The sequence below is a fragment of the uncultured Catenibacterium sp. genome (assembly GCF_900540665.1).
Lineage (GTDB): Bacteria > Bacillota_I > Bacilli_A > Erysipelotrichales > Coprobacillaceae > Catenibacterium.
On record NZ_UQGV01000006.1, the window covers coordinates 1 to 44161 of the forward strand.

Consider the following 44161-nt stretch of genomic DNA (forward strand, 5'->3'; position numbering starts at 1 on the left):
TAATTTTCACTAACCTGTGGTTTGTGGGTATTCAAAAAAGTATTTTATTGAATTTTATAGTTTGAATAGTTATAAACTTAAATCGTACAAGTATTTCATATATTTGAAATGTTACAAATGTGCGAGTATATGAATAATTTTTTTGTGTTTAGAGTGGATGAGATGACATACAAATGTCATCTCATCCACTTTTTTTAATTATTTTAATGATATTAAAATTCGTTCTCCCCCTATTTGTCTTAAATTTTGACATTAATAATGAAAAAGTGGTTTCTCGACTCATTTCTAATACTCTTTACTTAATAAAAAATCCACTATGTTCATTGTTTTTATTCCTTCATAGTTACCACCCGCAAAATTATCTGCCATCACAACATACTTAGGATAATTATCTCTGATTTCTAAAAGCTGTTCATATTCCCTTTTCTGTGTTTTTTCAGACTTTATTTCCTGTGTTACCTGAACATAGATTTTTTCATTTTGTTTTGCTGCAACAAAATCAATCTCTTTATCTTTTATCTTACCAATATAAACATCATAGCCTCTTCTTTTAAGTTCTAGATATACAATATTTTCTAAAGATGCTGCGACACTATCTACAGTATAACCTAATACAGAATAACGCAAAGAAACATCTGCAAGATAGAATTTCTCCTGTGTTTTTAATATATTTTTTCCTTGAAGATCATATCGAGAACACTTATGAAGAATATAGGCTTTCTGTAATTTCTCTAAATAACTATAAACTGTTTCATTATCAATTTTTCTCTGTTCTGATTTGAAATAATTAGAAATTGATTTTGCGGAAAATGTGTTTCCAATATTATTAAACGTATATTTTACAACTCTTTCTAGCTGATCTATCTTCTTGACTTGGTTTCTACGTACAATATCAGAAAAAATAGTTGAATTATAAATGTCCTTCACAATCGTATAAACTTCATCCTGGGAATAATCCTGTAAATGAGTTGCAGGGAATCCACCCAATCGTACGTATTGGCTAAATTCTTGTTTCAAATCCTTAAGAGTCGTATAGCTTTTCTTGAACATAAGATATTCTTCAAATGACAAAGTATAAATATGAAAAGTAATATATCTTCCCGTTAGATATGTGGATATCTCCGAAGACATCATTCTTGAATTTGAACCTGTAATATAGATGTCTACATCAAAGTCTGAGGCAAGAGTATTCACTACTTTCTCCCATCCTTCAATTTCTTGTATCTCGTCTAAGAATAAGTATGTCTTTTTTGATTGTAGTATTTTCGATTTTAATTCTAGATACAATTCTTTTGTAGTCATATCTTCATATTCCATAGAATCAAAACGATAATTAAGAATCTGTTCATCGTCCACATTCTTTTCTTCTTTGATTTTTTTAATAATCATCTTCAGAATTGTTGATTTTCCACAACGTCGAACTCCAGTCAATATTTTTACAAATGGAGTATCTACAAAAGGCATGATTTTATCTAAATATAATGGTCTTTCTATCATACAATCACCTCTTTCATACTTATTTTATCGCAACACTATCACTTTCACAATGGTTTTGCGGTTTTAAATCGCAATACTTTATCATTTTATGAATTGTTGCGATTTAAAAGGTGTCATCTTACTGACACCTTTAGCCTTTATTAGGAAACTTTGAATATACAAATTGACGTAAACGTGGATGTTCTCTCTTATAAATGAGCTGATAAAGCACATATGCAATTATACTTGCTGCTACAGCATCCATACATGAATGCTGTTTGATGAACATTGTAGACAAGGTAATAAGTACTGCTGAGACAATCGCAAATATATGCATTGGTTTATTATCTTTGAATTTCTTTGATTCAATTAATGCAATGGCACATCCTATTGAGTTGAAGACATGAATACTTGGAAATACATTGGTTGGCTTATCCGCCCCATAAATAAATCTTAACCAGAATTGGTCAAAGGCATTCCCTGTAAGTACTTCTGGACGATGACAGAATGTTGTTGGGAAGATTGTGAATATGATCAGTGAAATAGTCATACCACAGGCTAAAAATGAAAAGCCACGGTAGAATTCATCTGCATCATAGAAAAACAAGAATAACAAAGTTCCTGCAACAAATAAAAACCAATAGATATAAGGAATAATAAATGCTGGTACGAATGGTATGATACGGTCCAATCCTACATACATATCAAAGAAATGACTAATATCTCTTTGTTGTAAGCCAAAGTACCAAGGCATATAAAATACAAAATAGACAAGAACCCATGCATGTTCATGAGTCTTTATGAATTTCTTAATCATTTAATCACCCAAATTTTATTCTATCGATTCAGTAGGTAATAGTCAACATAAAAAAAACAGTGATAGAATCACTGTTAATTGAAACCAAATAGTTTCTGTGCAAGTTTATATCCACCAACGATTAGTTTACGTCCTAGCGGATCATTTAATTGCATAGCAAGACCTAATGCAGTCTTCTTTACTTCCTTATAAACGGCAGGCTTTGTATCCTTCATATAAGCCCATAAATCATTACGTTTCTGTAGGTTTTCTTCTGTACCACTCTTTACGCAGAGTACTGTAGTTACTGTAGTAATCATAGAAAGATACTTGATTAGGTATTTTCTCATCTTACGTGATTTAAGCTTATCAATATCGATTGCATCAATCATACGTTTATTCACTCTGATCTGCTGATCAATACGTCCAATCATGACTGTTTCATTCACTGATTGATCTTCACGACCAATGAAATAGTGATATAAATCAACATTTAGATAATACATAGTCTGAATGAATGGAATTGGTTCATACACAAATAGGTTATCTACATAGAATGTATGTTTAGGAAGCACAAGACCACTTGCACGTAATACTTCTGTACGATAGATAATTGAATGCATTAATAGGTTCTGTGATGGATAGAAATATTTCACATCATACCATCTGAAAATCTTATTTTCAGGTAATGCATTTGTATAGCGAATAGGCTTCTGTGAATTCTTTGATGGTTTATCATAGACATAGTTACAGATCATCATATCGACATCATTACCAAGTTTCTTTAATGTCTGAATCACTTTAACTAAAGATGCTTCATCAAACCAATCATCACTGTCTAATACTTTAAAGAATCGTCCTGTTGCATTCTTTAAACCAGTATTAACTGCTTCACCATGTCCACCATTTTCCTGATGTATACATCTGATTGTTGCAGGATATTCTTCCTCTAATAAGTCCCCTATTTCTCCTGTCTTATCCTTAGAACCATCATCAATGATTAAGATTTCAATATCATTTTCACATATTAATAATGGTTCAATAGCATGTCTCATATAATCCTGTGAATTATAACAAGGCACTGCAACTGTAAGAGTTTTCATATTTATACCTCCATATAGATTTATTTTACCATAAATCACCTTGATATGGCTATAATTTATCAACTATCGCTTGTGTTTATATCTAGAATTAATGTAATATATATTGTATACGTAAGGAGTTGAGGTAAACAAATGAATAGAGACGTAACATATAAGGATAGTTTACTATTTCATATTAGTACAATGAAAATCCTTTGTCCTGTATTTGGTATTATCATGTTAGTTCTTGGCTTTATAGAAGCAAAAGACGGTTATTATGTGATTACAGGGCTTGGTGTCATCGGACTTCTACTTATGATTTATATCACTTTAAAGGTGAATAAGAAGAAGACTTTCTCTTATATGATGACTGAAAATGATATTACTTTTAAAGAAGGTAATAACGAAAAGAAATATGCTTATGAAGACATTACTAAACTAGTAGATGATGGTAAGACACTCACTATTTATTCTAAAGAAGGAGTGATCGCACAGCTTTCTTCATTAGAATTTGAAGTGGCTGATTTAGCTGAATTAGTTGAAGAATGTACTGATCATAAGATCCCTTATGAAGATATTGAAGGTACAAAAGAAGCACCTAGTCGTATGCCTTCTGTATCAGTTACTAAACCAGTGATGCTTGTTTTAACACTTATCCAGTTAGTGTCATTAGTAGCTGGTATGATTGGTGCGTTTGATTCTCTTGTTGTGGGTGGATTAATTTCTATCGTTATCCCAGTACTTGCAGGTATTTACTATTTAGGTCTAACTGCTGAAGGAAATCAGCCAGCAATCAAAGAATTGTATGGATTGTTCTTCTGTAACTTTATTATCCCTACTATTACAGGATGGTTAGTTCTATTTACTAAATATGCAATGGAAAATACAAGACCTCTTATTTATGCAGCAATTATTGTATTCTTAATTATCTTTGTATTCTATCGCTGGATTGGTGAAAAAGCAGGATTATCTAGAGATGCATTATTTACATGTTTCTTAGTGATCTTCATTCCTCTCGCATTATGCTGGATCAATGATCCTCTTGCAAAAGTAACTGCGACTGAGGAATGCATCATCACTAAAACAGAATACTATACAACTAAGTTTTCACAGGTCTATCATTTCAATGTGAAAACAGGTAAAAAGAAATATACTTATCGTGCTACCGCAAAAGAATTCAACCAGTATAAGAAAGGTGATACAATCACTATTGTTACTAAAACTGGACCTTTCGCCATCAGCTATAAAGAAATCAAGAAATAGGCATCTGCCTATTTCTTTTTTTATGCAAAAAAAATAGAGTTCCTTCATAGGAAACTCTATTTTAATCTTTGTGAATAAATGAATTGATACAATCCACTAATTCGTCAAATTCCACAATAATCTTATCTAAATATTCCTTTCCGGCTGGTTCTAGGTGGTAATACACTCTAGCTTTATTGTGGTAGATGACTGTGTCGCTTGAAATATAGCCGTTTTCAATGAGTTTGTAGATAATAGGATACATTGTACCATTCTTTGGTTCAATGCGACCCTTAGATTTTTCTGCAATCTCTTTAGTTAGTTCGTACGCATATTGATCTTTTTCTTTCAATAAGCTTAAAATCATTAAATCGAGTTTAAATAAATAGTTTGAAGTCTTTGCCATAATTAATCACCTATAATAAGACTATCAAAAATTAGAAGCGTTTTCAATATATTTTGGTAATAAAATGACGCATTTTTGCACCAAACTGTATTTTTTTATTGTTTTTCAATAAAAAAGTGAACATTTTAAATAATAGTAGGTAAGAAAAAGAACTCACTTAAGAGTTCTTTTTCTTACCATATCAATATATTGGTCTTCATGAAGGATTCTGATATCCTGACCTTGTCTTGATAAAGTGATGGCTTTTTTAATCTTCTTATTACCTTTTTGATATCTTGTCTGCTGGTAGTCCTTTTTACCAATAACAAGATATTTTGTCTGAGTTGTTACATGGAATGATGGTGTCATACCATCCTGTTCTACGAATGATTCTATTTCTTGTTTTGTATGGGCAAGTTTACCTGTAAATGCAACTGTTTCTTTCTGAATGCCCATCTTCACTTCCTGTACCTTATCACTTGATACAAGAGGTTCAATAAATGAACTTGTCATACGTCCTAAAGGTACATTTTCTTTCTCATGAAGTTCCTTAAGACTTGTATAGTGATGTTCATCCATCATCTTCTTTAATAGTTCTGCACAAGCCAATGAATCAGCCAATGCATTATGCGCATTCTCTAGATCAACAGAATAATAGTCACACAGAGAACCTAAACCATACTTCTGTAATTCAGGATGAAATAGCTTTGCAAGAACTAATGTACATGATAAATAACAGTTAGGCTTTCTTATACGGAATCTTCTAAAGACGGCTAGTAAGTGATTGAGATCTGATTGGATATCATGAGATATCACAATACTATTTTCAAAATACTTACTGATCTTAGGCCATATTTCTGGGAATGTAGGTTCTTTCTTTAAATCCTGTGGTCTTATTTTATGAACCTTATAACGATAAGGATCAAAAGTCAGTTTAGGAGGTCTAATAAGTGAATAGAATGTTTCCTTCACTTTCATATCTTCTAGCACAACTATACCTATAGAGCAGACACTTACAGGATCATTATTCAATTCTTCAATATCAAAGATTGTTATTTTTTCACTCATTCAATTCCCACTGCTTTCTTAGCAAGCTGATCTGCCTGTTCATTATAGAAATCACCTGTATGAGCTTCTACCTTCATAAATACTATTGGCAGCTTCTGACGATACTCAGTCATTTTACTAGCATAATACTGTGTCAGCTTCTTATTGGCTTTCCATTCTCCAATAGCCCATTTTTCAATACCCATATAATCATAACAAATCACAATACCATCATATTCAGGATGTTCTACTGCATACTTTACTGCAGCTAAAGCCCCAAATATTTCTCCTGCAACATTACGACTCGATAAGCATTCCTCATTATCTCCATGTCCATAAAGACGTTTGATAACCTGCTGTCCATCAATTAAAACAGCACCATAGCCATACACTTTCTTTTTCGCATTAAAAGAACCATCTACATAAGCAATTAATCCATGTTCCATTTTAGGCATTTCCTTCTTATCAGAAATGAACTCTTCTGCTTCAGTGCGTGATGTAAAGGACTTATAAGACGCATTCTTAAAGCCATGAATCTGCTTCTGGCATTCTGCCCATGAGTTATAGATACCTGGTTCTCTTCCGTTTTTTACGGCATAATATTTCATTTTTATCACCTACCCCATAATAATGAAAACAATAGGGCTTGTCTAGTTAATTATGCAAGTTCACAAAAACAATTTACTATGTTAAAATGAAAGAAATAAACAAAGTGAGGTTATTTTATGTTGATTGAAAAGAGATTTTTGAAATATGTGAGTTTTGATACACAATCTGATGAAAATTCTACAACATCTCCTTCTACAGAAAAACAATTTGATTTGGCTGATTTCTTGAGTGAAGAAATGCAGATTCTTGGTGTAGATGAAGTAGAAAGAACGGATCAGGGAATTGTATACGGTAAGATTTATAGTAATACAGATGAGCCTATGAAGGCTATTGGATTTATTGCACATATGGATACTTCTCCAGATGCAAGTGGACATGATATTCATCCACGTATTATTCGTTCTTATCCAGGAGGGCGTATTATTCTTAACGAAGAAAAGAAGATGTATTTAGATCCAGAAACAAATCCTGAATTAAAAGGACTTGTTGGTGATGATTTAATTACAACTGATGGAACTACACTTCTTGGTGCTGATGATAAAGCAGGTGTGGCTATTATCATGAGCATGGTAGAATATATCTGCCAGAATAGAGACTTTAAGCATGGGGATATCTGTATTGCCTTCACTCCTGATGAAGAAGTAGGTAGAGGTACTGAAAACTTTGATGTCAAGAGGTTTGGTGCTGATTATGCTTATACAGTAGATGGTGGTAGAATCGATGAATTCAGTTTTGAAAACTTCAATGCGTATAAGGCTGATGTCACTATTACTGGTAAGAGTTATCATCCAGGTGATTCTAAAGGTAAGATGGTAAATGCTCTTACTTTAGGTCGTCAGTTTGATACAATGCTTGGTGATAATAAGCGTCCTGAAGCAACTGAACATAAAGAAGGTTTCTATCATCTTCATCATATGGAAGGTGATGTTTCTACAACTAAGATGACTTATATACTAAGAGATCATGATATGGATAATATGCATAATATGATTCATACAATGCAGTTAGCTGCTTCTTATTTAAATCAGGTTAATCATGGTCATTATATTGATATTGACTTTACTTTACAGTATAAGAATATGATTGAAGTCATTAATAAAACACCTGATATTGTATATAAGGTAAAACAGGCAATGATTAATATAGGACTTGAGCCTATTGCTTCTCCTATTAGAGGTGGTACTGATGGGGCTAATTTAAGCTTTATGGGACTTCCTTGTCCTAACTTAGGAACTGGTGGATATAACTATCATGGTCCTTATGAATTCTGTAGTATTAATTCTATGAAAAAGGGTGTTAAGTTACTTCTTGAATTGATTAAGGAGGCATAATATGAAGTGTTTGTTTATTATTAATCCTTCTAGTGGTACACATGCATTCCAGAAGTCTATTGACCAGTTTATTGGTCAGTTAATACTTCATACTAACGTGAATACGATTGATACTTACTTTACTAGAGGGAAAAATGATGGATTAGAACGTGCTGCAAGATTAACAAGAAATGAATATGACTTTATTGTAGCCGTAGGTGGAGATGGTACTGTCAATGAAATCATTACAGGACTTATTAAGAGTGAATCTAGGATTCCTCTTGCAATCTTAGCAGCAGGTACTGTCAATGACTTTGCGACTTATCTAAATCTTCCTAATACTCCAGAAGCATTCCGAGATATGATTGCCCGTTTCAAGACAAAGAAGATTGATGCAGGTTATGTAGATAATCATTGTTTTGCGAATGTATTAAGTGGTGGTATGTTTAGTGATATTGGATTCCTTGTCACTAAAGATGAAAAGAAGAAGTTTGGTCCTCTTGCCTACTATATCAATGGATTAAAGATGTTACCTGAACAGTTAGGATTATCACTTCATCTTAAAATAAAAGCAGATGAAATAGAGTTTGAAGAAGATGCTGCATTATTCATGATTACGAATAGTTCTCATGTTGGAGGATTTCCAGGAGTGACTCCATATGCTTCTACAAGTGATGGTAAGTTAGATCTTATTATTATCAAAAAAGGTAATGTAGCTGAACTACTTAATGTCTTTATGGATTATAAGCGTAATCTTCATCCTCAAAACCCAATGATACGTTATGTCCAGGCAAAGGATATTACAATCAGCTGTGATGAGGATATAGTCTATGATATCGATGGTGAAAAGGGACAGAGTTTCCCTGTTCATGTTGAATGTTTAAGACATGCTTTTTCACTTATCATTCCAGATCAGGATGAAAAGTGAACCACTCCGACTTAATATTTTATTAAGTCGGAGTTTTTTTAGATGCTTGCGCATCCATTTAAGAAGTATGATATTTAAGTTTCCACCTATTGCTAGGCAATCCTTATTCTTATTGCGTGTCCACTTCGCCTCTACTGTATAGGATGTTTACATCCACAACGCTACTTTTACGCATGATATTTAATGCACCATTTACATCTGCATTCAGAACTTGTCCACTGGCTGTTCTATACTGTCCACGATGTATTCTCTTTCCACTGAAATGATATTCTTCAGTATTATCACTCTTATAGACTGGTATGACATCCTTATCCCAGAAGCTTGCCTTTGAGGTGTAAGATTCCTCCTGCATTACAAGTATGATGCCATTCAGTTCACAGAGATATTCTAGCTTGTCTCTCAGCAATCCAAATGGAATATTGACGAAGGTCTGATTGTTTCTTTTGCCTATGTTGGAATCCTTCTGAAATGTTTCATTATAGCCCACAACAAGAGTTCCAATATCATGATCGATACAGTAATCAATCACCTTGCGTGCAGTCTTGTTCATGTAGTCATTTATTCTATTGTTACGCCTGCGTGCTATTGCTTTCTGTCTATTGGTTGGCTTCTTTCCAAAATGCTGCTTATCCTTGATGGACTTCAATCTTCTTCCATCGATGATGAATGTTTCACCTTTACTTGATACTCCAGTGACAAGATTATTGATACCAAGATCTAATGCCAGTGCATTTGTTGTATTGAGATTCCTTTGAATGCATTCAGCTTCATAGATATACTGAATTTCAAAGAACCTGGCATCTGCCTTTGATATGATACGTATTTCCTTCACTTTCTTATCAAGCAGCACAGGTGGTATCGTTATTTCAACAGGCTTATGTGTCTTTTTAAAACTATTTGAATATGGAAGTACGAGCTTATTCCCTTTAAGTCTTACAAATCCAATGACAAGTGTAGTATATCCATCACTAGGAAGATAGCGTGGAAGTCTGCAGTCCTTAAGTGCATGCTTTCCCTGCTTTGCCTTTTTAAGAAGACCGAAGAATGATTTAAATGAGCCATCTACAACCTTGAGTATCTGCTGTGCCATATTGGAATTAAACGTTCTATAGTTATCAGACGACTTCAGAAGTGCATAGTTCTTCTCATAATTGAGATACTTGCCTTCTGCAAAGTAGTGCTGTCTGATGTTGTAGATTGCCTGATTAGTAAGATTCTTTGCAATATGACATAATTCCTTGATGGAACGATAGTCTTCCTTGGACAGATGCTTCACCTGCTGCTTGACTGTAAGATACATATATTTAGCCTCCTTTCTGTAGATTTAGGAAAAGAAGTTTCCTATATGTATTATACTATTTCTTACTCCAAATTTCTCTATCAGATGCATTAACGGCATTCATCCCCCACCTATATTCTATATTGAGGTGGGGGTTTCTGCTGTTTTTTAGATAAACACTTTCCTCATTTGAAAAATAAAGATGAATTAATTAAGCAGGCTGAAGATATTGGTTATGCGCAGACTGAAGAAATTCTTAAAGATATTCCATTTTCTACTTATGATGAAATCCTATTTGTATCAAAAAGTATTGGTACTGCCATTAGTGCACGTTTTAATGAAGAACATCATGTGAATGCATATTCTATTTATTTCACACCACTTGTTGCGACTTTCAAGTATAGTTTAAATGGTATTGCCTTCCATGGTACAAATGATCCATGGGCCAAAACGAATCTCATTCAATGTGCATGTGACGAAGCACATATTCCACTTATTCTCTATCGTGATGCAAATCACTCATTAGAGTGTGGAGATGTGCTTGTTGATATTTCTAATCTTCATGACATCTTTCTTCATGTCATAGAAGCGATTCAAACAGTTTATCCGCTACATGGGTAAACCCTTTTTTAAATAACGATAAAGATAAAGCTGTAATTTGCTTGTCAAACGATTCATTGAAAGATGATAATCCTTCAACATCCCATCTGTAAATCCTTTATCGTTATTCACATGGATAGTGACCTGATCACCTAAAGAGACATGCTCCACCTTAGAATAAATAACTAAGTCAGCATCTTCTTTTACATAAGGCTTAAACCATGTGGGGACATCTATATCACCTATGAATTGAATAGGGACCATAATGTCTTTGAGAGCTTTTTCTATAGAACCTCCTGGAATCAGATAGCCGTTTAATAGTGTTTCTATCTCATTCCTCATTGGTGTCATATGTTGATAAGCTTCTTCTTTTGTTTTGGCTTTATTTGCAATGCGTACTCTCACATATCCTTCTCCTGCATACATTGCAAGAGTGACATCTGTTTGTTTATATTGGGGTTCTGTCAATTTTTCATCAATCATACTTTCCCCAATACCCATTACAAGATAATCTTCTGTATAGATCTGTTCCTGACGATATTGTTCTAGATAAGGTTTTAAGGAATGTTCTACAACATAATTGAATTCCTTAGGTGGGCCAGGAAGGTTGATGATCATCTTCCCGTCACTACTCATCACACAGCCATTGGCTGTACCTACATCATTCTCTAATATATAGGCATTTTCTGGGAAATAAGCCTGTTTGAAGTTATTGTCAGAAACAACATCTAGACCTGTCACAAAGCGACATTTTGCATCTACCTTACTGGCTTCTTCTTCGTTATAGACAAGTTCTAATCCTAGATATTCTGCTGAAAGTTCCTTAGTCAAATCATCCTGCGTTGGGCCAAGTCCTGCAGTAGTGATGACACAATCAGCCCCTCTTTTAAACGCAATATCGAGACATTCTAATAAACGTTCTGGGTTATCACCGACTGTCGTCTGATGATAAATATCAAATCCTAATTCCTTACACATCTTAAAGAGTACCGGAGCTTCTGTGTTGGTGATTTCACCAAGAAGAAGTTCAGTCCCTACATTAATCACTTCTACATTCATATCTCCAGATACATATCATTCCATTTTGCTTCTCCATGAGTAGAAGAAGAAACACCAAGATGCTTATAGCCAAAACTTGCATAAAAGCCAATCAAGTGATCTTTACATGTGAGGAAGATTCCTTTTTTATTTCGCTCCTTCGCAAGAGTGATATAGCCATTCATAAGCATATGCGCCAAGCCTTGATGTTGATAATCAGGATGTACATCTAAACCAAAGACGGTCATATAATCACCACTAGGATCATGTAATGAGGCATCTTCATAGAATGCATCTGGTAAACCTTTAATATTCGATGTATTCCCATTAATAAAGCCAATAACATCTTTGTCTTCTAATACAAGAAAGTTCTCTGAGAAGGCATTAAAGCGTTCTTTAAATTGCTCATAAGTCGCTGCTTCAGCTTTAGGAAAACAAAGAGACTCTATATGAGAGATAGCTTCTATATCACCTATAGCTGCTTTTCTTAATATCATGACATGCTCCTCCTTTCAAAATATTTTTTGTATCTTATACAAAAAAGACTTGATAGTCAAGAGACTATCAAGCTTTTTACTGTCCATTTTCAAATTGTGAACGATAAAGTGTTGCATAGAAACCATTTTCTTTAAGTAATCCTTCATGATTACCGATTTCTACAATATCACCATCACGCATAACGATGATTGTATCAGCATCTCTAATAGTAGAAAGACGATGCGCAATAACGAATGATGTTCTATTCTTCATTAATTCATCCATACCTTTTTGAATAAGAACTTCTGTTCTTGTATCCACTGAAGATGTGGCTTCATCAAGAATAAGAATCTTAGGATCCTTTAAGAAGGCACGCGCAATAGTCAATAACTGCTTCTGACCCGCACTGATATTTGAAGATTCTTCGTTGATCATAGTGTTATAGCCATCAGATAGTGTATGAATGAAGTGGTCAACATGCGCACTCTGACATGCTTTCTTAACTTCTTCATCAGTTGCGTCTAATCGACCATATTTCAAGTTATCCATGATAGTACCATTAAATAACCATGTATCCTGTAGTACCATACCAAATAATGAACGAAGATCACTACGTTTCATCTTTGTGATATCTTCACCATCAATCATGATAGTACCACCATTGAGTTCATAGAAACGCATTAATAGTTTAATAATAGTTGTTTTACCTGCACCAGTAGGACCAACAATGGCCACCTTCTGACCTGCATGAACATGGAGTGAGAAATCATTGATGATGATCTTATCTGGATTATATCCAAAGTGTACATCTGCAAAAGTAACAGCACCCTTCATATTCTGTACTTCTTCAGTTGAAAGAGTTGCTGAGTCTTCTGTAAGTTCTTCTTCCTCTAAGAATTCAAAGACACGTTCCGCCGCTGCACCAGTACTCTGTAATAAGTTAGCAGCCTGAGCAATCTGAGAGATTGGCTGGTTGAACTGTCTAACATACTGGATAAATGCCTGGATATCACCAATAGTAATTGTTTTAGAACCTGCTAGAATACCACCGATAATACAAACACCTACATAACCGATATTACCGATAAAATTACTGATAGGCATCATGAGTGATCCAAAGAATTGTGATTTCCATGCAGATGTATAAAGTGATTCATTGTATTTTTCAAACTGCTCTACAGACTTTTCTTCACCATTGAACGCTTTGACTACCTGATGTCCACCATACATTTCTTCAATATGACCATTGACATCACCAAGTGAGTTCTGCTGCTGAGTGAAGTATTTCTGTGAATGCTTCATGACTAAACGCATTAAGATCATTGAAACAGGTAATACAACAACTGCGATTAGAGTCATCTGCCAGCTGATTGTAAGCATCATAATAAAGACACCAACAAGAGTGACTACGTTAGAAATAAGTGTAGATAAAGACTGGTTAAGTGACTGAGCGATTGTATCAATATCGTTAGTTACACGAGAAAGAATATCACCACTTGTATGCTTATCAAAATAAGAAAGTGGTAAACGGTTCATTTTTTCAGATATATCTTTTCTAAGGGAGAAGGCTGCATCCTGTGATACACCAGAGATGATCCAGCTCATAATATAACTGAATAATGAGCTTGCTGCATATAACACAACAAGAATCAATAAGATCTTAACGATATAATCAAAATCAATACCACCAGTATTGGCTACTTTAGCCATAATACCTTCTGATAATTTATCTGTTGCTTTCGCAAGAATTTTAGGACCTACAATATTAAAGATAGTAGAACATATCGCAAATATCATAACTAAACCAATCTTGAAATGATATGGTTTTAAGTATGCAAGTAACTTCTTTAATGTACCACCTAAATCTTTAGCTTTTTCATTATTACCACGGCCTCTGCCCATACCCATTGGAGAGCGACGATTTTTATTCATTGTCTAATTCCTCCTTTGATAACTGAGATAAGGCGATTTCTTGATAGACAGAACATGTTTTCATTAATTCTTCATGTGTGCCTTTTCCTACAATCTTACCTTCATCAAGTACGATGATCTGATCAGCATGCATGATAGATGCAATACGCTGTCCAACGATTAAGACAGTATTATGAGTCTTGGCAGTCATTTCTCCTAGACGTTTTCTAAGTGTTGCATCAGTCTTGAAGTCAAGTGCTGAGAAGCTGTCATCAAAGATAAGAATTTCAGGATTTTTCGCAAGTGCTCTTGCAATTGCGAGACGCTGTTTCTGTCCACCTGATACGTTTGTACCACCCTGAGAAATAGGTTCTTTAACACCTAATGGTTTTGTTTCAATGAATTCTTTTGCCTGTGCAACATCAATCACTTCAGCAAGTTCTTCATCAGATAAATCAGGAGCACCATATTTAATATTTGATTCTATTGTACCTGAGAATAATAATCCCTTTTGAGGTACGACACCAATACGGTCTCTTAAATCATGCATAGAAACATGTCTTACATCCACACCATCTACTGTGACTTCACCTTCAGTTACATCGTAAAAACGAGGAATAAGGTTAATAAGCGTTGATTTACCTGAACCTGTTGATCCAATAAAGGCTGTTGTTTCACCAGGACGGGCTGTAAAGTCAATATCAGTCAAGACTGGTTCATCAGCACCAGGATACTTAAATGATACATGTTTGAATTCTATTAAACCTTTCTTGTTTTCATCAAAAGAAGTGCTCTGTTCTGGATTTTCAATTGTAGGTTCAGTATTTAATACTTCAGCTACACGGTTTGCGGCAACACTTGCACGAGGTAACATAACTGCAATCATTGCGACCATTAAGAAACTCATAACGATAATCATGGCATACTGTAAGAAGGCCATCATTTCACCAATCGCAATATGACCTAAATCAACCTGCTTTGCTCCAAAGTAGATAATGAGTAAAGTCATCCCCTGCATGATAAACATCATGATAGGCATTAATGAGACCATCACTCTATTAACAAATAAGTTTGTATGTGTTAAGTCCTTATTTGCCTGATCAAAACGTTTTTCAGATTCTTCTTCATTTCCAAAAGCACGAATAACAAGAATACCTGATAGGTTTTCTCTCATGGCTAAGTTCAATTTATCAATTAATTGCTGGATAATCTTGAATTTAGGCATTGCGATAGAGAAAGTGACACCTAATACTCCAAAGATGATAATAACAACTAGGAAGATCATCCATGTCATGGATGGTGAGTTCTTGACAGCTTTCATAATACCACCAATACCATTGATTGGAGCAAGCATACACATTCTTACAATCATCACAAGAACCATCTGGATCTGAACGATATCGTTTGTACTGCGAGTAATTAAAGAAGCTGTAGAGAACTTATTGAATTCAGTATTAGAGAAGCTTTCAACCTTCTTAAATACAGCTAAACGTAAGTCTCTTGCGACTGCTGCACCAAGTCTAGATGCTAAGAATGCAACACAGATAGAAGCCACAGCACCAAGTAAGGCAATAGCTAACATCTGAATACCTTTATGGGCAATATACTGGTTCTGTACTTTATTGACATCAGCACCAAGCTTCTTATATTCCGCTTTGACACCTTCACCAGCTGCAATCTTCATTGTAGATTCACCCATAGTCTTCATCTGCTTATCGACGCTTTCAAACATCTTATTACGTTCATCTTCACCCATTGAAGCAATGAAATAATAAATATCTCCATTGTTTAAATGCGTTTCCATAGCATCAATCTGTGCTTTTGCATCATCTAGTTTTTTCTTAGATTCATCTAATTGAGGTTTTGCAGAAGCTACTTTTTCTTTAGCCTGATCAAGCTGTTTTTTGATTGTTGAAGACTGGCTCTTCATTTGTGCAATCTGACCTGCTGAAGCATTGAGTTTTTCATAACCAGCAACTGCCTGAGAAATACCAGCTAATTGAGCCTGAAGCTTTGTTTTTGCATCACCTTCAGGCAATGCATTATATTGTGCTGTTAAAGTGTTCTGCATTTCTTTGGCTTTATCATATGAACCAAACTGAGTGTTTAGTGCGTTTAATGCACTATCATATTGCTTAATAGCAGTCTGCATCTGTTCATACTGCTTCACACCCTGATTGTATTTAGCCATGCCAGCATTATACTGTTCTAAACCTTTATTATAGCCATCTAAGCCTTTTTGATAGCCTTCCTTAGCAGAATTAATAGCTGAATCAATCTTTGTTTCAAATGACTTATACTGCTTTGTACCAGGTTTCATTTTATTCATAGAATAAACAATCAACATCGGCTTAGTTAATGCTTTATTGAGTTTTTCTTCATCTACATCTTTCTTTAAGATGTATAAAGTCTGATTCTTTGCTTTTTTGAATGTCTTATAATAAGACTTGTCCACATCCTTTGCAGGAGTTTTCTTATACGCATTTTCTAATACTTTTTGATCTTTTGAAGAGACAAATAATAATAAATGATTATATGTCTCTTCACTTAATACAGGAGACACAGCTGAATCGAAACCTCCTGCCTGAATACCGCTAGATACGATATCAGACATATAATCAGGAAGTGTTAATTCAGTATAGGCCTGTCCAAATATACAAACGATGGCTAATACAAATAATAACCAATATTTTTTAAAATATTTCTTTAGTTTAAGCATCGTTTCCCTCCTTTAATTCTTCTTCCATATTCTTAATAATCATATCAATCATATGTAATACGGCATCATGATCTTCTTTTGTGAGTCCTCTGCTGCATACTTCTTCCATATGCCTCATCTTATCCTTACAGGTTTCTAAATACTCTTCACCCAATTTACTTAAACGCACTGTAGAATGACGTTTATCTTGAGGATTCTGTTCACGAATAATATAGCCTGCTTCTTCTAGACGCTTGATTCTTACTGAAAGTGTTGCATCAGAGATATGAAGATATTGTGCCACTTCTTTTTGAGAATGACCATGTTCTTTAATCACAAATAACAAGCGTGATTGATCACCTGTTAAAGGCATATCCTTAAAGTTACGCATCATATACTTTCCTACTACTTTTCTAAGTACTGCGACCTTATCTATCATCACTTTGACATTCTCTTGCATGTCCGTTGTACACCTCCTTACTATTAGTTAGTATGCTAAACATTATAGTCAGGGTGCTAACTATTGTCAATAAAAAAAGAGTAGTATTTTTTACTACTCTCTAATCTGGCCATTTCCTTCAATTTTGTATTGGTAAGAACACATTTCTTTTAAACCAAGTGGACCTCTGGCATGAAGTTTCTGTGTACTGATACCAAGTTCTGCGCCAAAACCGAATTCTCCACCATCTGAGAATCTTGTAGAAGCATTGTGATAAACACACGCACTATCTAAGCTATTCATAAATAATACAGCTGTTTCATTATTTTCAGTAATAATGGATTCTGAATGTTTTGTAGAATATGTATAAATATGATTGATTGCTTCTTCTACTGAGTCAACAACTCTAACATTCACAATGTAGTCATCATATTCTGTTGCATAACTGTCATCTGTGACATGTTCACAGTGAATGATCTGACATGTTTCATCATCCCCTTTGATTTCTACTTTTTCAAAGGCTTTTTTAAGTTCAGGTAAGAACTTGTCTGCAACATCCTTATGTACAAGTATTGTTTCTATCGCATTACATACTGAAGGTCTCTGAATCTTTGCATTCACTGCAATAGTCAATGCTTTATTAAGGTCTGCATCCTTATCAACATAAAGATGGCAGATACCAGCCCCTGTTTCAATAACTGGTACTGTTGCATTCTTAACAACGAACTGAATGAGTCCAGCACCACCTCTAGGTACAATAACATCTACATATTCATTGGCATGGATGAGTTCTCCTACAATGGCGTGATCTAATTCTGTGATCAGTTCAATCGCCCCTTCTGGTAAGATGTCTTTAGTGGCATCTTTCATAATTTCCACTAATTTCTTATTTGTATGAATGGCTTCTTTACCACCTCTTAAAACACAGGCATTGCCTGATTTTAAGCAAAGAGAGGCAATATCTACAGTGACATTAGGACGGGCTTCATAGATAATTCCAAAGACGCCAATAGGCACTCTCACTTTAGAAATTTCTAGACCATTTGGTCTTGTCCAGGATTCTATCACTTCACCAATAGGATCAGGTAATGTGGCCACTTTCTTGACTCCATCACTCACTCCTACAATACGTTCATGAGTAAATAAAAGTCTATCCTGCATAGCCTTGGTCATATTGACTTCCTTAGCATGTGCCATATCTTTTTTATTAGCTTCTAATATTTCTTCACTATGTGCAATTAATGCGTCGGCAATTTTATCTAATGCCTGATTCTTTGTGCAAGTTGGCATATTCTTTAAAAGACGTGCAGCTGCTTTTGCACGCTTTAATTGTGTTTCTAATAATGTATTCATTATCTTTCCTCCAATACAACCATGTTATTCGCATGTACTACTTCATCATAGTCATGACGATGTAATATTTCGTCTATTTCAGAAGACTGGTGTCCTTTAATCAGTCTGATTTCATCACTGGCATAATTGACTACACCCTTCGCAATTGTATTTAACTCTTCGTCCTTGATATCAACAACCTGTCCTTCTAAGAATCTACCTTCTACATCTTTAATACCTGTAGGTAAAAGACTGACATGTTTATCAACAATCGCTTTTCTACATCCTGCATCAACTATAATTGTTCCTCTAGGTTTTGTACGATAGGCAATCCAATGTCTTCTTGCATTCATATTTGTGCCAGAAGCCCCATTGAACCAAGTTCCTTCATTATCTAAAGCATTTAATATGCTGTTTTCTTTCTGTCCATTCACAATACACATATGACTACCTAATGCATTGACCATTTGAGCCGCTTTTAGTTTAGTCGCCATACCACCTGTACCTAGACTACTGACTGCATCTCCTGCATAGCTCAAAATTGTATCATCAATCTTATCTACATAGTGGATAAGCACAGCATCTTTATCAGTATGAGGATTACCTGTATAAAGACCATCAATATCACTGACTAAAATCAATAATTGTGCTTCAACTAGAGGAACAATAAGAGAAGCCAATGTATCATTGTCTCCTACCTTGATTTCATCTACTGCCAAAGCATCATTTTCATTAATAATAGGAACAACACCATAATTGAGTAATGCGTTGACTGTATGGTTTAAGTTCATTAAACGATGACGATCATCAAAGTCATCATGGTTTAATAAAATCTGAGAACATTTCATATTAAAGACCTGGAATATTTCTTCATAGATTTCCATTAGTCTTGCCTGCCCAATCGCAGCTAAAGCCTGTTTTTCCGGTAGTGTTTTCGGTTTACTGTCTAGTCCTAATGCGCCCATACCTGCTGCAATAGCTCCTGAAGAGACTAAAACAACGATATAACCTTCTCTTTTAAGTTTGGCAATCTGCCATGTTAACATCAATATTTTTTCTTTATTGATTTTTCCATCTTTGTCACAAAGTGAACTAGAGCCTACCTTGATGACAATTTTCTTTACTTCTTCTATTCTACGTTTCATCGAAAACACCCCTTTATTGTTTAGTCTATTATAGGGGGTAAAACACTTTAAAAGCAAACAAAACATACTGATTTTTGTCTTTTTACAAAAAAAGACTCCCAGCAAAGGGAGTCAGATGTATTAGTGGCTTAAAGTTTTGTTTTCTACTTCTTTATTTAATAATTCTACGAATTCTTCAAAAGTGACTGTAGTCTGTTTCTTTTCACCATGTTTACGATAAGTCACAGTACCATTATCTCTTTCGTTATCACCAAGTACTAACTGATAAGGGATCTTCTTTAGCTGTGCTTCTCTGATACGATAACCAAGCTTTTCATCTCTATTATCGTTATTTACTCTGAAGTGTGCTTTTCTTAACTTAGCAACAACTTCTTTTGCGTATTCATCATGGTATTCAAGTTTAACTGGAATAACCTGAACCTGAGTAGGTGCTAACCATAGAGGAAGATTACCTTTTGTTTCTTCTAGTAAGAAGGCAACGAAACGATCTAATGAACCAAGGATTGCTCTATGAATAACAACAGGTCTTACCTTATCACCATTTTCATCAACATAAGTTAATTCAAATCTTTCTGGTAACTGGTAGTCTAACTGGATAGTAGATAAAGTAACATCATGTCCTAATGCACTCTTTACCTGTACGTCAAGTTTAGGACCATAGAATGCTGCTTCGCCTTCTGCTTCATAGAATTCTACATTCATTTCTTTTAATACTTCACGTAATTCATTTTCACTCTTTTCCCATAATTCATCATTACCGAAATACTTTTCTTTGTTGTTCTTATCTCTTAATGATAAACGGAATGAGTAATCTTTGAAACCAAAGTCCTTATATACATCAAGAATTAAGTGTGCTACATTCTTGAATTCCTGAGCAATCTGGTCTGGACGACAGAAGATATGTGAATCATTCTGTGTGAAGGCTCTTGCACGTTCGATACCAGTTAAAGCACCACTTGCTTCAAAACGGAAATCGTTCGCAATTTCCGCAATTCTAACTGGAAGATCACGATATGAATGTAATGTAGATTTATACATAACCATATGGTGCGGACAGTTCATAGGTCTTAATACATATACTTCATCATCTAATTCCATAGCTGGGAACATATCATCTTTATAATGAGCCCAGTGTCCTGATTTCTTGTATAACTTAACGTTACCAAGAGATGGTGTCATAACATGTTCATAACCTAATTCTAATTCTTTGTTCATGATGTAATCAGATAATAAACGTCTAACAGTAAAACCGTTAGGTAACCACATTGGTAAACCTTTACCTACGATATCAGCAAACATGAAGATACCTAATTCTTTACCAAGTCTTCTGTGATCTCTTTCTTTTGCTTCTTCTAATAACTGAAGATGTGCTTCTAATTCTTCTTTAGTTGGGAAACATACACCATATATTCTCTGAAGAACCTTGTTGTTCTTATCACCTTTCCAGTAAGCACCTGAATGTTTGATTAACTTGAAGTTCTTACATAATTTAACTGTTTCTACATGTGGACCACGACATAAGTCAGTGAAATCACCCTGTGAATAAGTAGTGATTGTACCATCTTCTAAACCATTGATTAAGTCTAGCTTATATTCGTCATCCTTGAATTCTTCTAAAGCATCTTCTTTAGATACTTCATGTCTCACGATTCTCTTACCATCTTTACAGATTTTCTTCATTTCTTTTTCAATCTTAGGTAAGTCATCATCAGAAATAGTCTCATCACCTAAATCGATATCATAATAGAATCCTTCTTCTACTACTGGTCCAACCCAGAATTTAGCCTGTGGGTAAAGATGTTTAACTGCCTGTGCTAATACGTGTGCACATGAATGATTTAAAGTATTTAAATCTTTGTCATTTAAAAAATCGCTCATATTCTCCTCCTATAAATAAAAAGAGACCTCATCAAAGGACGAAGTCTCGTGTTACCACCTTTATTCGTTATGCAATGCATAACCTCTGATCTCTTAACGCGAGTAACGGAATCTCTTTCGAGTTCGGCATCACAGGGAGTACCCTTAAGTAAATATCTTGGAAGTTTCCACCAGTTCTTCCTCTCTAGTAAGTTTTTATCTTAAAGACATATCCTGTTTCATTGCTTGTGACTTTATTGTACACCACTTCAATTAATTGTCAATAAAGAAAAAAGGAATAGGTCACCCTATTCCTAATTATCAAAAATTATTTGATTGTAACGATTTCTAAGTAACTTGTTAAACCAGAAACACCTGGAGTACCACCAGTTACGATTACCTGTTCACCAGCTGAAATTCCGTTTTCCTTAGCGATAACCATTGCAAGATCCATTAAACCTTCTCTTGATTTCATAGATTTGCAAAGTACAGGCTTAACACCCCAGTTAAGAGCTAATTTCTTAACTGTATCATCAGATGGAGTTGGAGCGATGATTGGGCAATGTGGTCTATAACGTGACATACGTTTAGCAGTAGCACCTGTTTCAGTGAATGCGATGATAGCTGAAACGTTGAAGTTAGCAGCGATTTCAGCAACTGACATACAGATAGCTTCTGAAGAGTTAGTGTTATCAGCAGTTCTGATAGCTCTTCTTAAGATTGAAGCATAGTCTAAGTTTTCTTCGATCTTATGAGCAATCTTATTCATAGTTGATACTGCTTCTTCAGGATATTTACCCTGAGCAGATTCACCAGATAACATGATAGCATCAGTACCATCATAGATAGCGTTAGCTACGTCAGATACTTCAGCTCTTGTTGGTCTTGGGTTTTCCTGCATAGATTCAAGCATCTGAGTTGCAGTAATAACGATCTTACCAGCAGCATTACATTTCTTGATGATTGATTTCTGGATTAGAGGTACATCTTCAGCAGGTACTTCTACACCTAAGTCACCACGAGCAACCATGATACCATCAGATACTTCGATGATTTCATCGATGTTTTCAACACCTTCAACACATTCGATCTTTGGTAATACTTTAATATCTGGCTTACCGTTTTCAGCAAGTAATTTCTTAATATCTAATACATCCTGTTTTCTTCTTACGAATGAAGCAGCAATGAAGTTTACATCCTGTTTGCAACCGAAGATTAAGTCGTTCTTATCTTTTTCTGATAAGAATTCAAACTGTAACTTAGTACCTGGAACGTTGATACCACGAGTGTTCTTAACTCTACCATCGTTAGCAGCTACACAGTAGATATCCTGTCCTTCAACGTGGTCAACTAATAATGCAACCTGACCATCATTAACTAAGATATAAGCACCAGGCTTAACATCCTTGTATAATTCCTTATAAGAAATTGTGAAACGATCTGCAGAACCAACAATTTCTTCTGGAGTGATTACTGAAACCTGACCTTTCTTGAATTCAGTGAATCCACCTTCGAAAGCACCAGTACGGATTTCAGGACCTTTAGTATCAAGCATGATAGCTACATCAGAACCAATTTCCTTATTTACTTCTCTTAAAGTATCCATCTTCATACCATGTTCTTCATAGTCACCATGAGAGAAGTTACAACGCATTACGTTCATACCAGCTTTAATAAGCTTCTTTAACATTTCTTTATCCTGTGAAGCAGGACCAATAGTACAAACAATTTTTGTTTTTTTCATTTTTTCTTTAACCATTTTAGACTCCTTAATCAACCAAATAAATTTACACTCCGTTATATATATTTAACAAACACACTGAGAAATTAACGTAACTTCTTAGCGTCTTCGTAAATACCTGCATCAGCAACATGCTTATGACTTAATACTTCTGTAATAGGGAAAGCAGTAATCTGACCATGTACTTCACCTACGCAAAGTCCACCTTTACCTTCTTCAAGAAGTTCTACAGCCTTAACACCCATACGGCTAGCTAAGACACGGTCTCTTGCAGTTGGTCTACCACCACGCTGTAAATGACCTAAGACATTTGCACGAGTTTCGAAACCTGTTGCAGCTTCGACTTTCTTTGCAAGTTCATTGACATCAGTGATATGTTCAGTAATAACCACGATTGCATGGTCCTTATCAGATGCCTTTGACTGTTTTAATCTTTCGATGATCTTTTCTTCATCATAACCAGTATCAGAAGTGATCACTAGTTCAGCACCAGCTGCGATACCTGCATTAATTGCAAGGTCACCACATCTTCTACCCATTACTTCAAGGATAGTACATCTCTGATGTGAAGAAGAAGTATCTCTTAATCTATCTAATGCTTCAACAATTGTATTTAATGCAGTATCAAATCCAATTGTGAAATCAGTATCAGGAATATCATTGTCAATTGTTCCTGGAAGACCAATACAATTTACTCCCATTTCTGTGAGTTTTAAAGCACCATTGTATGAACCGTCACCACCGATGACTACTAATGCTTCCATACCTACTTTTTTCATCTGTTCGATTGCTTCTTTTCTGATTTCAGGATCCTTGAATTCAGGGAAACGAGCAGACTTTAACATAGTACCACCATTATTGATGATATTACGAGTACTATGACGATCGAATTTCATGAACTTACCTTCATGAAGACCCTTATAGCCAAGTCTAACGCCATATACTTCGATACCCTTGTTAAGACAAGTTCTAGCAACTGCACGAATTGCAGCATTCATTCCAGGAGCATCTCCCCCAGAAGTTAATACACCAATACACTTAACCATTTTTTTCTCCTCTCAACTTATGAACTATATTCAAAATCATTCTAGCATAATTGTTCGTTCCTTACCATCAACAATTCTATTCCAAGAAATTTTCTTAGTCAATAATTATTTCACAACATAGCGCTTTCATTTTAGAAACAATATTTTTCGCTCTTAACTGTTCACGTTTATCATTATATTTACTCATGTAAATCGTTTCCAGGTCTTCAAAACCGTATGAAGAAGTCATGAAAGTAGGCAATTCATTCAGGATACGATAGTCTAAAATCATTGCAAGAACTTCGTCTCTAGACCAGTTAGTGATATTTTCTTCACCAACACTATCCAAGAGTAAATAAGGTATGTTTTTTACAAGTTCCACTAAAGAAGTGTCTTCATTTGAATTAAAGCTTGCTTTCACATCTGCCATAAGTGTAGGTACATGACATAAGCCTACTTCATAGCCACGTCTAGCAAGTGCGTTCATCATACCTGCCATGATTCTTGTACGATTTGGTCCACCACATACTAAGAAACCTTTAGTTTGTGGCTTGTTGATGTATTCAATCAACTGTTTAGTCAAAATAATCGTACCTGCATCATTTTTATTCATTGCTTCAGCAGCCATATCTTTCAAGCTAATTAGTGCAAGTCTTGTAGACATATTGTTGTAATGGAAGCGAGAAAGAAGCTGATCGTTTTCATGCTTTTCAAGACCATAAATACAGCTGCGTACATCACGATGAACATAAGAATCATAGCTTAAAGTAATCTGCTGACCTTTATTCATCTTAGGACATTCATTGATTCCATGACAATGTATACAAGGTTCATGATCATCAACATAGGCAAGTAAGTCCACCCAGGCATCTTCTAGAGCCTTTTTAGTTAAATGATTCTTTTCCACAAATTCTCTAATATCTTGTCTTTTGATTAATTCCTGCAAACTCTGCTTTCTTGTATTTTCTAATTCTTTATCAAATGAAAGAATCTGACCTGCTTTCATCATCATAGATCACCTCCTAGACCTTCCATCATTTTTCTTAATTCCTCTTTATCCTGATCAGTGACTATTTCAGGCTGCGTCACTTTTTTCTTTGTTGTCTTCTTCATTACTTGCTGAGGTTTTGAATTATGAACCTCCTGATAGGCATCACGAGCGCTCTTTAATCCTTTTCTCACCCATGAAGCACCGATTGTTTCACAATAGTTCTTATCTAATCGGCCATTACTTCTACCTAAGACATATTCTATCAACATATTAGTGACTGCAGGTGTAAGTCCCATAGCCATCAATGATTCCGCAACATTTAGATCATGAAGAGCTGGTTCTTTTCCTCCCTGTTTATTCTTCAATAATTGATAAGGGGATATTGTCTCAAGATATCTAAAATGCTTGTTGAGAGAATCGTTATTTGTCTGTGGGGAAGCATGCTGAATAGGCTGGGTATGGTAGACCTCTTTAAGTGAGCTTACTGAATCAGCACTATAATAACGCTTTGCCTGTTCTACTAATGATTTACGATTAAATTTTCCTTCCCCAATCGCATCCTTGACCATTAATGCGAGAGATAGCTGATCAATCGCATAAAGAGTCGCAATCTGCTTAATGGTATCTTCATTACGTGTCACTATTTTCATAGGAACCTGATAGTCCTTTAATGTTTCATAGAAGAGAGTGAGATCATAGTGAATAATAGGACGTTCACTTTCTTCTTCCTGATATCCTGAATCATGTCGTAATGGTTTATTTTGTGATAAATCAATTGTGAAGACATCTTCAAAGCGTGAAGTCACTTCTTCGTATTCAGTGATTTTTTCTAGTCCTGAACGGAAGTAATTCTTTGTTTTGGTATATTCTTCTATTCCTATTGTTTTCTGTAATAGTCCTGCAAGAATCTGATTTCTAAAGAAGGCGTTGACACCTAGAGGTGACATAAGATGGAAAATATAGACACCTTGTCCTTCTGATTCCTTATAATAAGATTTAAGCAAGCTTAATCCTTCTAATGTCTTTCTTGCCTGATCGAGTTCTTCTAGATCTAGATTTAAAGCCATAGTCAGGCGACTGATTGCACATGGCTGGTGGAAATGACGCATACGCATAGATTCTACATTCAAATACATATAAAGGCTATAAGCCTGCGTCTTGAGTAATGGGGCATATAAATAAGTGAGAATATCACAGTCATTACTACTAAGCGGTAATGAACGTTCACTTAAATAGACATCTGTTGCATAAAGCATCTTATTCCACCTCCTTTAATACTCTTAGTATTTCTTTTTCTAAATCATAATAGTTTGTATTGTTTCTAATAATATAGTCGGCACGTTTTTCTTTGTCTTCTAAAGACATCTGGTTTCTAATACGGTTAAGTGCCTGCGTACGTGTACAATGGTCACGTGATAAGACTCTTTGAATCTGTGTTTCCTTGTCGCAGCTGACTACTACTGTATGGTCACATAGATCATCCCACCCTGCTTCAAATAGCAATGGGACATCAATAAAGACAAGGCTATTTTTAGATTGTTGGATTTTTTGTACAATGACACTTCTAATATAGGGATGAAGGATACTTTCTAAATAGTTCTTTTCGTCCTGATCATTAAAGATAATATCTGCCAACTTCTGTCTGTTGATTTTTCCGTTTTCAAGTACAGGAAAGTGTTCAATAACCTGTTTAAAAGCTTTTGTATCAGGTTCTAAAGCATGACGTGAGATATCATCTGCATCAATCACTTCATAGCCATGAGTCATGAGATAATAACTGACAGTACTCTTACCACTCGCAATACCACCAGTGAGTCCTATGACCTGCATATTGTTTCTCCAATACGTTCCATGAGTTCTATACAATCAATACTATCCTGATGACTCATACGATCACTTTCTACCTTAATATACGCAATGGCTTCATGACATGCTGCAATTTCAGTATGAAAATCATCAATATCATAAGGTATCTCTCCTGTGAAGGATTCACCATTGAATGAAATAATCGCTTTTGTAGGACGGTAGAATGGGTCTAAAGTAATTGTCCCTTTTGTACCTGTAATGATCATATCTTTTCTTACTGGTCCATCAAGTGACGCTTCCATGAAAGCTTTCACCCCATTTTCAAATGTAAGAGTAATTGCATCATGTACATCCACATCGTGTTCCATCTTCACATCATTAGAAATAGAAACAACAGGACTCTTCACAAAATCAAGGACAGCCGCAATATTATAAATACCTGTATCATATAACGCGCCACCCTGTTCTGGGTCATAAATATAAGATTGTTCATTATAAGGTACAATGGACTGGAAATGGTTTTCTATAGAGACAATATCTCCAATAATACCTTTTTCTATTTCTTTATGAACTTGATTGATCATTGGAATAAATCTAGATTTCATGGCTTCCATAAAGAAGACATGATTCTTTTCTGAATACTCACAGAGTGTTCTTATTTCTTCACCTGTTAAAGCAGCTGGCTTTTCTACAAGAACGGCTTTATGATGCTTCATTGCTTCTAATGCATAGTGATAATGAGATGCATGTGGTAATGCGATATAGACAATATCTACATTCTCATCTTCAAGTAATTTGATATAGTCATCATAGAGTTTTTCTGGATGATAGAGTTCCTTAAATTGTTGTCTTTTTTCTGGATTATGAGAAGCCCCTGCATAAAAGCATGCTTCATCAAAATGAGACAAGCTGTCACAGAATCTCTGGGCAATTCTTCCTAATCCTATTACACCCCAATTCAACATATTTAGTATCTCCTTTTCTGGCAGTTTGGGCAGTAGTATGTGCCTCTTCCTGCAATCGTGATTTTCTTTATAGGTCCAAGACACTCTGAACATGTCGTTTGTGCATGGACAGATAAAGTAACCTGGAATAATCCATGGATTCCATTGGCATCAAATGAATGAATGGTTGTACCACCCTGGGCAATAGCTTCCATCAAAATAGTACTGGATACTTCTATTAATTCTAAAATACGTTTTTTTGAGAGTCTGTCACCTCTTGTACGAGGATCCATACCCATTCTAAAACATATTTCGTTCGCATAGATATTTCCAATTCCAGTAAAAATAGATTGGTCTAGTAATAATTGTTTGATAGGCAGATGACTTTGATGAATACGAGGATAGATGTAATCAAATGTTGCTTCCATTGGTTCCTGTCCTAAGCGACTTAGTGGTGGTATTTCATGATAGTATTCTTTGTCTACCAACTGCATACGACCAAACTTTCTTGTATCGTTATAACGAAGATCTGTGCCATCTGTCATATGAAAGATAATATGATCATGTTTATCATAGGGTTCATCTTTCATTTTTATATTGTATTTCCCTTCCATTCTTAGATGAGAAATAAATGCGTCATGATCTAAAATAAAGATCAAATATTTACCATATCGGTCTATATCACATATGGATTGATGAATAAGTGTAGAAACAAATGTTTCTACATCTCCATCAATAATACGTGGATAACGTACTTCTATCGAGTCAATTGTTTTATGAAGTACGAAGTTCTTGAGGGTTCTTCGTACTGTTTCTACTTCTGGTAATTCTGGCATTACTTTAATTCACACCAGTTCTTGGCATAGTTGCCTTCTACAATAAGAGGAACATCCATCTTAATGCAGCTTTCCATCTTTTCTTTCACAAGAGACATCACTTCTTCTAATTCATCTTCAAAGACATCGAAGATCAATTCATCGTGTACCTGAAGAATCATCTGAGATTTTAAGTGATGAACTTTTAGTGCTTTATCTACTTCAATCATCGCAAGTTTTAGAATATCCGCACCTGTTCCCTGGATTGGTGTATTCATGGCATATCTCTGTGCCTGCTGACGTACCATGAAGTTCTTATCATTGATTGTAGGAATATATCTTTTTCGATTCAGTAATGTAGAGACATAACCCTGTTTTTTACATACTTCTACGACTTCATCCATATATGTTTTTACTTCTGGATATGTTTCAAAATATTTATTAATGAAGTTTCTTGCTTCTTGAATAGACATACCAATATCCTTAGAAAGTCTGAATTCACTCATACCATAAATAATACCGAAGTTAACGGCTTTTGCCTGAGAACGCATCTGTGGAGTGACTTCTTCATCCTTCACCCCAAATACTAAAGCAGCTGTATGTCTATGGATATCCTTACCTTGATTGAAGGCATCAATCAAATTAGTCACATGAGCCATATGTGCAAGAATTCTTAATTCAATCTGAGAATAGTCGAAAGATACAAGATAGCCATTATGTGAAACAAAGGCTTTTCTAATAAGCTTACCTTCTTCACTTCTGACTGGAATATTCTGAAGATTTGGATCTACAGAAGATAAACGTCCTGTATGGGTAAGTGTCTGTTTGTAGATTGTATGGATCTTATTGTCTGGAAAAACCTGTTCCTGTAGTCCTTTTAAGTATGTAGAAGAAAGTTTAGTCAACATTCTATATTCAAGAACTAATGGAACAACAGGATGGGCATCAATGATTTTTTCTAAAACATCCTGACTTGTAGAATAACCTGTCTTTGTCTTCTTTCCACCCTTTAATCCTAGATTTTCAAATAAGACCTGACCTAACTGTTTAGGAGAAGAGATGTTGAAGGTTGTACCTGAGATACGGTAGATATCATTAGACAGCTTTTCAATTGTTTCATCAAAGGCTTCATCCATTTCTTTTAATACACCTAAATCTATTTCAGTTCCTGCAAATTCCATTTCTCCCAAGATACGTGTGACAGGAAGTTCAATGTCTTCATATAGTTCATATTGCTTTTTATCTTTTAATTCTTTTGTGACAACATCTTTTAATTCATAAATAGCCTTGGCTTTAGAAACAGTATGCTGAGCAAGTAATGCATCATCTGGAATATGCTTTTTAGCACCCTTTCCAAATACTTCTTCATCATACAAAACACCATCATAATCAAAATGTGTACATACATATTTGAGTTCTTCTTTAATAGCTGGTTCTAATACATAAGAAGCAAGTGATAAATCAAATGTATAACCATTGATTTCTACACCATTCCATCTAGAACCAATAACTGCACTCTTGATATCATAGCCATACTTCTTCTTATTTTCGTCCTTTAGATAAGCCAGGAATGATTCATCCTTAAGAGCATTCTCATAAGAAATAAAATAAGCCTGTTCATCATTATAAATACCATAACCTAGAATAATAGAACGATGATAGTTTGTATCATAAATAGAAGCATAGACAGCACTGTCTTTTGTGATTTCAGGCATATGGTCCACTATTTCTAGCTTTAATTCCTTTTTAGGTGCTGCTTCAATTGTCATAGATTTAATAAGAGAGTTCATATCATATGTTTCATAGAATGACTTTAATGTATCATAGTCATAGCCTTCATACTCTGCTTTCTTTAAATCAACATCTAAAGGAACATCTCTTAGTATTGTAGCCACCTTCTTACTCATTAAGGCATCTTCCATACCCGCTCTAATCTTTTCACCCATCTTACCCTTGAGTTCATTCTGATGTTCTTCTAAACCTTCAATGGTTTCATACTGGTGTAATAGTTTTAAGGCAGTCTTTTCACCTACACCTTTAATACCTGGGATATTATCGGCAGTATCGCCCATTAATCCTAGGAAATCTCTGATTTGATCTGGCTTTAAGCCATATTTATCAAGTAAAGTCTGTTCGTTATAAATATCAAGTTCAGTAACACCTTTGACTGTACGATAGATTGTAGTTTGAGGTGAAATAAGCTGGAACGCATCTTTATCTCCTGTATAGACAGATACTTTCAAGTTATTCTTTTCACCAAAATCTACAAGTGTACCAATAATATCATCACCTTCAAAGCCTTCTACTTCATACCATGTGATATTATGGGCTGTTAAGTATTCTCTTGCGAGAGAGAACTGAGGAATCAGTTCTTCTGGTGTTTCTTTTCTTTGTGCTTTATAGGTATCCAACAATTCATTACGGAATGTTTTCTTTCCATAATCAAAAGCAACAATCACATACTTAGGATTATTATCGAGGATCTTATCCACCATACGGGCAAATCCATAGACACCATTAGTAGGAATACCATTACGATTCACCATATAGTTTCCTGTATAGCTAGTGGCATAGAATGCCTTAAATAGTAATGAGTTCCCATCTATTAATATTAATTCTTCCATTTTATAACTCCTTTACTTGATTGATAATAAGAGATAAACGATCACGGTATTGAACACGTACATTCATTTCCACAATCTTTCCTCTTTCTAATATATTCTTAAAACGTTCATATTGGTTAGAGAAGCAGACAAATTCTACCTGTCCTGTTTCATCCTGTCCTTCAACAAATGCCATTTCTCGACCTTTCTTATCTACAATGCCACGTACTGAACTAATAGAACATACAACTAATATGTTACGATCCATATAGTTTTCTACATCTACTAAATTAACTAGAGAATGTTTAATCTTCTGTTTTACATACACAATAGGATGTGTAGATACATAAAGACCAAGTACTTCTCTTTCTCTTTCTAAACGTTCATATTTGTTTTCTCTGACTTCTTCAAAGATTGGTTTTTCATCGACTCCTAATTGTATATACTCCAACATAAGTGAAATATTCTTACGTAAATAAGCACGATTTTTATTAAATTCATCAAAAGCCCCTGCATCTATTAAACTTTCTAACATCTTAGATGATAAAGAAGGAAGTCTGCCTAAGAAATCATACATGTCCTTAAAGAGACCTTTTTCTCTTTCTTGAATAATCATCTTATAGCCAGCAGACCCTACATTCTTAATAGAAACTAGAGAATAACGTATTCCTCCCTCTTCTACTACAAAGCGTGAATAAGAATAGTTAATAGAAGGTGGAAGAATCTTGACTCCATAGCGTTTAGATTCTTCTATAATGCGCATCTTACTAGAAGCAGAACCTGATTCATTGGAAAGAATGGCTGCAAAGAAATAGAGTGGATAATTGGCTTTTAAATAAGCCAATTGATAAGCGACATAGCTATAAGCGACAGAATGACTCTTATTAAATCCATAGTTCGCAAATTTCTCAATCATATGATAAAGCTTTGTGACAACACCTTCTTTAAAGCCTTTTTTCATAGCGCCTTGAATAAATTCTTCTTTCATACCTGCCATCATGATTTCATCTTTGCTGGATACAGCTTTTCTTAATATATCTGCACGCCCTAAAGAGAATCCTGCAATGACCTGAGCTATCTGCATGATCTGTTCCTGATAAATCATAATACCATAAGTAGACTTTAGGATTGGTTCTAGTTCTTTAAGTAAGTAAGTAATATTATTTTTATTCTTTCTACCTTCTAGATAGAGAGGAATGTTTTCCATTGGACCTGGTCTATATAACGCAATGGCTGCAACGATATCATCAAAGCATCCAGGTTTCATCTTCATGAGTAATGAACGCATACCAGTTGATTCTAACTGGAATACACCTGTTGTATCACCACGAGAGATAAGGTGGTAGGTACGTGCATCATTAAGCGGAATACTATTAATAGAAAATGTCTTACCAAGTCTTCTTTCTATATCCTTCATAACATAGTCAATCATAGTCAAGTTCTTTAAGCCTAAGAAGTCCATCTTAAGGAGTCCTGTTTTTTCGATATAATCCTTAGAGTACTGACTCATGATCATATCACTAGGACCAACAACTAAAGGGACTACATCTCTTAATGGTTCATAGGATAAGACAACTCCTGCTGCATGCTTAGTGATATTACGTGGAAGATATTCTACTAAGCTCATAGGTCCAATAAGGCGTGAAAGGACTGGATCTTTTTGAATCATATCCTGGAATGAGGCACTTGTAGAATAGACTTCACTAATTGTTTTACGATGTTTAGGTGCTGTAGGTACCATCTTCGCAATCATTTCAAGTCTCGGTAAAGGGATTCCCATCACTTTTCCTAAATCCTTTATTGCGACACGTGGCCCATATGTAGAAAATGCGACAATCTGGGCTACATGATCATGACCATATTTGTCACATACATATTGAATGACTTCATCACGACGATCATCCTGGAAGTCTACGTCAATATCTGGCATGGATACTCTTTCTGGATTTAAGAAACGTTCAAAGAGTAGATCATATTTTAATGGATCAATATTTGTGATTCCTAAGCAATAGGCAACCAGTGAGCCTGCGGCTGATCCTCTTCCTGGACCTACGAGTATACCATGTTTTTTCGCATATTGTACATAATCAAATACAATTAAGAAGTAATCATCATACCCCATCGTATGAATGGTTTTTAATTCATAGAGTAAACGGTCTTTATAGTTATCTGTAATAGGCTGGTTTCTAAAGCGTTGTTTAAGTCCTTTGATACATAAATGTCTTAAATAAACACCACTATCATTCATAGGTGTCTTGTAATGAGGTAAACCATTTTCTGTCTTCTGGATAGACCCATAACAGTTATCTATCATTTCTTCAGCATTCTTAATAATATCTGGATAACGACTAAACAGTTCTCTGATTTCTCTTTCTGTTTTTAGATAACGTTCACTTGTAAGTGGTTCATGATCCTTATTCAAAACTTCACCCTTTTTAGAAGCTTGTAAGAGGTCAAGCGTAAAAGCATCATGAGGATGTAAGTAACGCACATCATTCCCCCATACACAGGGAATATCTAAGAACTGAGCATATTTAATCAATGTCTGATTACGAAGTGTATGTCCCTTGAAACCATCTTCCACAATCATTATACGATAAGAGGCACCAAAGAGCTTCTTCATAATTTTCATAAAGCTAAGTACTGGACTTTCTATTTGAGCATGAGTAAATAAGTCTTCTTTACTTGTGGCTTCTTTTTCGATGAGTCGATCTTCATATTCATGAGAAACAACATAAAGATGATCACGATAGTTTGATAAAGCTTTCAATGTGATAGCTTTATTCTCACTTAAGTTAATATCACTCACAATACGTACTAAATCCTTATAACCTACATCATCACGTGCATAAAGTGCAAGATGAATCAGGTCATCATTAAACATAATAGAGGCATTGACACCTAGTATCGGCTTAATAGAAGCCTTCTTGCAGGCTTCATAGAATTCATAGGCCCCATACATGTTGTTATCATCTGTTAAGGCAAGAGCCTGGATATGTTTTGATTTTGCGTTATCTATAAGAGATTGAATAAGTATTGTACTCTCCTGAAAGCTATAAGCACTTTTAATTTGTAAATGTCCAAACATAGTATCCTCTCCTTCCTTGTTCCTCATTATACCAAATTATCCCTTTTATTTATAGTTAGATAAAAAAAAGAACGTGCCTAAGCATGTTCCTTAATGAGTTCATCCATTTTAGTCTGTATTCTAGATTGTACAAGATTAGCCACTTCTACACTGCTCATATCCTTATATTCTTCATAAGGGAGTGGAGGTAAATAGTGGATGCCACAATCAACTTTCTTAATAGAGTTACTGTCTAATACTTTAAAGCAGTTATACATAACACATGGAATAATTGGGACCTGTGCATCTATAGCCGGTTTAAATGTACCACCCTTGAATTCTAATAATTCATTTCCTTTTTTAGAACGTGTTCCTTCTGGGAAGATGACATAAGGAATACCTTCAGTCATTTCCTTTTTAACCTGTCTCATAAGCTTCATAGAAGCTCTTAAATTTGTACGGTCAATGGCTGGATATTCCATAAATTCAGCCACATCTCTAAGTAAGATAACATCTAATAGTTCTTTTTTAAAGACAATCTTGAAAGGACGTTCAATACTGTCAAATAATGCAAGAATATCAAATAATCCCTGATGGTTAGGAGCTACAAAGAATGCACCAGTTTCAGGTAGATACTGTGTTCCTGTGATTGTAAGATTAACACGTGCTCTTTTAGTTGCTTTCTTTAAAAGTCTTCTTGACCAGTCAATACGTTCATCAAAAGGAATAGTATCTTTATGCTTCTTGATATACTTTAACTGGAAAATCAATATAGGTAGTTCAAAGAAAAAACGAAGCACAATTAATATAAGTCTTTTCATTTTTGATAGATTTCTAGTGTAAATGTCTCAAACGGCTTTTCTTCTACGAGACGGTAGTTATATTCAGAAAAGTCAGGGAAATATGTTTCTCCTGTATAATCTCCAGGAATACGTGACAATAAAATCTGATCACAATATGGAAGTGCCTGTTTATATACAGAAGCACCGCCAGAAATAAAGAGATCTTCACCACGTTCTTTAAAAGCTTTAATAGTGCCTTCTAAATCATCCACTACTTCTACTCTTTCATCTTCAAAATTATGAGAAAGGACAATAGTATGGCGTTTAGGTAATGGTTTACCAATAGCCTGGTAAGTAGTTTTCCCCATTAATAATGTATGATTGAGTGTTGTACTTCTAAAGTGTTTAAAGTCTTCGCTGTTATGCCATGGCATCCCATTGTCTGTTCCCTTCTTACCAATGAGATTATTCTTATCAGCTGCAACAATAATAGTGATCATACACTGACCTTACCTTTCAATGGACCATGAGACTGATAACCTTCTAGCTTGATATCTTCAATCTTGAAATCAAATAGATTATCAATGTCTTTATTTAATACAAGATGAGGAAGAGGAAGTGGTTCTCTTTCAATCTGCGTCTTAACTACATCAAAGTGATCCTTATAGATATGAGCATCACCGATTGTATGAATAAATTCTTTTGGTTCATAGCCACATACCTGTGCAAGCATACATGTAAGTAAGGCATAAGATGCGATATTAAATGGAACACCTAAGAATGTATCAGCACTTCTCTGATATAACTGACAGCTTAAGTACTTCTTATCACTTGATACATAGAACTGCATAAGTGTATGACATGGTGGTAAAGCCATCTCATCTACCTGGCTAGGGTTCCATGCAGAAATAATATGTCTTCTAGAGAATGGATTATTCTTTAAAGAATCAATGAGTTTCATTAGCTGGTCAGTGCCTTCATTATTGAAGTTACGCCATTGTGCTCCATAAATAGGACCTAAGTTACCATGTTTCTTCGCAAATTCATCATCATTCTTGATCTTTTCTACAAATTCTTCTAATGTTTCACCATTAAAGTCTTCACTCTTCTTAAAGTCTTCATAAGGCCATTCATTCCATATTTTTACATTACGATCTACAAGATATTTGATATTTGTATCACCTTTGATAAACCATAATAGTTCTTCCGCAATAGGACGTAAATACATCTTCTTAGTAGTAAGAAGAGGAAATCCTTCACGTAAATCATAGCGTGTCTGATATCCAAATACAGAACGTGTACCAGTCCCTGTACGATCAGGACGGTCTTCTCCATGTTCTAGGATATATCGACACATATCTAGATATTGTTTCAAATCATTTTCCTCCTTTTATGCATTTGTCCACATAATAACACAAATAATCATAAATAGGATATACAAATACTGGTTCTTTGCATAAAAAAGAAGAAGTATTTCTACTTCTTCATCTGTTCACGGTAGTTTTCCATCATACCTTTAAATATTTCAGCACTTGTAGGAGGTGTAAATGTGACTGCGTTCGCACCTGCTTCAATGACTTCTTTAATTGTATCTTCTGTTGGTCCACCTGTCGCAATAATTGGGAAATCCTTATCAATAGCGCGTAGTGCCTTGACGATTTCTACTGTTTGTTTTCCACCAGATACGTTGATGATTTTAGCACCACTATGTAACATACGTTCTTCTAAGTCTTCGTCCAAAGATACAACAGTGAGGACAATAGGAATATCTACTAAACGAGATAATTCTCTGATCATTTCTGTATGTACAGGGGCATTGAGGACAACAGCAGCTGCACCATGTAATTCTGCATCTAAGGCAATCTTGAATACTCTTGCACCATTGGTAGTACCTCCTCCTACTCCTACAAAAACCGGTTGTCTGGCGACACCAATAATCGCATTGGTGATCTGGATTGTAGGTGTAAAGGGATAAACAGAGAGAATGGCATCGGCGTTATTATTCGCAATAAGTGCAACATCCGTACTAAACAATAAACTTTTTATACGTCTTCCATTTACATTAATACCACTGGCTTTGTACATCACTTCTGGTACTTCTACAGTATGTTTTAATGTGGACTGTATTCTTGGTGTCATTTTAGGGGTTTTCATTAAATCATTCATATATTTTCCTCCTGAGTATTATTATACTCACGTTTTAAAAACACTATATGAACAAAAAAACCAGTTTAATTAAAAACTGGTTAGATTAAAAACGCAAAATATGCAATAAATAGTACAAATAGCATCCAGACCATCTTGTTGATGTCTTTAGCCTGACCTGTCGCAATCATGCTGATGACATAAACGATGAATCCTAATGCGATACCATTACTAATTGAATATCCAAGAATCATGAAGATGATAGTCACGAAACCACTTGCCGCAAAGATCAAGTTATCCCACTTGATATCCTTTAACTGAGAAGCCATTAAAATACCAACGATAACTAATGCTGGGGCAGTAACTGCTTCAGTAATCATAGACAATACTGGATAGAAGAATACTGTTAATAAGAAACAAATACCTGTTGTACATGCAGTTAAGCCTGTACGTCCACCAACACCAACACCTGAAGTAGATTCTACGAAAGATGTAACTGTAGAAGTACCGATCATTGAACCAAATACAGTTCCTACAGCATCTGCAAGTAATGCACGTTCAACGTTTACTAATTCACCATTTTCATCAATAAGATCAGCCTTTGATGCAACAGCGACTAATGTACCTGCAGTATCAAAGAAGTCTACGAATAATAATGAGAAAATAGCAACGATACACTGTGGATGAGTAAGCATTTCGTTGAACCCTCTTGCAAAAGCACCTACTAAGCTGAAATCAAAGTTAACTGATACAATTTTAGAAGGTAACTGTGGCATACCTTTTAATCCAAAGATAGAACCAAATACAACACCTACTACTGCAGTAATGATTAAGCCATAGAATACGGCTGCTGGCTTATTCTTTACTAATAATACTAATGTGATGATGATTCCAAATAAAGCAAGTAATACTGTTGGATCCTTTAAGTTTCCTAGTGTTACAAATGTAGATTCACTTGCCACTACGATACCTGCATTCTTTAAACCTACGAATGCAACAAAGAAACCAATACCAGCACCAATCGCAAGTTTTAACTGTGCAGGAATCGCATTAATAATCATACGACGAATGTTAGTCACTGTAATGATGACAAAGATAATACCTGATACGAATACGCAGGCTAATGCCCCTTCAGGTGATAATCCCATCTGTCCTACAATTGTATAAGTGAATAATGCGTTAACACCCATACCTGGCGCAAGAGATACAGGGTAGTTTGCCATTAATCCCATGAAGATGCTTGCGGCACCTGCAGAGATTGCAGTCGCAAGGAAGACACCCTGATGACTCATGTGTGCCTGTCCTAAGATGGCAGGATTGACTGCAAGAATATAGGCCATTGCTAAGAAAGTTGTAATACCAGCTAGTATTTCAGTCTTAACATTTGTCCCATGTTCTTTTAGATGAAATAATTTTTCCATTGTTTTCTCCTCTCAAAACAAAGCACATTATATTATATTCTCACACTTTATGCAAACACATAAAAAATCCCCTTATATTGGGGATTTATTGTAATAATTCATGATATTCAGAATAGAATTGATGACTTTTTCAAGGGAACCATCATTTATAATATGATAGTCGCATGATGACATATATTTATCTCTACGTTCTTTATCTAAAGCATAAAGCTTGTCTGGACCATCCTTTAATAGAGGTCTGCCACTTGGATCGACATCCTTCACAATATCTTCAATTGGACGGTCAATATAGAAAACAACACCGTTTTTCTTTAGATATGCAATGTTTTCAGGTCTTTTAATCACCCCACCTCCAGTAGAGATGATCTTTCCTTCTAACTCAGATACTTCTTTACAGCATGTTGTTTCATTATTTCTAAAATAGTCTTCAGAAATCGCAAACATATCTGGAATGGACATATTAAAGCGATTCACAAGATAATCATCTAAGTCAATCATTTCATGACCTGTTTTTTGTGAAAGCATATGTCCGAATGTTGTTTTACCACTTCCCATGATTCCAATTAAAACGATATTTTTCATGATTCCTTCCTTTCATAGTTACCAATCATTCTAAATGTATTGGTATATGTTTTAATTTCCTGTAAGGCACGCTGTACATGATCCTGATTCAAGTTGCCATCTATATCTAAATAGAAATAGTATTCCCATGGAGATAATGGAAGTGGTCTTGATTCAATGCGGGCCATGTTGATGTTGTGTTCCTTAACGACTCTCATGACTTCATAAAGAGCACCGGCTTCATGATTGACTGTAAAGACCATACTGATACGATTGGCAGATGGTCTGATTTCATATTGTCTTGAGATAATGATAAAGCGTGTATGATTGCTTTGATCATTTTGTATTGCCCTGGCAATAATATCAAGATTATAGAGCTTTGCCGCTTCACTAGAGGCAATCGCCCCTATTGTTTGATCCTGTGCTTCACTAATATATTTTGCAGCTGCAGCAGTATTCAAATACTCATGACCTTCAATATGATGTGAATTCAAGAATTCAGAAGTCTGTTTTAAGCCCTGTACATGACTATATACATCTTTGATATCTTCTAGATTGGCTCCTTTGATACCAAGTAGATTCTGGTCTATTGTGATAGACTGCTCACCTACAATATAAAAGCCATACTTAGTAAGTAAGTCATAGTTATCATTAATAGCACCAGTAGAAGAGTTTTCTAAAGGAAGTACACCATAGTCTATTTCTCCTTTTTCTAATGCCTGATAGACATCTTCAAATCGAGGATAGTTGATGCCTTCAATGTCTCCAAACCAGCAATTCATAGCCTGATTAGAGAAAGAACCAGGAACACCCTGATAACCTACTTTAAAGTGTTCTTTAAGTTCTGTTGCTTCATATTTCTTTAAAGGAATAAAAGTAGACTGATAGCTTTTAGATAAGTTCATTGTATCCTGAACAAATGTTTTTGCATAAGATTCTAGAGATTTATCTTCTAGACGATCTACATTCTTCTGGATAACCTCTTTTTCTCTATCCTTCTGAAAGATCTGCATATCATGGGCTAATTTATATGTAATAACATCTTTCGCAACATGCATACGTTTTTCAAATAAAGCGATGATTTCCTTATCAATTGCATCTATTTCTTCTCGACATGTTTTTAAATCTCTCATAAAGCCTCCAGCATATCTAATACACCTAGTGCTGCCATAGCTTCCACAACGACAATCGCACGAGGAATGATACATGGATCATGTCTTCCAACAATTTCTAATTCTGTATTTTTATGTGTTTTCACATTGATTGTATTCTGTTTTAAAGAAATAGATGGTGTTGGTTTAATGCCTACTGTAAAGAGTAATGGCATACCATTAGAAATACCACCAGTAATACCACCATTATGGTTTGTAGAAGTCTTGACTTCGTCTCCTTCATAATAGTAAGCATCATTCGCAACTGATCCTTTGAGCAAAGTAATATCATCTAGATCACCAAATGAGACTGACTTCACAGCAGGAATACTAAATAACAACGGTGATAAATGGGCTTCAATACTATCAAAGAAAGGATTTCCAATTCCTGCAGGTAGTCCTGTCACAGCACACTCAATCTTACCACCTACACTGTTACCTTCTTTTCTTGCTTCTTCAATTGTTTCCTGCATCTGTACATAAATATCATCATGAATAACAGGATAATCTTTCTGGTTAAGTTCTTCTAAGTAAGATGGAGTAATATCTAGTGGATAATGCGTATCCTTCACATCTTTAATAGATAGAATATGCGCACCGACATGAATACCTTTTTCTTTTAAGATCTGCTTTGCGATAGAACCTGCAAATACAATGGGTGCTGTGAGACGTCCAGAAAAGTGTCCTCCGCCTCTGAAATCATTAAAGCCTTTATATTTAATATAAGCAGGATAATCTGAATGTCCTGGACGCATATTATCCTTTAAATAAGAATAGTCCTTAGAATGCTGGGATGTATTCTTAATGATGCCACAAAGTGGTGCACCTGTTGTATAGCCATCTAAGACACCACTGAGTATTTCTACTTCATCTGCTTCTTTTCTTTGTGTACTCATTAGATTCTTACCTGGCGCACGTCTTTGCATATCCTTATTAATAGCATCCATGTCTAGCTTAATACCAGCAGGTAAGTTACCTATTGTGATTCCAATAGCCTTCCCATGGCTTTCACCAAATAAAGATAATTCGATATGATGTCCCCAATTAGCACTCATGATATTCACCACCTAGTGATTTGAAGTCTTCAAAGAAACCTGGATAACTCTTCTTTACACAATCCTTATCATCAATAGTAATAGAACCATCAGCGCGTGTAGATAAAATAGCTTCAGCCATACACATACGATGGTCATTAGAACTTGTCACTTCTGCTCCGTTATAAGAAGTCGATCCAGTAATAGTCATACTATCTTCTTCTTCAACTGCATCAATACCTGCAGCTTTTAAAAGTTCAACTGAAGCAGTTAAACGATCACATTCTTTAATGCGTAAACGTGATGCATTGATGATATGTGATGTTCCTTCTGCAAGACCACATGCAACAGATACAACAGGCATTAAATCTGGACATTGTGATGCATCTATAGTGGCTGGTTTGATTTGATTGCAGACAACCTTGATACCTTCGCTTGTTTCTACGATTTCTCCACCCATCTGTTCCATAATATCTAAAATTGCACGATCTCCCTGAGAAGAATGCATATTCAAATTAGAGATTGTGATATCACTACCTAGTAAATCAGCCACTAAATAGAAAGCAGCTTGTGAGAAGTCTGCTTCTACATTGTAGTCACATGGTTTATAGTTCTGATTACCACGAATCTGGAATGCCTGATAATCATGATTGATGATTTCAATACCAAACTTTTCTAACATATCAAGTGTTAAGTCAATGTAACCTTTAGATTCTAATGGTGTAGTGATTTTAATGAGTGAGTCACCTTTTAATAAAGGTAAAGTAAATAACAATCCACTGATAAATTGTGAAGAAACATTACCTGGTACTTCAAATATATCTGAATGAAGCTGACCATCTAAGATCACATCTAAACGTTCTGAGTCTTTTCTAAGATAGGCAATCTTCTGTTTATCAAAGATATCATAGTATACATCAAGTGGTCTTTGTCCGAGTTTCCCTTTACCGACAAAGTGTACACGAGAGAAATTGACTAGTGATAAAGGCATAAGGAAACGTAATGTAGATCCTGATTCATGGGCATCTATTTCTACTCTTCCTAGTCCTAATGTAATAGAACCATCAATAATTAAAGTATCGCCTTCCTGCTTAATAATCGCACCTAAGGCTTTCATACCTTCTATTGTGGCTTCAATGTCTTCTGAATAATCAATACCGCTAATACGGCTCATTCCTGGTGCTAAAGCAGCACAGATAATGGCACGATGGGCTAATGATTTAGAAGGTGGAACCGCAATTGTTCCTTGAAGTGTTTTTGGTGTAATAGTGATTTTTGTCATTATATGTCCTCTACTTCCAGAATCATCTCTTTCTGATCCTTATGTACATAATACTCTCCTATTGTTTTAAGTAAAACAAAAGATAGTGTTGAATTGATGTTTTTCTTATCGAGATCAATAGCTTTAAGCAGTTCTTTTGTAGGGACATTGGCATGAGTAGGGAGGTTATAATGTCCTAATGCTTCTTCTATACGTTTTGTAGTCCCTTTTTCACATAATCCTTTAAGTTCTGCGATACGAGTAATAGCTACCATACCAATACCTACTGCTTCACCATGAGAATACTTTTCATAATGGAAATGCTGCTCGATAGAGTGTCCAATTGTATGACCAAAGTTAAGACATAAACGATCACCAAAGTCATATAAGTCTTTTTCTACAACATCTCTCTTGATATCTACACATTTATAAATAATTTCATCAATATCTTTATAAAGATCATCAAAATCCTTGTACTGCGCTAATTGATCAAATAATGTTTTATCTTTAATACAGCCATATTTAATGACTTCTCCCATGCCATCAGTAATGAAATGAGGATCTAGTGTCTTAAGAGTTAAAGGATCAATTAAAACAAGTAATGGATGTTTAAAAGCACCGACTAAGTTCTTTCCTTCTGGTAAGTCTACTGCCACTTTACCACCTACTGAAGAGTCTACCTGTGATAATAATGAGGTAGGAATCTGGACAAACTTAATACCACGCATATAAGTACTTGCCACAAATCCAGCTAGATCACCAATCACACCTCCACCTAATGCGATTAATAAGTCAGTTCTAGTAATCTTAGCTTCTAGTAATTGTGAATAGATAGAAGGTAGAATATCAAATCTCTTAGATGTTTCTCCATGAGGAATAACGACTGTAGAGACTTCATAAGAGTCTTTTAACTGATTCATCAGCTGTTCTCCATAAAGTGGAAAAACGTTATCGTCAGAGACAATAACGATTTTCGCACCTGTGAAGACTTGGGAAATAAGTTCTTTTGCTTTATTTAAAATACCTTGTTCAATATATATAGGATAACTGTCTTTTCCTAAGTTCACATTTAGTTTCATATTAGATTTCCTTTCCAACAACCTTACCGATTTCTCGTAATTCTTCAATAAGTTTTGTGTATTTTTTAGGCTTTAATGACTGAG

Annotated in this window: 38 protein-coding genes; 4 read left to right on the forward strand and 34 right to left on the reverse strand. The window is 35.1% G+C overall.

What is annotated here, in order from left to right; all coding sequences use genetic code 11:
- Positions 1–285 precede the first annotated feature (285 nt).
- From QZQ55_RS01700 to QZQ55_RS01710, 3 genes are all read right to left on the reverse strand, one after another.
- Entirely contained in the window at positions 286–1497 is a 1212-nt protein-coding gene (locus QZQ55_RS01700; protein ID WP_295089120.1) for an ATP-binding protein, read from the reverse strand.
- A 130-nt stretch (positions 1498–1627) separates the two neighbouring features.
- Positions 1628–2293 carry a phosphatase PAP2 family protein gene (locus tag QZQ55_RS01705; protein WP_295089122.1) on the reverse strand — a complete coding sequence of 222 codons (666 nt, stop codon included), beginning with the start codon at positions 2291–2293 and terminating at the stop codon, positions 1628–1630.
- Between the two features lie 74 nt (positions 2294–2367).
- Positions 2368–3375 (reverse strand): glycosyltransferase family 2 protein, encoded by a 1008-nt coding sequence (locus QZQ55_RS01710; RefSeq protein WP_295089125.1) that lies wholly within the window; start codon positions 3373–3375, stop codon positions 2368–2370.
- A 132-nt stretch (positions 3376–3507) separates the two neighbouring features.
- Here QZQ55_RS01710 and QZQ55_RS01715 point away from each other — a divergent pair, with 132 nt between their 5' ends.
- Positions 3508–4617 (forward strand): hypothetical protein, encoded by a 1110-nt coding sequence (locus QZQ55_RS01715; protein WP_295089128.1) that lies wholly within the window; start codon positions 3508–3510, stop codon positions 4615–4617.
- A gap of 61 nt (positions 4618–4678) precedes the next feature.
- Here QZQ55_RS01715 and QZQ55_RS01720 read toward each other — a convergent pair whose 3' ends face one another.
- The 3 genes from QZQ55_RS01720 to QZQ55_RS01730 all read right to left on the reverse strand — a co-directional run bounded on the left by QZQ55_RS01720 (position 4679) and on the right by QZQ55_RS01730 (position 6636).
- Positions 4679–5002 (reverse strand): PadR family transcriptional regulator, encoded by a 324-nt coding sequence (locus tag QZQ55_RS01720; RefSeq protein ID WP_295089131.1) that lies wholly within the window; start codon positions 5000–5002, stop codon positions 4679–4681.
- A 153-nt stretch (positions 5003–5155) separates the two neighbouring features.
- Positions 5156–6049, reverse strand: a complete 894-nt coding sequence (locus tag QZQ55_RS01725) for an exonuclease domain-containing protein (protein ID WP_295089133.1) — start codon at positions 6047–6049, stop codon at positions 5156–5158.
- Entirely contained in the window at positions 6046–6636 is a 591-nt protein-coding gene (locus tag QZQ55_RS01730) for a ribonuclease H family protein (RefSeq protein ID WP_295089136.1), read from the reverse strand. The genes QZQ55_RS01725 and QZQ55_RS01730 overlap by 4 nt, the downstream gene beginning before the upstream one ends.
- A gap of 117 nt (positions 6637–6753) precedes the next feature.
- Here QZQ55_RS01730 and pepT point away from each other — a divergent pair, with 117 nt between their 5' ends.
- A complete protein-coding gene (pepT, locus tag QZQ55_RS01735; protein ID WP_295089139.1) occupies positions 6754–7968 on the forward strand; it encodes a peptidase T in 1215 nt (404 codons plus the stop codon).
- A gap of 1 nt (position 7969) precedes the next feature.
- A complete protein-coding gene (locus tag QZQ55_RS01740; protein ID WP_295089143.1) occupies positions 7970–8875 on the forward strand; it encodes a diacylglycerol kinase family protein in 906 nt (301 codons plus the stop codon).
- 109 nt (positions 8876–8984) lie between these two features.
- Here the strand turns inward: QZQ55_RS01740 and QZQ55_RS01745 are convergent, their stop codons facing one another.
- Positions 8985–10175, reverse strand: coding sequence for a transposase (locus QZQ55_RS01745; RefSeq protein WP_295089145.1), 1191 nt, complete (start codon positions 10173–10175; stop codon positions 8985–8987).
- Between the two features lie 168 nt (positions 10176–10343).
- Here QZQ55_RS01745 and QZQ55_RS01750 point away from each other — a divergent pair, with 168 nt between their 5' ends.
- The gene (locus QZQ55_RS01750; RefSeq protein ID WP_295089147.1) at positions 10344–10775 is read left to right on the forward strand and encodes a hypothetical protein; all 432 of its coding nucleotides are present in this window, start codon (positions 10344–10346) and stop codon (positions 10773–10775) included.
- On the opposite strand, the gene QZQ55_RS01755 is transcribed toward QZQ55_RS01750, so the two are convergent.
- The 27 genes from QZQ55_RS01755 to aroB all read right to left on the reverse strand — a co-directional run bounded on the left by QZQ55_RS01755 (position 10764) and on the right by aroB (position 44077).
- Positions 10764–11813, reverse strand: a complete 1050-nt coding sequence (locus tag QZQ55_RS01755; protein WP_295089150.1) for a molybdopterin-binding protein — start codon at positions 11811–11813, stop codon at positions 10764–10766. The genes QZQ55_RS01750 and QZQ55_RS01755 overlap by 12 nt on opposite strands.
- Positions 11810–12289 (reverse strand): GNAT family N-acetyltransferase, encoded by a 480-nt coding sequence (locus tag QZQ55_RS01760; RefSeq protein WP_295089153.1) that lies wholly within the window; start codon positions 12287–12289, stop codon positions 11810–11812. Before QZQ55_RS01760 ends, QZQ55_RS01755 begins: the two co-directional genes overlap by 4 nt.
- Before the next feature lie 76 nt (positions 12290–12365).
- Positions 12366–14201, reverse strand: a complete 1836-nt coding sequence (locus tag QZQ55_RS01765) for an ABC transporter ATP-binding protein (RefSeq protein ID WP_295089155.1) — start codon at positions 14199–14201, stop codon at positions 12366–12368.
- Positions 14194–16899, reverse strand: a complete 2706-nt coding sequence (locus tag QZQ55_RS01770) for an ATP-binding cassette domain-containing protein (protein WP_295089157.1) — start codon at positions 16897–16899, stop codon at positions 14194–14196. Before QZQ55_RS01770 ends, QZQ55_RS01765 begins: the two co-directional genes overlap by 8 nt.
- The gene (locus tag QZQ55_RS01775; protein ID WP_295089159.1) at positions 16892–17338 is read right to left on the reverse strand and encodes a MarR family winged helix-turn-helix transcriptional regulator; all 447 of its coding nucleotides are present in this window, start codon (positions 17336–17338) and stop codon (positions 16892–16894) included. The genes QZQ55_RS01770 and QZQ55_RS01775 overlap by 8 nt, the downstream gene beginning before the upstream one ends.
- 93 nt (positions 17339–17431) lie before the next feature.
- A complete protein-coding gene (locus QZQ55_RS01780; RefSeq protein ID WP_295089162.1) occupies positions 17432–18670 on the reverse strand; it encodes a glutamate-5-semialdehyde dehydrogenase in 1239 nt (412 codons plus the stop codon).
- Positions 18670–19794, reverse strand: a complete 1125-nt coding sequence (gene proB / locus QZQ55_RS01785; RefSeq protein WP_295089165.1) for a glutamate 5-kinase — start codon at positions 19792–19794, stop codon at positions 18670–18672. Before proB ends, QZQ55_RS01780 begins: the two co-directional genes overlap by 1 nt.
- A gap of 120 nt (positions 19795–19914) precedes the next feature.
- Entirely contained in the window at positions 19915–21672 is a 1758-nt protein-coding gene (gene thrS / locus QZQ55_RS01790) for a threonine--tRNA ligase (protein ID WP_295089168.1), read from the reverse strand.
- 307 nt (positions 21673–21979) lie between these two features.
- Positions 21980–23410, reverse strand: a complete 1431-nt coding sequence (gene pyk / locus QZQ55_RS01795; RefSeq protein ID WP_295089171.1) for a pyruvate kinase — start codon at positions 23408–23410, stop codon at positions 21980–21982.
- Positions 23411–23478: 68 nt separating this feature from the next.
- A complete protein-coding gene (pfkA, locus tag QZQ55_RS01800; protein WP_270467525.1) occupies positions 23479–24438 on the reverse strand; it encodes a 6-phosphofructokinase in 960 nt (319 codons plus the stop codon).
- Between the two features lie 94 nt (positions 24439–24532).
- Positions 24533–25429, reverse strand: a complete 897-nt coding sequence (locus QZQ55_RS01805; RefSeq protein WP_295089174.1) for a hypothetical protein — start codon at positions 25427–25429, stop codon at positions 24533–24535.
- Positions 25426–26664, reverse strand: a complete 1239-nt coding sequence (locus tag QZQ55_RS01810; RefSeq protein ID WP_295089177.1) for a DnaD domain protein — start codon at positions 26662–26664, stop codon at positions 25426–25428. Before QZQ55_RS01810 ends, QZQ55_RS01805 begins: the two co-directional genes overlap by 4 nt.
- A 1-nt stretch (position 26665) precedes the next feature.
- Positions 26666–27238 carry a dephospho-CoA kinase gene (gene coaE, locus QZQ55_RS01815; protein ID WP_295089180.1) on the reverse strand — a complete coding sequence of 191 codons (573 nt, stop codon included), beginning with the start codon at positions 27236–27238 and terminating at the stop codon, positions 26666–26668.
- The gene (locus tag QZQ55_RS01820; protein WP_295089183.1) at positions 27226–28179 is read right to left on the reverse strand and encodes a Gfo/Idh/MocA family protein; all 954 of its coding nucleotides are present in this window, start codon (positions 28177–28179) and stop codon (positions 27226–27228) included. The genes coaE and QZQ55_RS01820 overlap by 13 nt, the downstream gene beginning before the upstream one ends.
- A gap of 2 nt (positions 28180–28181) precedes the next feature.
- The gene (gene mutM / locus QZQ55_RS01825) at positions 28182–28994 is read right to left on the reverse strand and encodes a bifunctional DNA-formamidopyrimidine glycosylase/DNA-(apurinic or apyrimidinic site) lyase (RefSeq protein WP_295089186.1); all 813 of its coding nucleotides are present in this window, start codon (positions 28992–28994) and stop codon (positions 28182–28184) included.
- Entirely contained in the window at positions 28994–31597 is a 2604-nt protein-coding gene (polA, locus tag QZQ55_RS01830; RefSeq protein WP_295089189.1) for a DNA polymerase I, read from the reverse strand. The genes mutM and polA overlap by 1 nt, the downstream gene beginning before the upstream one ends.
- Before the next feature lies 1 nt (position 31598).
- The gene (dnaE, locus tag QZQ55_RS01835) at positions 31599–34664 is read right to left on the reverse strand and encodes a DNA polymerase III subunit alpha (protein ID WP_295089192.1); all 3066 of its coding nucleotides are present in this window, start codon (positions 34662–34664) and stop codon (positions 31599–31601) included.
- 77 nt (positions 34665–34741) lie between these two features.
- Positions 34742–35464 (reverse strand): 1-acyl-sn-glycerol-3-phosphate acyltransferase, encoded by a 723-nt coding sequence (locus tag QZQ55_RS01840; RefSeq protein ID WP_295089195.1) that lies wholly within the window; start codon positions 35462–35464, stop codon positions 34742–34744.
- Positions 35461–35925, reverse strand: coding sequence for a dihydrofolate reductase (locus tag QZQ55_RS01845; protein WP_295089198.1), 465 nt, complete (start codon positions 35923–35925; stop codon positions 35461–35463). Before QZQ55_RS01845 ends, QZQ55_RS01840 begins: the two co-directional genes overlap by 4 nt.
- Entirely contained in the window at positions 35922–36782 is an 861-nt protein-coding gene (locus QZQ55_RS01850) for a thymidylate synthase (RefSeq protein ID WP_363128266.1), read from the reverse strand. Before QZQ55_RS01850 ends, QZQ55_RS01845 begins: the two co-directional genes overlap by 4 nt.
- 119 nt (positions 36783–36901) lie before the next feature.
- Positions 36902–37591 carry a hypothetical protein gene (locus QZQ55_RS01855; RefSeq protein WP_006504896.1) on the reverse strand — a complete coding sequence of 230 codons (690 nt, stop codon included), beginning with the start codon at positions 37589–37591 and terminating at the stop codon, positions 36902–36904.
- 80 nt (positions 37592–37671) lie between these two features.
- Positions 37672–38991 (reverse strand): NCS2 family permease, encoded by a 1320-nt coding sequence (locus QZQ55_RS01860; RefSeq protein WP_295089204.1) that lies wholly within the window; start codon positions 38989–38991, stop codon positions 37672–37674.
- Positions 38992–39063: 72 nt separating this feature from the next.
- The gene (locus QZQ55_RS01865; RefSeq protein WP_295089206.1) at positions 39064–39573 is read right to left on the reverse strand and encodes a shikimate kinase; all 510 of its coding nucleotides are present in this window, start codon (positions 39571–39573) and stop codon (positions 39064–39066) included.
- Positions 39570–40685 carry a bifunctional chorismate mutase/prephenate dehydratase gene (locus QZQ55_RS01870; RefSeq protein ID WP_295089209.1) on the reverse strand — a complete coding sequence of 372 codons (1116 nt, stop codon included), beginning with the start codon at positions 40683–40685 and terminating at the stop codon, positions 39570–39572. The genes QZQ55_RS01865 and QZQ55_RS01870 overlap by 4 nt, the downstream gene beginning before the upstream one ends.
- The gene (gene aroC / locus QZQ55_RS01875) at positions 40682–41758 is read right to left on the reverse strand and encodes a chorismate synthase (protein WP_295089211.1); all 1077 of its coding nucleotides are present in this window, start codon (positions 41756–41758) and stop codon (positions 40682–40684) included. Before aroC ends, QZQ55_RS01870 begins: the two co-directional genes overlap by 4 nt.
- The gene (gene aroA, locus QZQ55_RS01880) at positions 41748–43019 is read right to left on the reverse strand and encodes a 3-phosphoshikimate 1-carboxyvinyltransferase (protein WP_295089214.1); all 1272 of its coding nucleotides are present in this window, start codon (positions 43017–43019) and stop codon (positions 41748–41750) included. The genes aroC and aroA overlap by 11 nt, the downstream gene beginning before the upstream one ends.
- Positions 43019–44077, reverse strand: a complete 1059-nt coding sequence (gene aroB, locus QZQ55_RS01885) for a 3-dehydroquinate synthase (RefSeq protein ID WP_295089217.1) — start codon at positions 44075–44077, stop codon at positions 43019–43021. Before aroB ends, aroA begins: the two co-directional genes overlap by 1 nt.
- Positions 44078–44161: the final 84 nt, after the last annotated feature.

Excerpts from the sequence above, each read along its gene's own strand:
- QZQ55_RS01860 (WP_295089204.1), bottom strand. The coding sequence starts at position 38,991 with ATGGAAAAATTATTTCATCTAAAAGAACATGGGACAAATGTTAAGACT.
- aroA (WP_295089214.1), bottom strand. The coding sequence starts at position 43,019 with ATGACAAAAATCACTATTACACCAAAAACACTTCAAGGAACAATTGCG.
- coaE (WP_295089180.1), bottom strand. The coding sequence starts at position 27,238 with ATGCAGGTCATAGGACTCACTGGTGGTATTGCGAGTGGTAAGAGTACT.
- QZQ55_RS01780 (WP_295089162.1), bottom strand. The coding sequence starts at position 18,670 with ATGAATACATTATTAGAAACACAATTAAAGCGTGCAAAAGCAGCTGCA.
- thrS (WP_295089168.1), bottom strand. The coding sequence starts at position 21,672 with ATGAGCGATTTTTTAAATGACAAAGATTTAAATACTTTAAATCATTCA.
- QZQ55_RS01730 (WP_295089136.1), bottom strand. The coding sequence starts at position 6,636 with ATGAAATATTATGCCGTAAAAAACGGAAGAGAACCAGGTATCTATAAC.
- QZQ55_RS01740 (WP_295089143.1), top strand. The coding sequence starts at position 7,970 with ATGAAGTGTTTGTTTATTATTAATCCTTCTAGTGGTACACATGCATTC.
- pfkA (WP_270467525.1), bottom strand. The coding sequence starts at position 24,438 with ATGGTTAAGTGTATTGGTGTATTAACTTCTGGGGGAGATGCTCCTGGA.
- mutM (WP_295089186.1), bottom strand. The coding sequence starts at position 28,994 with ATGCCAGAATTACCAGAAGTAGAAACAGTACGAAGAACCCTCAAGAAC.
- QZQ55_RS01850 (WP_363128266.1), bottom strand. The coding sequence starts at position 36,782 with ATGTGTCGATATATCCTAGAACATGGAGAAGACCGTCCTGATCGTACA.
- QZQ55_RS01840 (WP_295089195.1), bottom strand. The coding sequence starts at position 35,464 with ATGAAAAGACTTATATTAATTGTGCTTCGTTTTTTCTTTGAACTACCT.
- QZQ55_RS01715 (WP_295089128.1), top strand. The coding sequence starts at position 3,508 with ATGAATAGAGACGTAACATATAAGGATAGTTTACTATTTCATATTAGT.
- aroC (WP_295089211.1), bottom strand. The coding sequence starts at position 41,758 with ATGAGTGCTAATTGGGGACATCATATCGAATTATCTTTATTTGGTGAA.
- pepT (WP_295089139.1), top strand. The coding sequence starts at position 6,754 with ATGTTGATTGAAAAGAGATTTTTGAAATATGTGAGTTTTGATACACAA.
- QZQ55_RS01705 (WP_295089122.1), bottom strand. The coding sequence starts at position 2,293 with ATGATTAAGAAATTCATAAAGACTCATGAACATGCATGGGTTCTTGTC.
- QZQ55_RS01760 (WP_295089153.1), bottom strand. The coding sequence starts at position 12,289 with ATGATATTAAGAAAAGCAGCTATAGGTGATATAGAAGCTATCTCTCAT.
- pyk (WP_295089171.1), bottom strand. The coding sequence starts at position 23,410 with ATGGTTAAAGAAAAAATGAAAAAAACAAAAATTGTTTGTACTATTGGT.
- QZQ55_RS01700 (WP_295089120.1), bottom strand. The coding sequence starts at position 1,497 with ATGATAGAAAGACCATTATATTTAGATAAAATCATGCCTTTTGTAGAT.
- proB (WP_295089165.1), bottom strand. The coding sequence starts at position 19,794 with ATGAAACGTAGAATAGAAGAAGTAAAGAAAATTGTCATCAAGGTAGGC.
- QZQ55_RS01725 (WP_295089133.1), bottom strand. The coding sequence starts at position 6,049 with ATGAGTGAAAAAATAACAATCTTTGATATTGAAGAATTGAATAATGAT.
- QZQ55_RS01720 (WP_295089131.1), bottom strand. The coding sequence starts at position 5,002 with ATGGCAAAGACTTCAAACTATTTATTTAAACTCGATTTAATGATTTTA.
- QZQ55_RS01755 (WP_295089150.1), bottom strand. The coding sequence starts at position 11,813 with ATGAATGTAGAAGTGATTAATGTAGGGACTGAACTTCTTCTTGGTGAA.
- QZQ55_RS01855 (WP_006504896.1), bottom strand. The coding sequence starts at position 37,591 with ATGAATGATTTAATGAAAACCCCTAAAATGACACCAAGAATACAGTCC.
- QZQ55_RS01765 (WP_295089155.1), bottom strand. The coding sequence starts at position 14,201 with ATGAATAAAAATCGTCGCTCTCCAATGGGTATGGGCAGAGGCCGTGGT.
- polA (WP_295089189.1), bottom strand. The coding sequence starts at position 31,597 with ATGGAAGAATTAATATTAATAGATGGGAACTCATTACTATTTAAGGCA.
- aroB (WP_295089217.1), bottom strand. The coding sequence starts at position 44,077 with ATGAAACTAAATGTGAACTTAGGAAAAGACAGTTATCCTATATATATT.
- QZQ55_RS01865 (WP_295089206.1), bottom strand. The coding sequence starts at position 39,573 with ATGAAAAATATCGTTTTAATTGGAATCATGGGAAGTGGTAAAACAACA.
- QZQ55_RS01820 (WP_295089183.1), bottom strand. The coding sequence starts at position 28,179 with ATGTTGAATTGGGGTGTAATAGGATTAGGAAGAATTGCCCAGAGATTC.
- QZQ55_RS01710 (WP_295089125.1), bottom strand. The coding sequence starts at position 3,375 with ATGAAAACTCTTACAGTTGCAGTGCCTTGTTATAATTCACAGGATTAT.
- QZQ55_RS01845 (WP_295089198.1), bottom strand. The coding sequence starts at position 35,925 with ATGATCACTATTATTGTTGCAGCTGATAAGAATAATCTCATTGGTAAG.
- QZQ55_RS01745 (WP_295089145.1), bottom strand. The coding sequence starts at position 10,175 with ATGTATCTTACAGTCAAGCAGCAGGTGAAGCATCTGTCCAAGGAAGAC.
- QZQ55_RS01810 (WP_295089177.1), bottom strand. The coding sequence starts at position 26,664 with ATGCTTTATGCAACAGATGTCTATTTAAGTGAACGTTCATTACCGCTT.
- QZQ55_RS01770 (WP_295089157.1), bottom strand. The coding sequence starts at position 16,899 with ATGCTTAAACTAAAGAAATATTTTAAAAAATATTGGTTATTATTTGTA.
- dnaE (WP_295089192.1), bottom strand. The coding sequence starts at position 34,664 with ATGTTTGGACATTTACAAATTAAAAGTGCTTATAGCTTTCAGGAGAGT.
- QZQ55_RS01775 (WP_295089159.1), bottom strand. The coding sequence starts at position 17,338 with ATGCAAGAGAATGTCAAAGTGATGATAGATAAGGTCGCAGTACTTAGA.
- QZQ55_RS01870 (WP_295089209.1), bottom strand. The coding sequence starts at position 40,685 with ATGAGAGATTTAAAAACATGTCGAGAAGAAATAGATGCAATTGATAAG.
- QZQ55_RS01805 (WP_295089174.1), bottom strand. The coding sequence starts at position 25,429 with ATGATGATGAAAGCAGGTCAGATTCTTTCATTTGATAAAGAATTAGAA.